The organism is Acidovorax sp. CF316, from assembly GCF_000276605.1.
Taxonomy (GTDB): Bacteria; Pseudomonadota; Gammaproteobacteria; order Burkholderiales; family Burkholderiaceae_C; genus Acidovorax.
Map to the genome: position 1 here is coordinate 1 of NZ_AKJX01000117.1, position 57671 is coordinate 57671.

Annotated in this window: 43 protein-coding genes (1 of these 43 running past the window's edge); 17 read left to right on the forward strand and 26 right to left on the reverse strand. The window is 67.4% G+C overall.

Annotated elements, in window-relative coordinates; all coding sequences use genetic code 11:
* Window positions 1-142: LysR family transcriptional regulator (locus PMI14_RS34220; protein WP_007855121.1), on the reverse strand; the 142-nt coding region annotated here is incomplete at its 3' end.
* Between the two features lie 111 nt (window positions 143-253).
* Here PMI14_RS34220 and bla point away from each other — a divergent pair.
* The gene (gene bla / locus PMI14_RS13280) at window positions 254-1147 is read left to right on the forward strand and encodes a class A beta-lactamase (protein WP_007855123.1); all 894 of its coding nucleotides are present in this window, start codon (window positions 254-256) and stop codon (window positions 1145-1147) included.
* 7 nt (window positions 1148-1154) lie between these two features.
* On the opposite strand, the gene PMI14_RS13285 is transcribed toward bla, so the two are convergent.
* Genes PMI14_RS13285 through PMI14_RS13295 form a run of 3 tightly spaced genes read right to left on the reverse strand, consistent with a single transcriptional unit; the run spans window position 1155 to window position 4399 of the window.
* The gene (locus tag PMI14_RS13285) at window positions 1155-2279 is read right to left on the reverse strand and encodes an acetate/propionate family kinase (RefSeq protein WP_007855124.1); all 1125 of its coding nucleotides are present in this window, start codon (window positions 2277-2279) and stop codon (window positions 1155-1157) included.
* Window positions 2276-3208 carry a bifunctional enoyl-CoA hydratase/phosphate acetyltransferase gene (locus PMI14_RS13290; protein WP_007855125.1) on the reverse strand — a complete coding sequence of 311 codons (933 nt, stop codon included), beginning with the start codon at window positions 3206-3208 and terminating at the stop codon, window positions 2276-2278. The genes PMI14_RS13285 and PMI14_RS13290 overlap by 4 nt, the downstream gene beginning before the upstream one ends.
* A 48-nt stretch (window positions 3209-3256) precedes the next feature.
* Window positions 3257-4399, reverse strand: a complete 1143-nt coding sequence (locus PMI14_RS13295; RefSeq protein WP_007855126.1) for an alpha/beta fold hydrolase — start codon at window positions 4397-4399, stop codon at window positions 3257-3259.
* Window positions 4400-4550: 151 nt separating this feature from the next.
* On the opposite strand from PMI14_RS13295, the gene PMI14_RS13300 reads away from it, so the two are divergent.
* Window positions 4551-4889 carry a hypothetical protein gene (locus PMI14_RS13300; RefSeq protein ID WP_007855128.1) on the forward strand — a complete coding sequence of 113 codons (339 nt, stop codon included), beginning with the start codon at window positions 4551-4553 and terminating at the stop codon, window positions 4887-4889.
* 5 nt (window positions 4890-4894) lie between these two features.
* Here the strand turns inward: PMI14_RS13300 and argA are convergent, their stop codons facing one another.
* The 4 genes from argA to PMI14_RS13320 all read right to left on the reverse strand — a co-directional run bounded on the left by argA (window position 4895) and on the right by PMI14_RS13320 (window position 10871).
* Window positions 4895-6241, reverse strand: coding sequence for an amino-acid N-acetyltransferase (gene argA / locus PMI14_RS13305; protein WP_007855129.1), 1347 nt, complete (start codon window positions 6239-6241; stop codon window positions 4895-4897).
* A gap of 89 nt (window positions 6242-6330) precedes the next feature.
* The gene (locus PMI14_RS13310) at window positions 6331-8415 is read right to left on the reverse strand and encodes an AAA family ATPase (RefSeq protein WP_007855130.1); all 2085 of its coding nucleotides are present in this window, start codon (window positions 8413-8415) and stop codon (window positions 6331-6333) included.
* Between the two features lie 9 nt (window positions 8416-8424).
* Entirely contained in the window at window positions 8425-8670 is a 246-nt protein-coding gene (locus PMI14_RS13315; RefSeq protein ID WP_007855131.1) for a hypothetical protein, read from the reverse strand.
* Between the two features lie 317 nt (window positions 8671-8987).
* The gene (locus PMI14_RS13320; RefSeq protein ID WP_007855132.1) at window positions 8988-10871 is read right to left on the reverse strand and encodes a serine hydrolase; all 1884 of its coding nucleotides are present in this window, start codon (window positions 10869-10871) and stop codon (window positions 8988-8990) included.
* Window positions 10872-11018: 147 nt separating this feature from the next.
* Here PMI14_RS13320 and hrpA point away from each other — a divergent pair, with 147 nt between their 5' ends.
* The 4 genes from hrpA to PMI14_RS13340 all read left to right on the forward strand — a co-directional run bounded on the left by hrpA (window position 11019) and on the right by PMI14_RS13340 (window position 16970).
* A complete protein-coding gene (hrpA, locus tag PMI14_RS13325) occupies window positions 11019-15167 on the forward strand; it encodes an ATP-dependent RNA helicase HrpA (RefSeq protein WP_369751453.1) in 4149 nt (1382 codons plus the stop codon).
* 100 nt (window positions 15168-15267) lie between these two features.
* Window positions 15268-15834, forward strand: a complete 567-nt coding sequence (locus tag PMI14_RS13330) for a TetR/AcrR family transcriptional regulator (RefSeq protein ID WP_007855136.1) — start codon at window positions 15268-15270, stop codon at window positions 15832-15834.
* 25 nt (window positions 15835-15859) lie between these two features.
* Window positions 15860-16201: an SMR family transporter gene (locus PMI14_RS13335; protein WP_007855138.1), complete on the forward strand. Its 342-nt coding sequence runs from the start codon at window positions 15860-15862 to the stop codon at window positions 16199-16201.
* 40 nt (window positions 16202-16241) lie between these two features.
* Window positions 16242-16970 (forward strand): pentapeptide repeat-containing protein, encoded by a 729-nt coding sequence (locus PMI14_RS13340; protein WP_007855140.1) that lies wholly within the window; start codon window positions 16242-16244, stop codon window positions 16968-16970.
* A 19-nt stretch (window positions 16971-16989) separates the two neighbouring features.
* Here the strand turns inward: PMI14_RS13340 and PMI14_RS13345 are convergent, their stop codons facing one another.
* Entirely contained in the window at window positions 16990-18057 is a 1068-nt protein-coding gene (locus PMI14_RS13345; protein WP_007855146.1) for an AI-2E family transporter, read from the reverse strand.
* A gap of 259 nt (window positions 18058-18316) precedes the next feature.
* Between PMI14_RS13345 and PMI14_RS13350 the strand changes: the two genes are divergently transcribed.
* From PMI14_RS13350 to PMI14_RS13370, 5 genes are all read left to right on the forward strand, one after another.
* On the forward strand, window positions 18317-21196 hold the full coding sequence (locus PMI14_RS13350) for a 2-oxoglutarate dehydrogenase E1 component (RefSeq protein ID WP_007855147.1): 2880 nt from the start codon (window positions 18317-18319) through the stop codon (window positions 21194-21196).
* 52 nt (window positions 21197-21248) lie between these two features.
* Window positions 21249-22523, forward strand: coding sequence for a 2-oxoglutarate dehydrogenase complex dihydrolipoyllysine-residue succinyltransferase (odhB, locus tag PMI14_RS13355; protein ID WP_007855148.1), 1275 nt, complete (start codon window positions 21249-21251; stop codon window positions 22521-22523).
* 90 nt (window positions 22524-22613) lie between these two features.
* Window positions 22614-24041 (forward strand): dihydrolipoyl dehydrogenase, encoded by a 1428-nt coding sequence (gene lpdA, locus PMI14_RS13360; RefSeq protein ID WP_007855149.1) that lies wholly within the window; start codon window positions 22614-22616, stop codon window positions 24039-24041.
* A gap of 91 nt (window positions 24042-24132) precedes the next feature.
* Window positions 24133-25230: a cell division protein ZapE gene (gene zapE, locus PMI14_RS13365; RefSeq protein ID WP_007855150.1), complete on the forward strand. Its 1098-nt coding sequence runs from the start codon at window positions 24133-24135 to the stop codon at window positions 25228-25230.
* Window positions 25227-25934 (forward strand): hypothetical protein, encoded by a 708-nt coding sequence (locus PMI14_RS13370; RefSeq protein WP_007855152.1) that lies wholly within the window; start codon window positions 25227-25229, stop codon window positions 25932-25934. Before zapE ends, PMI14_RS13370 begins: the two co-directional genes overlap by 4 nt.
* A gap of 91 nt (window positions 25935-26025) precedes the next feature.
* On the opposite strand, the gene PMI14_RS13375 is transcribed toward PMI14_RS13370, so the two are convergent.
* Window positions 26026-26880 (reverse strand): PP2C family serine/threonine-protein phosphatase, encoded by an 855-nt coding sequence (locus PMI14_RS13375; protein ID WP_007855161.1) that lies wholly within the window; start codon window positions 26878-26880, stop codon window positions 26026-26028.
* Between the two features lie 191 nt (window positions 26881-27071).
* Between PMI14_RS13375 and PMI14_RS13380 the strand changes: the two genes are divergently transcribed.
* On the forward strand, window positions 27072-29111 hold the full coding sequence (locus PMI14_RS13380; protein ID WP_007855163.1) for an ATP-dependent DNA helicase: 2040 nt from the start codon (window positions 27072-27074) through the stop codon (window positions 29109-29111).
* A gap of 11 nt (window positions 29112-29122) precedes the next feature.
* On the opposite strand, the gene PMI14_RS13385 is transcribed toward PMI14_RS13380, so the two are convergent.
* Complete coding sequence (locus PMI14_RS13385) at window positions 29123-29920, reverse strand: outer membrane protein assembly factor BamD (RefSeq protein WP_007855164.1); 798 nt, start codon at window positions 29918-29920, stop codon at window positions 29123-29125.
* Window positions 29921-30120: 200 nt separating this feature from the next.
* Here PMI14_RS13385 and dnaE point away from each other — a divergent pair, with 200 nt between their 5' ends.
* From dnaE to phbB, 4 genes are all read left to right on the forward strand, one after another.
* Complete coding sequence (dnaE, locus tag PMI14_RS13390) at window positions 30121-33675, forward strand: DNA polymerase III subunit alpha (RefSeq protein WP_035203683.1); 3555 nt, start codon at window positions 30121-30123, stop codon at window positions 33673-33675.
* Between the two features lie 218 nt (window positions 33676-33893).
* Complete coding sequence (gene clpS, locus PMI14_RS13395; protein ID WP_035203675.1) at window positions 33894-34262, forward strand: ATP-dependent Clp protease adapter ClpS; 369 nt, start codon at window positions 33894-33896, stop codon at window positions 34260-34262.
* A 57-nt stretch (window positions 34263-34319) separates the two neighbouring features.
* Window positions 34320-36668 carry an ATP-dependent Clp protease ATP-binding subunit ClpA gene (gene clpA / locus PMI14_RS13400; RefSeq protein WP_007855170.1) on the forward strand — a complete coding sequence of 783 codons (2349 nt, stop codon included), beginning with the start codon at window positions 34320-34322 and terminating at the stop codon, window positions 36666-36668.
* Between the two features lie 275 nt (window positions 36669-36943).
* The gene (gene phbB, locus PMI14_RS13405) at window positions 36944-37681 is read left to right on the forward strand and encodes an acetoacetyl-CoA reductase (protein ID WP_007855172.1); all 738 of its coding nucleotides are present in this window, start codon (window positions 36944-36946) and stop codon (window positions 37679-37681) included.
* Between the two features lie 128 nt (window positions 37682-37809).
* Here phbB and PMI14_RS13410 read toward each other — a convergent pair whose 3' ends face one another.
* From PMI14_RS13410 to dapC, 13 genes are all read right to left on the reverse strand, one after another.
* Window positions 37810-38967 carry an ABC transporter substrate-binding protein gene (locus tag PMI14_RS13410; RefSeq protein ID WP_007855174.1) on the reverse strand — a complete coding sequence of 386 codons (1158 nt, stop codon included), beginning with the start codon at window positions 38965-38967 and terminating at the stop codon, window positions 37810-37812.
* 215 nt (window positions 38968-39182) lie between these two features.
* Window positions 39183-39848, reverse strand: a complete 666-nt coding sequence (locus PMI14_RS13415) for a DUF4124 domain-containing protein (RefSeq protein WP_007855180.1) — start codon at window positions 39846-39848, stop codon at window positions 39183-39185.
* A 715-nt stretch (window positions 39849-40563) separates the two neighbouring features.
* Entirely contained in the window at window positions 40564-42624 is a 2061-nt protein-coding gene (locus PMI14_RS13420) for an ABC-F family ATP-binding cassette domain-containing protein (RefSeq protein WP_007855182.1), read from the reverse strand.
* A gap of 11 nt (window positions 42625-42635) precedes the next feature.
* On the reverse strand, window positions 42636-43124 hold the full coding sequence (locus PMI14_RS13425) for an N-acetyltransferase (protein WP_007855184.1): 489 nt from the start codon (window positions 43122-43124) through the stop codon (window positions 42636-42638).
* A gap of 100 nt (window positions 43125-43224) precedes the next feature.
* A complete protein-coding gene (locus PMI14_RS13430; protein ID WP_007855187.1) occupies window positions 43225-45780 on the reverse strand; it encodes a hypothetical protein in 2556 nt (851 codons plus the stop codon).
* Window positions 45777-46124, reverse strand: a complete 348-nt coding sequence (locus PMI14_RS13435; protein ID WP_007855194.1) for a hypothetical protein — start codon at window positions 46122-46124, stop codon at window positions 45777-45779. The genes PMI14_RS13430 and PMI14_RS13435 overlap by 4 nt, the downstream gene beginning before the upstream one ends.
* 46 nt (window positions 46125-46170) lie before the next feature.
* The gene (locus tag PMI14_RS13440) at window positions 46171-47625 is read right to left on the reverse strand and encodes a DUF2142 domain-containing protein (RefSeq protein WP_007855196.1); all 1455 of its coding nucleotides are present in this window, start codon (window positions 47623-47625) and stop codon (window positions 46171-46173) included.
* A 5-nt stretch (window positions 47626-47630) separates the two neighbouring features.
* Complete coding sequence (locus tag PMI14_RS13445; RefSeq protein WP_007855197.1) at window positions 47631-48674, reverse strand: glycosyltransferase family 2 protein; 1044 nt, start codon at window positions 48672-48674, stop codon at window positions 47631-47633.
* Window positions 48671-49573, reverse strand: coding sequence for a 50S ribosomal protein L3 N(5)-glutamine methyltransferase (prmB, locus tag PMI14_RS13450; RefSeq protein WP_007855198.1), 903 nt, complete (start codon window positions 49571-49573; stop codon window positions 48671-48673). Before prmB ends, PMI14_RS13445 begins: the two co-directional genes overlap by 4 nt.
* Window positions 49570-50751, reverse strand: coding sequence for a succinyl-diaminopimelate desuccinylase (gene dapE / locus PMI14_RS13455; RefSeq protein WP_007855200.1), 1182 nt, complete (start codon window positions 50749-50751; stop codon window positions 49570-49572). The genes prmB and dapE overlap by 4 nt, the downstream gene beginning before the upstream one ends.
* Window positions 50752-50815: 64 nt before the next feature.
* A complete protein-coding gene (locus PMI14_RS13460; RefSeq protein ID WP_007855201.1) occupies window positions 50816-51979 on the reverse strand; it encodes a PilT/PilU family type 4a pilus ATPase in 1164 nt (387 codons plus the stop codon).
* 75 nt (window positions 51980-52054) lie between these two features.
* Window positions 52055-52888: a 2,3,4,5-tetrahydropyridine-2,6-dicarboxylate N-succinyltransferase gene (dapD, locus tag PMI14_RS13465; protein ID WP_007855202.1), complete on the reverse strand. Its 834-nt coding sequence runs from the start codon at window positions 52886-52888 to the stop codon at window positions 52055-52057.
* A 5-nt stretch (window positions 52889-52893) separates the two neighbouring features.
* Window positions 52894-54099 (reverse strand): succinyldiaminopimelate transaminase, encoded by a 1206-nt coding sequence (dapC, locus tag PMI14_RS13470; RefSeq protein WP_007855212.1) that lies wholly within the window; start codon window positions 54097-54099, stop codon window positions 52894-52896.
* Window positions 54100-54302: 203 nt separating this feature from the next.
* Between dapC and PMI14_RS13475 the strand changes: the two genes are divergently transcribed.
* Window positions 54303-55790 (forward strand): methyl-accepting chemotaxis protein, encoded by a 1488-nt coding sequence (locus PMI14_RS13475; protein ID WP_007855213.1) that lies wholly within the window; start codon window positions 54303-54305, stop codon window positions 55788-55790.
* A 22-nt stretch (window positions 55791-55812) separates the two neighbouring features.
* On the opposite strand, the gene PMI14_RS13480 is transcribed toward PMI14_RS13475, so the two are convergent.
* Together PMI14_RS13480 and PMI14_RS13485 are read right to left on the reverse strand one after the other, a co-directional pair.
* Window positions 55813-56511, reverse strand: a complete 699-nt coding sequence (locus tag PMI14_RS13480) for an RnfABCDGE type electron transport complex subunit B (RefSeq protein ID WP_007855214.1) — start codon at window positions 56509-56511, stop codon at window positions 55813-55815.
* Window positions 56508-57671, reverse strand: the 3' portion of a protein-coding gene (locus tag PMI14_RS13485; protein ID WP_007855215.1) for a polyhydroxyalkanoate depolymerase. It continues 345 nt past the right edge of the window; only the last 1164 of its 1509 coding nucleotides appear in the window; the start codon falls outside the window, past its right edge — the gene reads right to left on this strand; it ends in the stop codon at window positions 56508-56510. Before PMI14_RS13485 ends, PMI14_RS13480 begins: the two co-directional genes overlap by 4 nt.

The window sequence follows — 57671 nt, forward strand, 5'->3', positions numbered from 1 at the left end:
CCTCCCCCAGCCGGTCCTCCAGGTTGCGGATGTGCTGGCTCACGGCCGTCTGGCTCACGTTGAGCTCGTCGGCGGCGCGCGTCAGGTTCAGGTGGCGGGCCGACACCTCGAAGGCGCGCAGGGCATTGAGCGGCAGGTGCATGGCGTATCCATAAGTTTTTCTGGGGTCTCGTGCCGATTATTGTCGATGGTGCGTTGGGCGTGCCATCGGTATCGTTGCGCCTGTTCCGACAACAAACCTACAGGTAAGAGAATGCAACGACGCAACTTCGTGGCCGCCATCGGCCTGATCCCTCTGGCCACCCTGGCCCAGACCAGCCCGCAGAAAAACAGTGGCTCTGCGGCCGATGCCGCCTGGCTGGCCGAGCTCCAGCGCATCGAGGCCAGCGTGGGCGGCCGCGTGGGCGTGGCCGCGCTCGACACCCATACCGGCCGGCAGATCGCCCACCGCGGCGGCGAGCGCTTTCCCATGGCCAGCACCTTCAAGCTGCTGCTGGCCGCGCAGACCCTGCGCCGCGTGGACCAGGGCCACGACAAGCTGGACCGCCGCATCACATACGCCCGGAAGGACCTGGTCACCCATTCGCCCGTGACCGAGCCGCACGCCGATGGTGCCGGCCTTACGGTGGAAGAACTGTGCGCGGGCACCATGACCCTGAGCGACAACACCGCCGCCAACCTGCTCTTGGCCAGCAATGGCGGCCCACCGGCACTCACGGCCTACGTGCGCTCGCTGGGCGACAGCATCACCCGGCTGGACCGCAACGAGCCTTCGCTCAACGAGGCCAGGCCCGGCGACCCGCGCGACACCACCACGCCCGTGGCCATGGTGCACTGCATCCAGGCGCTGGCGCTGGGCCAGGCCCTGTCACCGGCTTCGCGCGACAAGCTGCAGGGCTGGCTGCTGGCCAACAAGACGGGCGACAAGCGCCTGCGCGCCCGCCTGCCAGAGGGCTGGAAGGCAGGGGAGAAGACCGGCACCGCATCGCGCGGCACCAGCAACGATGCGGGCGTGTTCTGGCCGCCCGAGCGCAAGCCCATCGTGGTGAGCTGCTACCTGACCGGCGGCGAGGCCCCGCCCGAGCAGCGCGATGCGGCCATGGCCGAGATCGGCGCGCTGGTGGCGCAGTGGGCGCTGGCGGCGTAAGGCGGGATCAGGCCTGGGCCTGGAGAAGTTGCTTGGCGTGCAGCGCCATCATCTTCTCCTCGTTGGCCTCGATGACCAGGGTATCGAAGCGGCCCAGCATCTGCAGCCGGGCCAGCACCGCGGCGCGCACCGGCTCGGCGTTCTCGCCGATGCCGCCGGTGAACACCAGGGCGTCGAGCCCGCTCAGGGAGACCGCCAGCATGGCCGTGTACTGGGCCACCTTGAGCGCGAAGTAGTCCACCGCAAAGGCCGCCTGCGGCTCGGCACTGGCCAGCAGGGCCTGCATGTCGCTGCTGATGCCCGACAGTCCCTTGAGGCCCGACTCCTGGTACAGCAGGTGCTCGACCTGGTCTGCATCCATCCCCAGCTCGCGCTGCAGGTAGATCACGGCGCCGGCATCGATAGCGCCGCTGCGCGTGCCCATGGGCAGGCCGTCCAGCGCGGTCATGCCCATGGTGGTGTCCACGCTGCGGCCTGCGTGCATGGCGCACAGGCTGGCGCCATTGCCCAGGTGGGCGGCCACCACGCGTGCCCCGCGCAGATCGGGCCGGGTGCGGGCGATTTCGTGCGCCAGCCATTCGTACGACAGGCCGTGGAAGCCATAGCGGCGCACGCCCTGGTCGCGCAAGGCCTGGGGCAGGGCAAAGGCCTGGAACAGCGGGTCCATGCGCGCATGGAAGGCCGTGTCGAAGCAGGCGATGTCCAGCGCATGGCTGGCCAGGCGCTGCGATGCCGCAATGCCGGCCAGGTTGTGCGGCTGGTGCAAGGGGGCCAGCGGGCTCAGCGCCCCCAGCTGGGCCAGGATCTCGGGGGTGACGACCACCGGTGCGTGGAAGGCGGCACCGCCATGCACCACGCGGTGCACCACGGCCGCCAGGCGCCAGCCATCGTCGTGCTGGTCGATCAGCGCGATCACGGCCGCCATGGCGCTGTCGTGGTCGGCTGCGGGCAGGGCGGTGCGCACGGGCGCCTCGGCGCCGGCCAGCCTGGCCGACAGCTGGGCGCTGGTGCCGATGCCCGTCACCTTGCCGGCCATCAGTACCGACAGCGACTCGCGCTCGAACACCTGGAACTTGATGCTGGACGAGCCGACGTTGAGCACCAGCAGCACGGGGACCAGGGGCTGCGTCATTTGATCTGCCCCTTGCTGCGCGCATGGGCCAGCAGCAGGGCCACGGCGCAGGACAGCAGGCGCGCGCGCTGGCTGTCGGCCCGGCTGGTCAGGATGATGGGCACGCGCGCGCCCAGCACGATGCCGGCGGCCTCCGCCCCACTGAGGAAGATGAGCTGCTTGGCCAGCATGTTGCCTGCCTCGATGTTGGGCACCACCAGGATGTCGGCGTTGCCCGCGACCTCCGAGACAATGCCCTTGGTGCGGGCCGCCTCCACGCTGATCGCGTTGTCGAAGGCCAGCGGTCCGTCGATCAGGCAACCGGTGATTTGGCCCCGGTCAGCCATCTTGCACAGCGCGGCGGCATCGAGCGTGGCGACCATCTTCGGGTTGACGGTCTCCACCGCCGCCAGCACCGCCACCTTGGGCAGTATGTCGGCGCCGAACAGCGCATGCCAGAGATCGACGGCGTTCTGCACGATGTCGACCTTGGTGGCCAGATCGGGCGCGATGTTCACCGCTGCGTCGGTGATGAGGAAGGCCTTGGAATAGCTCTCCTGGTCGATCAGGAAGGCGTGGGAGATGCGCCGCTCGGTGCGCAGGCCGGCGTCGCTCTTCACCACCGCGCCCATCAGCTCATCGGAGTGCAGCGAGCCCTTCATCAGCGCATCGACCTCGCGGGCAGCGGCCAGGGCCACGGCCTTCGCTGCGGCATCGTGGCTGTGCTCGGCATCGATCAGCTGCCAGCCCGAGATGTCCACCGAGGCGGCTTCGGCCGCCTCGCGGGTGCGGGCGGCGGGGCCCACCAGCACGGGGGTGATCAGCCCTTGTTGCTGTGCCTCCTGCGCGGCCTGCAGCACGTTGGCGGTGACCGCATGGACGATGGCGGTGCGCGCCGGCGCCAGCGTGCGGCAGTGGGCGAGCAGGGAGTCGGTGTCAAAACTGTTCATCGTCCATCACAGAAGTTGAGGAAGGCAACAAGCGTACAGGGCCAGGTCTCACCGGTGGCCCAATACCCATTCGGCAATGCCCGGCCAGGCCGCCTTGAGCGTACCGCTGCCCATGAACAGGCCGATGTGCCCGCCGGGCACCAGCTTGAGCACAATGCCGTGCTTGGGCGTGCCGATCAGGTCGGCCGCGGCGAACACCTGCTCGGGCGTGGTGATGTCGTCCGCCTCGCCGGCCAGCAGGTAGGTGGGGTTGGTGATGTCGCGCAGCGCCAGCGTGCGCCCCAGCCCGACAAACTGCCCCTTGGCAAAGCGGTTCTCCTTGAACAGCTGCTCGATGGCCTGCAGGTAGTAGGCGCCCGGCAGGTCCACCGGGTTCTCGTACCAGCGCTCGAACTGCTCGGTGCGGGCGACCTGGCTCTTGTCCTCGATGTTGCGGTACAGCGTGGCGTACTTGTTGGCGTACTGCTCGGCCGGGTGCATGTTCTTCCAGCCGGCCAGCATCAGACTGCCGCGCATGAGGCCCTGGCCTGCGGCAACCATGTCCTGGTAGGTCTGCAGCGGCAGGCTGTGCGCCAGGCGCTTGATCGGGCCGTCGCCGGCATCGGTGTCGATGGGCGAGCCCGCGAGCACCAGGCTTTTGACCTTGCCCGGAAAGCGCGCCGCGTACATGGCGCTCAGCCAGCCGCCCTGGCACAGACCGACCAGATGCACCTGGCCACCCAGGTCGTCCACCGCCACGTTGAGCTCGGCCAGGTAGGTGTCGATGTCGAAATAGCGCATGGCTGGCGTGGCGCTCTTCCAGTCGGTGACCAGCACGCGCGGCGCGCCGGCAGCCATGAGCACCTGCACCAGGCTCTGGCCGGGCGCGTAGTCCGCAATGGTGGAGCTGTGCCCCGCGAACGGTGCATCGACCAGGATGGGAATGCCCTTGGCCGTGCTGTCGGTGAACTCGCGCAGCCGCAGGGTGGCCAGCTCCAGCCGCACCTGGTTGGACGTGGCCCATGCGGGCTGGGGCGGGTGGTCGATGACGGCTGCCTCGGTGGCGAAATCCGCGCTGCGCTGCATCAGCGACAGGGCTTGCTCGCCCAGGTGCCAGGCGGCTGCCATGGGCCAGAAGAGGGGCACACTGTGCTCTGCGGGCAGGGGCGCCGCAGCGCCCGCGCCGTGTGAAACCTTGCCGTGGTCGGACATGGAAAGCTCCCAGTAGGGTGCCCGGCTGGCGGCGCCCCCAAAGGCCTGGGGGACGCTGGCACGGGCATTCTGTTGCGGTGCAGCAATCAGCTTACCATGTGCATGTGGCGCTTTTTCGGGCGCCGCAAGCCCTACTGGAGGAGAACACCGCATGGACCACGAAGAGCGATTCACCGCGTCCCACTGGGAAGAGCTGCTGCAGGAGATCGACCTGGAGGTCGACCAGATGGCCATCGTCTGCCAGGTACCGCTGGCCGCGCCCGGCGTGGCCGAGCGCGTGCTGGCGAACGACGGCTACGTGGCCGGCCACGACAACCCGGCCGCCTTCAAGAAGCTGCGCGGCCTGCTGGCCATGCACTACGCGGTCACGCGGCAGATGGTCGGTGAACTGGGCGGCGATGCCACGGTGGCCATCGCCGAGCATGTGCGCCAGCACCTGGCGCCGCGCATCGGGCACCAGCTCGACGCGCCGGAGAAAAGAGAAAACTAGAGTTACTAGAGTTTCTTGACCAGCACCTGGCTGCGCCGGTCCCAGTTGTACTTGCGCTTGCGCGCATCGGGCAGCCAGTCAGGGTCCACCGGCTGGAAGCCGCGCTTGATGAACCAGTGCATGGTGCGCGTGGTCAGCACGAAGATGCTCTCCAGCCCCGCGGCGCGGGCGCGCTGCTCGATGCGCTTGAGCAGCTTTTCGCCATCGCCCGTGCCCTGGCTCTGCGGCGACACGGTGACGGCGGCCATCTCGGCCGTCTTGGCTTCGGGGTAAGGGTACAGCGCCGCGCAGCCGAAGATAACGCCATCGTGCTCGATGATGGTGTAGGCGGCGATGTCGCGCTCGATCTCGGTGCGGTCGCGCTTGACCAGGGTGCCGTCCTTCTCGAACGGCTCGATCAGCTGCAGGATGCCGCCCACGTCGTCGATGGTGGCCTCGCGCAGTTCTTCGAGCTTCTCGTCGATCACCATGGTGCCAATGCCGTCGTGCACGTACACCTCCAGCAGCAGCGAGCCGTCCACCGCGAACGGCAGGATGTGGCTGCGCTCCACGCCGGCCTTGCAGGCCTTCACGCAGTGCTGCAGGTAAAAGCCGGTGTCGGTGGGGTTCTGCGCGGTGGGCAGCGTGGCCAGCAGCGCCTGGGCCGCTGCCAGCGGCAGCTCGGTGTCGATGGGGTTGTCCTCGCCCTCGGGCTCGCCGGGCTGCATGCGGATGCCGGGCACCTCGGTCAGGAAGATCAGCTTGTCGGCGCGCAGCTCGATGGCCACGCTGGTGGCCACTTCTTCCATGCCCAGGTTGAAGGCCTCGCCCGTGGGCGAGAAGCCGAACGGCGAGAGCAGTACCAGCGCGCCCATGTCCAGCGTGCGCTGGATACCGGCCACGTCCACCTTGCGCACCAGGCCCGAGTGCTGGAAATCCACCCCGTCCATGATGCCCACCGGCCGTGCCGTGAGGAAGTTGCCCGAGATCACGCGCACCGTGGCACCGGCCATGGGGGTGTTGGGCAGGCCCTGGCTGAAGGCCGCCTCGATCTCGTAGCGCAGCTGGCCCGCGGCCTCCTGCGCGCAGTCGAGCGCCACCGAGTCTGTTATTCGGATGCCATGCGAGTACTTCGCCTCATGCCCCTTGGCGGCCAACTGCTCGTTCACCTGCGGGCGAAAGCCGTGCACCAGCACGATCTTCACGCCCATGGCCTGGATCAGCGCCAAATCCTGCGCAATGCTGTGCAGCTTGCCCGCAGCGATGCCTTCACCCGTCAGCCCGATCACGAAGGTCTGGTTGCGGAACTTGTGGATGTAGGGCGCGACCGAGCGGAACCAGGGCACGAAGGTGAAGTTGAAGACGGCGGACATGGGCAGCGAGGGGTGGGGCGACCGGTGTAATAAGAGTATCGGCAGGCGCGCATCATAAGGGCGTACCCCGCCCCTTGCTGCAAGGCGCCTCACACGCCCCTGCGGAACGCCCCCAGTTTGGCTGCAAACGGCTCCAGCACCAGGCCTTCGTCGGGCAGGCCGCCTGCTGCCGGCGCTGCCAGCGCAATGCCGCAGTCCTTGAGCAGGGCCACCATCTCCACCGGGGCGATGGTGCCCTGGCGCAGCAGCGCGTCCACCGTGCGGCCCAGGGCTTCGCGGTGGGTCTGCAGCAGCACCTGCGCGCGCCGGTACTGCTCCTGCATCAGCGCTTCGATGGCCTCGTTGCTCGGGCCGATGTCGGTGTTGACGTGGTTGTCCATCTCCACCGTAACGTCGGTGCGCGCCAGGCGCGCGCCGAAGCCGTGGTGGCGGATGTAGCGCGCGGCCTCGGCCGTCACCTGCTTGTAGTCCTGCTCGGCGCCGGTGGTGCAGGCCATCTCGCCGAATACCAGCTCCTCGGCCACGCGGCCGGCCAGGCCCACGCACATCATGTCCAGCGCGTTCTGCCGGGTGGTGGCCTTGAGGCTGGAGAAGCTGTTGTACCCGCCCTCGAAGGAGGCGATGTTGATCTTCACCTCCTGCGGCGCATGGCCGAACAGCACGCAGTACGCCAGGCCGTGGCCGGCCTCGTGCACCGCCAGCAGGGCGCGGAAGTCGGCGTTGGCGCGCTGCTTGAGCCGGTTGAGCTCAAGCACCACCGGAAAGCTGGCCTCTGCCGGCCCCTGCGGCCCCAGGCCCTGCACCCGCAGGTGGCGCTTGTCCGCAGCCAGGCCGATGGCGAACTCCTGCGCCAGCGGCAGTTGCTCCTGCATGACCCACAGCGCGGCGTTGACCAGGTTGGCGCTCAGGATGGCATGCACCGACGAGAACAGCGGCCGCGTGCCCTGCGCCGGGAAGACGGCGTTGGCATACAGCTCGTCGAGCACGTCCTGCCCGATGGCGAAGCGCACGCCGCACTGCGCGGCGATGTCATCCACATAGCGCGTGCACAGGTTGCGGATGAGTTGCTCGTAGGTGGCCTTGCTGAACGAAGGGTAGATCACGTGCTCGTTGCCCAGGCGCGCGATCTGCTCGGGCTTGAAGCGCTCGCCCAGGGCCTTCTTCACGTCGATCAGCGAGAGCTTGCGCGTGAGGCGGTGGAAGATGTCGGCGTCGGTATCGCAGTCCTCCACGCGCTGGGCGGTCTCGTGGTACATCTCGTCGAGGTTGCCGCAGACGAAGACCAGCAACTTGCTGTAGTCGGTCTCCCAGGAGTGGTGCGACTGCTGGAAGCGCGTGAACAGCGCCTGCACCTTGGCCGGCGGCCACTGCATGATCTCGGCCAGCGGTTCCTGCAGCTTGAGCATGCGCTTGAGCTCCTGCGCATCCCAGGCGTCGAGCTGGAAGCGGTAGGGCGCCTTGCCCGCGCGCGCGTCGTCGTCGCCGTCCTCGGCGCGCTCGGCCTCGTAGTGGGCGTCGGCCAGCTTGCGCTCGATGTTGGACAGCGCGCTCAGCGCGGGCGGCAGGCGCCCGTCGGAGAGCAGGGTCCACACGTCCTGGTAGCGCTCGACCTTCACGTCCTCGCCCTTGCGGTCCATGGTGCGAAAACGCTGGAACTCGTCGAGCACCAGGATGCCGGGCGCACCCTCGGTGATGCCCGAGTCGCCCAGCATGCCCGAGATGGTGGAGCTGCGGTAGCTGGCGCCGTGGCTGAAGCCGTCCATCTGCACTTCCACGAAGCGGTCGTAGTAGCCCAGAAGCTGCGCCAGGCGCCGCGTGAGCTGGGTCTTGCCCGTGCCCGTGAGGCCCCACAGGCAGACGATGACCGGGCGGCTGATGAGCTGGGGCAGCACGTACCAGGCGCGCACGGCATCGACCACGCGGTCGATCACGTCGTCGATGCCGAACAGTTCGGCCTTGAGCTGCACGGCCGCCTGGGCCAGCGCCTGCTGGCGCACGGCCAGTTGTGCCGCGCTCACGGCGGCGGGCGCCGTGTCGCCCTGGGCGTGCACGGGTGCCGGGGCGGTGGGCACAGTGGGTGCGGTGCTGGCAGGCACCCCGCCTGCGGCCAGGGCCGCGGTGGGGTGCAGGGTGTGCCGCGGCTGCGGCGGCACGTCATTGGTGAAGGGATTCATATCGGTCAATCAATCGCTTTGTAGCTTGCCTTGGGTCGCCTTGCGCAGGGCGACGTTGTCCGCGCGGCGCTGGGCCCCGCGGCTGCGTATGTGCTTGCCTGCCGCGCTGGACAGGCTGCGCTGGGCCAGCGCGGTGGCCACAGGATTTCGGGGCGGGCCCGAGGCTTCGAGCTTCAGCACCAGGGGCTGCTTCATGCGGCGCAGCTTCTTGATTTCACCCTGGGCGTAGGCGCGGGACAATTTTTGGGCACTCATGTGCACTCCACAAACAAAAAACCCCGGCAAGGTAGCCAGGGCTTGTGGAGCGCTGCACTGGGTGCAAGGTGCGCTTGTTTGCCGTGGCTGGACTCGTGAATGCACAGTCCAGCCGGGGCGGTGGACTGTGGTCAGGCAGGAGCGAACAAGGGAACAAACATAGCGGTGACCTCCAGGGCTCTCAGCGGTGGCCGACATGGCCATGCGTTGCTGAAAGAAGGCGCCATTGTGGCGAGCCGCGCAGCGCGTGGCAAGCGGGTGCCGTGGCGAAAGCGGCTGACTGTCGCGTGAAAGGAACAGTGGCCGCGCGTGCCAGGTCAATCGCCCTGGCGGTAGACCCAGCCCGCCGCGTGCAGCCATTCCTGCTGGTCCTGCGTGCGCACGACTAGCTCGACCAGGTCGCGGCCTTCGTGCAGGGGCACCCGCACCGCCATGCCGGCACGGTCCGCCGACAGGGGGAGCAGGAACTGGCGGTCGTCCCAGAACAGGTAGCCGCGCAGCTCGGGCAGCTCCCGCAGGGTGGCGGTGGCCATGGCGCCGGCGGCCAGCAGGATCGATTCCGGCGCTTCGTTGGCCTGGATCCAGGTGCTGTCCAGGCGATCGGCCCAGGCGGCGGGCAGCGGGGCGGCCGCGCGCGGCATTTGCTGTGCCATGGGCGTGGTGACCCAGTAGTGGCCGGCACGGGCCGGCTCGCGCGACAGCAGGTAGCGGCGGCCGTCGGCCTCTTCCCAGCGGTAGTGCGTGCCGGGCCTGGCATCGGACCACCACCAGCCATCGCTGCGCAGACGCAGGCCCTCGCACAGCGGTTCCCAGTCCTTGAGCGCGGCGGACCACACAAAGAGGTCGATCTGCTGGCTGTCGGGCGAGGCCACCTTCAGCGGCTTGGACGCACGCCCGTAGATGCCGAGCACGGCATCGACATCGGTGGTGGATGAGGTGGCCAGCGAAGGGGCGACGGCATTCACCTTGGAGGGCAGGGCCTGCAGCTGGCCGATTTCCTGCAAGGCCCGCAGCAGGATGCCTTCGGCGATGGGGCCGGGGCGAAAGCCCGGCGCGTTGCCCGTGAGCAGCAGCGCCATGCCGGCCTGGGGCAGCACATAGAAGTCGCTCGCGCAGAACACCGTGCTGCCGCTCTTTTGCCAGGCCCGCACGCCGGCGGCGTCCAGGCCCGGCTGCTGCGTGCTGTCCCAGCCCAGGCCCCAGTGCCAGTCGGGGGCGAGGTCGATGCGCATGCCCCGGTTCTGGTCGCGGCCCATCTCCAGCACGCCGGCTTTGGAGACCACGCGCTGGCCATCCTGCTCCCCACCCTGGATCAGCAGGGCGGCCAGCCGCATCATGTCGCCGGGCGTGGTGCACAGCCCGCTTGTGGCATAGCCCATCACGAACTCCTGGCCTTGCCGGGCCTGGCCGATGTAGCCCGGCGCGAAGCTGCCTTCGGGAAGGGGCTGCAGCGTGAAGCCCGAGCGGCCCATGCTGAGAGGGGTGAGGATGGCAGCCTGCACGAACGCGGGGTAGCTCTGACCCGTGACGGCCTGCACGACGCGCTCGATGAGGGTGAAGCCATCGTTGCAGTAGACCGCCATGGCCCCGGGGGCGTGCTTGAGGTGCATGTCGGCCAGCGCGGCTTCGAGCCCGGCCGCATAGCCTGGCAGCGGGGCAAAGGCGAACATGTTGCGCAGGTAGGTGCCGGGCAGTCCTGAGGCGTGGCTCAGCAAATGCCGCACCGTGATGTCGCGGTAGCCGGGCGAGAGCATGCTGAACTGCGGCAGGTAGCGCACCACCGGCGCATCGAGCTGCACCAGCTGGCGGTCCACAAGGATCATGACGGCCAGCGCCGCGAGCACCTTGCTGACCGAGCCGACGTTGAACCGTGTTTCGGGCGTGGCGGGGGCGGCCGGGGTGGCAGGGTTGGCAGAGGTATCGCGCAGCACCCCGAAGGCCTCCTGCCAGACGATGCGGTCGCCGTACATCATGGCGATCGAGGCGGCCCGTGCCTCGCTGGCCTGCATGGCCTGGCGGATCTGGCGGCGCCCCCAGGCCATGGTGGCCTCCAGGTTGGGCGCCGGGGCGCTGCTGCCGCCGCAACCGGGCAACCAGGGGGCAATTGCCGCGGTGCCGGTCCATGCCAGCCATTCGCGGCGCGATGGCGTGGGCAGGCGTTCGTCCAGGGAGGGCGGGGAGGCAGATGTCTGCGGAGGCATTCTGGATAGGGAAGGGGGCGCGCGGCGGGACGACAGGGCCGGTGGGTGATGGGGTGATTACATCCTGAAAATCGCCCGGTCCGGCGGTCGTTTCACACAGAAATAGCGACCCGATGGGCCGGCCGCGCACCCCCTGGCCGCTCGCGCATGGCCGGTGTTGCACAAGGCCAACGCCCAGCCTCGGATAATGCGGGCTTCATGACCGACTCCACGCCTCCCCTTTCCCAGCCCGTCCAGCCCGCCAAGCCCGTCCCTCCCGCCAGGCTCCCTGCCAAGCTGCACATCGAGTTCCCCGAATCCCTGCCCGTCTCGGGCAAGCGCGACGAGATCATGGAGGCCATCCGCAAACACCAGGTCGTCATCGTCTGCGGCGAAACCGGCTCGGGCAAGACCACGCAGCTGCCCAAGATCGCGCTGGCCCTGGGCCGGGGCAAGTGCAATGCGCCCGCAGGCCAGAAGGGCCAGCTGATCGGCCACACCCAGCCGCGCCGCATCGCGGCCAGCAGCGTGGCCAAGCGCATCGCCGAGGAGCTCAAGACGCCGCTGGGCGACGTGGTCGGCTTCAAGGTGCGCTTCCAGGACCGGCTGTCGCGCGATGCGTCCGTCAAGCTCATGACCGACGGCATCCTGCTGGCTGAGACGCAGACCGACCCGCTGCTCAAGGCCTACGACACCATCATCATCGACGAGGCGCACGAGCGCAGCCTGAACATCGACTTCCTGCTGGGCTACATCCGCCAGATCCTGCCGCGCCGGCCGGACCTCAAGGTGGTGGTGACCTCGGCGACCATCGATGCGGACCGCTTTGCCAAGCACTTCGAGTCGGCCAAGGGGCCGGCGCCGATCATCTATGTCTCTGGCCGTACCTTTCCAGTGGAGCAGCGCTGGCGGCCGTTCGAGGACACGCGCGACTACGGCCTCAACGAAGCCATTGCCGATGGCGTGGATGAACTCTGGCAGGGCAATGCGGCGGGCGACATCCTGATCTTTCTGCCCGGCGAGCGCGAGATCCGCGAGGCTGCGGACCACCTGCGCAAGCACCTGGCGCACCAGCCGGTGATGCGCAATGCCGAGGTGCTGCCCCTGTTCGCGCGCCTGTCGCAGGCCGAGCAGGACCGCATCTTCGACGGCCACACCGGCCGCCGCCTGGTGCTGGCCACCAACGTGGCCGAGACCTCGCTCACGGTGCCGGGCATCCGCTACGTGATCGATGCGGGCACGGCCCGCGTCAAGCGCTACAGCTTTCGCAGCAAGGTGGAGCAGCTGCTGGTGGAGCCCATCAGCCAGGCCGCCGCCAACCAGCGCGCGGGCCGCTGCGGCCGCGTGGCCAACGGCATCTGCATCCGCCTGTACGACGAGGCCGATTTCAACGGCCGCCCGCGCTTCACCGACCCGGAAATCCTGCGCAGCTCGCTGGCCGGCGTCATCCTGCGCATGAAGTCGCTGCACCTCGGTGACGTGGTGCAGTTCCCCTTCATCGAGGCGCCCTCGGGCCGCGCGATTGCCGACGGCTACCAGCTGCTGGGCGAGCTGGGCGCGGTGGACGAGGCCAACGAGCTCACGCCCATGGGCGTGGAGCTGTCGCGCCTGCCGCTGGACCCGCGCGTGGGCCGCATGATCCTGGAGGCGCGCGACCGCAAGGCACTGGACGAGGTGCTCATCATCGCCAGTGCGCTCAGCGTGCAGGACGTGCGCGACCGCCCGCTGGAAGCCCAGCAACAGGCCGACCAGGCGCACGCCAAGTTCGACGACGAGAAAAGCGAGTTCAGCGGCTACCTCAAGCTGTGGAAGTGGATCAACGAGGCCCGAGGCGGTGCGCCCTCGCTGCCATCGGCCCGCGCGCAGAAGGCCATGGCCAACCAGCGCGCACCCTCGCAGGCCTTCTTGCCCGTGGCGCAGCGCTCGGTGGCGGCGGTGACCCCGGCGCCCGCCGTGGTGAGTACGGAGGCACATGCGCCCACGCACAAGCTGAGCAATCGCCAGTACGAGCAACTGCTGCGCCAGAACTTCATCAGCATCCGCCGGCTGCGTGAGTGGCGCGACATCCACACCCAGCTGCTCACCGTGGTGACCGAGCACAAGTGGGCCATCAACAGCCAGCCCGCGAGCTATGAGCAGCTGCACCTGTCGATGCTGGCAGGCCTGCTGGGCAACATCGGCGCCAAGGGCGAAGAGGAAGACTGGTACCTGGGCGCACGCGGCATCAAGTTCTACAAGCACCCGGGCGCCCACTTGGCCAAGAAGCCCGGCCGCTGGATCGTGGCGGCCGAGCTGGTGGAGACCACGCGCCTGTTCGGCCGCGGCATCGCCGCCATCGAGCCGCAGTGGCTCGAGCAGGTGGGCGGCCACCTGCTCAAGAAGCAACTGCTCGACCCGCACTGGGAGAAGAAGTCGGCCGAGGTCACGGCGCTGGAGCGTGCCACGCTCTATGGCATCGTGATTTACAGCGGCCGGCGCATCAACTTCGGCAAGATCGACCCGCATGCGGCGCGCGAGATCTTCATCCGCGAGGCGCTGGTGGGCGGCAACTGGGAGAGCAAGCTGCCCTTCCTGGCCGCCAACCAGAAGCTGATCGCCAAGGTCGAGGAGCTCGAACACAAGTCGCGCCGCCAGGACGTGCTGGTGGACGACGAGCTGATCTACGCCTTCTACGACCAGCAATTGCCGCCCGACGTGTGCAGCGGCCATGGCTTCGAGGCCTGGTACCGCGAGGCCTCGCGCCAGCAGCCCGAGCTGCTCAAGCTCACGCGCGAGGAGCTCATGCGCCACGAGGCGGCAGGCATCACCAGCAACGCCTTTCCCAAGACGGTGCGCCTGGGTGGGGTGGACTGCGCGGCCAGCTACCTGCACGAGCCCGGCGATGCGCGCGACGGCATCACCGTGACCATTCCGCTGTTCGTGCTCAACCAGGTGAACGACGAGCGCTGTGAATGGCTGGTGCCCGGCATGCTCAAGGACAAGATCCAGGCCCTGCTCAAGAGCCTGCACCAGCGCCCGCGCAGCCGCTTCGTGCCGCTGCCCGAGAACGCCACCCGCCTGGCGGGCCTGCTGGGCACACCCGAGCGCTTCGGCCTGGGCAGCCTGACCGAGGTGCTGCTCAAGCAGGTGCGCGACGAGACCTCGCTCGACGTGAAGCGCGCTGACTTCAAGCTCGACATGCTCAGCCCGCACCTGTTCATGAACTTCCGCGTGGTGGACGAGCATGGCCGCCAGCTCGGCCATGGCCGCAACCTCGGAGCCCTGAAGGCCGAGTGGGGTGCCAAGGCGCGCGGCGCCTTCCAGGCGCTGGCCGGGCTCAAGCTGGCCGCAGGTGCGCCTGTGCCCCAGGCGCCAGCCCCGGCCACGCCTGCACCAGGCAAGGCATCGGCTGCCATGAAGGCGCCGGTGGCGGCGGCCCCTGCAAAGCCCGCCGCCCCGGCTGGCCAGCGCTATACCGCCTGGACCTTTGGCGAGCTGCCCGAGCTGATGGAGATCAAGAAGGCCGGGCAGACGCTGATCGGCTTTCCGGCGCTGATCGACGGTGGCGACGGCGTGACCATCGAGGTCTTCGACGAGCCCGAGGTGGCTGCCGCCAAGCACCGCGCCGGCCTGCGCCGCCTGTTTGCGCTGCAGATCAAGGACGCGCTCAAGTACCTGGAGAAGAACATCCCCGACCTGCAGAAGATGGCCGTGGCCTACATGCAGGTGGGCCGCAATGCCGACGGCACGGGCGGCGGCACGCAGGAGGAACTGCGCAACCAGGTCATCGACGTGGCGCTGGACCGCGCGTTTCTGCTCGACCCACTGCCCACCGACGAGTTCGCCTTCAAGCGCCGGCTGGAGGAGGGCAGGGGCCGCCTGACCCTGATCGCCAACGAGGTCGCGCGCCTGGCGGGCACCATCCTCATCGAGTTCGCCGCCGCTGCGCGCAAGATCAAGGACACCAAGAACGCCCCCGAGGCCACGCAGGACGCCCAGCAGCAACTGGCCCGCCTGATGCCCAAGAACTTCATCGCCATCGCGCCCTGGACGCAACTGGCCCACTATGCGCGCTACCTCAAGGCCATCACGCTGCGCCTGGACAAGTACCGCGCCGACCCCGCGCGCGACGCCGCCAAGCTGACCGAACTGCGCCCGCAGGAGCAGCGCTACTGGCGCCTGGTGGCCGAACGCAAGGGCCAGGTGGACAGCCGCATGCAGGAACTGCGCTGGCTGCTGGAGGAACTGCGCGTGAGCTTCTTTGCGCAGGAGCTGCGCACGCCGCAGCCGGTGAGCGTCAAGCGCCTGGAGAAGCTGTGGGCGCAGGTCAATAGCTGAAGCGGGAGGACATGCCGGCCCGGTCTGTCGGGCCGGCATGCTTCCAACGCATGGCGATGCGCTATACTAAACATTCCATCCAGATGGTTTGTTTTTCGCCATGACCGAAGCCCACCGCCGCCAGAAGCACCCCGAACTGGTTCGCAGCCAGTTGCTGGCGGTCGTGCGCGGGCTGCTCGTCAGCGAAGGCCCCCATGCCGTCACGCTGGATGCCGTGTCGGCCCGGGCCGGCGTGACCAAGGGCGGGCTGCAGCACCACTTTCGCAGCAAGCAGGCGCTGCTCGATGCCTTGAGCGACCAGTTGTTCGAGGAATTCCAGCAGGGCTATGCCCAGGCATTGGCGCAAGAGGAGGAGGGCAGGCCGGGCCGGCATGCCCGCGCCTACATCCGCACGGCGTTCGACGAGGGCACCGATTGCAACCGGGTGGAGGCCCAGCGCGCCATCGGCCTGCTGGCGCTGACCATGCCCCATTGCCGTGCGCAGTGGAGCGCCACGATGCAGGCCGCCCTGGCGCATGATGGCGACGACCCTCGAACAGCCGACCGCCTGCTGGCCTGCCGCATGGCGGCCGACGGCTACTGGTTCAGCCAGATGCTCGATGTGTACCCGATGGACGAGGCGCGCAAGGCCCGCATCCTCAAGACCCTGCTGGACCTGTGCCACTGACTCCCGTGTTCAAAAGCGAGTACCCATGAATCTCACCACCGCCTACCTGTTGCTCGGCATTGCCATCGTCTCCGAAGTCATCGGCACCTCGGCGCTCAAGGCCTCCGAGGGTTTCACGCGCCTGGGGCCCAGCGCCATCACGGTCGTCACCTACAGCCTGTCGTTCTACCTGCTGTCGCTCACGCTCAAGACCCTGCCGGTCGGCATTGCCTATGCCATCTGGTCGGGCGTGGGCATCGTGCTGATCTCGGCCGTGGGCTGGGTGGTCTATGGGCAAAAGCTCGACCTGCCGGCCGTGATCGGCCTGGGCCTGATCATTGCGGGCGTGCTGGTCGTGAACCTGTTTTCCAAGAGCGTTGGCCACTGAGCCCGCTCCCTCTCTCCCTCGCTGATTTTCTGGTGCCGCCATGACCGCTTCCTACGCCTGCTCTTCGTCCGCTGCCGCCGCGCCTGCGGTGGTGCCCATCACCGGCCAAACCCTGTCACGGGCCGATGTGCTGGCGCTGCTGGAGCGGGGCACTGGCCCGCTGCACTTCGAGCAATGCGATTTCGAGGGGGTGGACCTGTCGCGGCTGGAGCTGCGCGGGGCGCAGTTCACCGAGTGCACGCTGGCCGAGGCCTCGTTCGAGAAATCCAACCTTGCCGACAGCCGCTGGCTGGGTTGCCGGGCGGGGCTGGCCAACTTCCAGCTCGCGGACCTGACCGACGCGCGCTGGTACCGCTGCGACCTGAACAACACCAGCTGGGTGCGCAGCAAGCTGGGCTCCACGGTGTTCGCCGAGGTCAAGCTCACCGGCGCGAGCTTTCGCGAGGCCCACACGCTGGGCCTGAGTTTTCACGACTCGCTGCTGGTGGGCGCGGACCTGCGCGGCATGTCGTTCAGGAAGCAGACCATCGGCCAACTGGACATGGGTGATGCCGACCTGGGCGGCTGCGATTTTCGCGATGCCGTCTTCGAGGGCGGCAGCCTGCGCGATGCCAACCTCAAGAACGCCCGTTTCGACGGCGCCGACCTGCGCGCTGTGGACCTGGCGGGGCTGCGCATTGCCAATGTGGCGCAGTTCTTCAAGGGTGCCGTGATCTCGCAGGACCAGGCGGCGGCGCTGGTGAGCGAGCTGGGGGTGCGGGTGATGTGAATCCCCCCAGGCGCCGGGGCTAGCGCGCGTCGTGGTGGATCTGGGCCGGCTCGGGCGAGAACAGATCCCAGGTCGCCATGAACAGTGCCGCGATCACCGGGCCGATGACGAAACCGGTCAGGCCGAACAGCCCCAACCCGCCCAGGGTGGAGATCAGCACCACGTAGTCGGGCATCTTGGTGTCCTTGCCGACCAGGATGGGGCGCAGGACGTTGTCCACGAGGCCGATGACGCCGATGCCGTAGGCGATCAGCACGACACCCTGCCACACGGCGCCCGTGGCCAGGAAGTAGATGGCCACGGGCAGCCAGATGAGGCCAGCGCCCACGGCGGGCAGCAGCGACAGAAAAGCCATGAGCACGCCCCAGAGCACGGGGCCCTGGATGCCCAGGATCCAGAAGATCAACCCGCCCAGGGCGCCCTGCGAGGCAGCGACCACGATGTTGCCCTTGACGGTGGCGCGGATCACGGTGGTGAACTTGGTGACCAGCTGGCGCTTGTGCTCGGTCTCGAGCGGAATGGCGCGGCCGATGCGTGCGCCCAGCGCGGCGCCATCGCGCAGCAAGAAGAACAGCAGGTACAGCATGATGCCGAAGCCCACGAGGAACTCGAGCGTGTTCTGGCCGATGTTGACCGCCTGGGTGGCGATGAACTGGCTGGCCTGTACGGCCACGGACGACAGCCGCTCCTGGAGCTGCGCCACCGAGGTCAGGTTGAAGCGGTCGAGCAGGTTCACGGCCCACTGGGGCAGGGCGGCGATGACCTGCTGGAAGTACAGGCCGAAATTGAGCTGCCCCGAGCGCGTGCGCTCGTAGATGGCCGTGGCCTCCTGGACCAGCGAGACGGTGAGGAAGGCCACCGGCAGGATCACGATCACCAGGCACAGCCCCAGCGTGATCAGGGCTGCCAGGTTGGTGCGCGGGCGCAGGCGCCGCAGCACCTTGCGGTGCAGCGGGGCGAACAGGATGGCCAGCACCATGCCCCAGAACACCGCACCGTGGAACTGCCAGAGGATGGCGCCAAAAGCCACGGTGACCAGCACCAGTAGCAGCAGGAAAGTCTTGTCTTGGAGTGTGTTGGGGCTCATTGGAACCTGTTGAGAACGTATACCCGCCCTATCGCGTGTACCCGCAATGTACGCGAGGTGCTGCGGCGCCCTGCATTTCCATGGGGCCCGGATACATATGGCTCGTGCTTTTGGGCCTTGATGCAGATCAGTGGCACAATGCAGCCCGTACCAAGGCCCTTCCCCAGCCACAGTCGCATCCGCCAACCGGTTCAGCCGTGTCGCGGAAGGTTTCTCAACCAGCTAATGCTTCCCTCAGGGAAGCGGAGGTCAGCGGAATATGAGCGATACGACGTCCGTCTATCAAGCCTACCAAGGCAACACCTACCTCTTCGGCGGCAATGCGCCCTATGTCGAAGAGATGTACGAGAACTACCTCGCCAACCCCGGCAGCGTGCCTGACACCTGGCGCGAGTACTTCGACGCACTGCAGCACGTGCCTGCCGTCGATGGCTCCAATGCCAAGGACGTACCCCACCTTCCCGTCGTCAATGCCTTCGCCGAGCGCGCAAAGCAGGGCGGCACCAAGGTCGTCGTCGCCACCGGTGCCGACTCGGAACTGGGCCGCAAGCGCACCGCCGTACAGCAGTTGATCGCTGCCTACCGCAACGTGGGCCAGCGCTGGGCCGACCTCGATCCTCTGAAGCGCACCGAGCGCCCTGCGATCCCCGAACTCGAAGCCTCGTTCTACGGCTTCAGCGACGCGGACCAGGAAACCGTCTTCAACATCAGCAACACCTTCTTCGGCAAGGAATCCCTGCCGCTGCGCGAGCTGATCAATGCCCTGCGCGAAACATACTGCGGCTCCATCGGTGCCGAGTACATGTACGCCACCGACCAGAACCAGAAGCGCTGGTGGCAGGAAAAGCTGGAAACCATCCGCAGCAAGCCCAGCTTCGGTGCCGAGAAGAAAAAGCAGATCCTCGACCGCCTGACGGCCGCCGAAGGCCTGGAGCGCTTCCTGCACACCAAGTACGTCGGCCAGAAGCGTTTCTCCCTCGAAGGGGGTGAAAGCTTCATCGCCGCGATGGACGAGCTGATCCAGTCCGCCGGCGCCAAGGGCGTGCAGGAAATCGTGATCGGCATGGCCCACCGCGGCCGCCTGAACGTGCTGGTCAACTCCCTGGGCAAGATGCCTGCGGATCTGTTCGCCGAGTTCGACCACACCGCGCCCGAAGACCTGCCATCGGGCGACGTGAAGTACCACCAGGGCTTCAGCTCCGACGTGACCACCCCCGGCGGCCCGGTCCACCTGTCGCTGGCGTTCAACCCCTCGCACCTGGAAATCGTGAACCCGGTGGTCGAAGGCTCGGTGCGCGCCCGCATGGACCGCCGCGCGGATCCCCTGGGCAAGCAGGTGCTGCCCGTGCTGGTGCACGGCGACGCGGCCTTTGCCGGCCAGGGCGTGAACCAGGAAACCCTGGCGCTGGCCCAGACCCGTGGCTACTCCACGGGTGGCACGGTGCACATCATCATCAACAACCAGATCGGTTTCACCACCTCCGATCCGCGCGACGCACGCTCGACGCTGTACTGCACCGACATCGTGAAGATGATCGAGTCGCCCGTGCTGCACGTCAACGGCGACGATCCCGAAGCCGTGGTGCTGGCCACCCAGCTGGCGCTCGAATTCCGCATGGAGTTCCAGAAGGACGTGGTCGTGGACATCATCTGCTTCCGCAAGCTGGGCCACAACGAGCAGGACACGCCTGCACTGACCCAGCCGCTGATGTACAAGAAGATTGGCCAGCACCCCGGCACGCGCAAGCTGTACGCCGACAAGCTGGCCACGCAAGGCCTGGGCGAGACTCTGGGCGACGACATGGTCAAGGCCTACCGCGCCGCCATGGATGCGGGCAAGCACACGGTCGACCCGGTGCTGACCAACTTCAAGAGCAAGTACGCCGTGGACTGGAGCCCGTTCCTGGGCAAGAAGTGGACCGATGCCGGCGACACCGCGATCCCTCTGGCCGAGTGGAAGCGCCTGTCCGAGAGGATCACCACCATCCCCGAAGGCGTGACGCCGCACCAACTGGTCAAGAAGGTGTACGACGACCGCGCCGCCATGGGCCGTGGCGACATCCCCGTGGACTGGGGCATGGGCGAGCACATGGCCTTCGCCTCGCTGGTGGCCAGTGGCTTCCCGGTGCGCCTGTCGGGTGAAGATTGCGGCCGTGGCACGTTCACGCACCGCCACTCGGTCATCCATGACCAGAAGCGCGAGAAGTGGGACATCGGCACCTACGTGCCGCTGCAGAACGTGAGCGAGAACCAGGCCCCGTTCGTCGTGATCGACTCCATCCTGTCCGAAGAGGCGGTGCTGGGCTTCGAATACGGCTATGCATCGAACGACCCGAACACCCTGGTGATCTGGGAAGCCCAGTTCGGCGACTTCGCCAACGGCGCACAGGTCGTGATCGACCAGTTCATCGCCTCCGGCGAAGTCAAGTGGGGCCGTGTCAACGGCATCACGCTGATGCTGCCGCACGGCTACGAAGGCCAGGGCCCCGAGCATAGCTCGGCCCGCCTGGAGCGCTTCATGCAGCTGTCGGCCGATGCCAACATGCAGGTGGTGCAACCCACCACGGCCAGCCAGATCTTCCACATCCTGCGCCGCCAGATGGTGCGTGATCTGCGCAAGCCGCTGATCATCATGACGCCCAAGTCGCTGCTGCGCAACAAGGACGCCACCTCGCCGCTGTCCGAGTTCACCAAGGGCAGCTTCCAGACGGTGATTCCGGAGCAGGACGAAGCCATCGTGAAGAAGGCCGCCAAGGTCAAACGCGTGATCGCCTGCTCGGGCAAGGTCTACTACGACCTGGTCAAGAAGCGCACCGAGCGCGAAGACGACGACGTGGCCATCATTCGCGTCGAGCAGCTCTACCCCTTCCCGCACAAGGCGTTCGCCAACGAACTCAAGCGCTTCCCCAACGCCACGGACGTGGTGTGGTGCCAAGACGAGCCACAGAACCAGGGTGCCTGGTTCTTCGTGCAGCACTACATCCACGAGAACATGCTCGAAGGCCAGAAGCTGGGTTACTCCGGCCGTGCAGCCTCCGCATCGCCTGCCGTCGGCTACTCGCACCTGCACCAGGAACAGCAAAAGGCGCTGGTGGACGGCGCGTTTGGCAAGCTCAAGGGTTTTGTCCTGACCAAGTAAGGCCGGCAACCCCCGATTACACAGAACAAAACCCCATTCCGAAAGAATTGATATGGCTATCGTAGAAGTCAAAGTCCCCCAGCTGTCCGAGTCCGTGGCAGAAGCCACCATGCTCACCTGGAAGAAAAAGGCCGGTGAAGCGGTCGCAGTGGACGAGATCCTGATCGAGATCGAAACCGACAAGGTCGTGCTCGAAGTGCCCGCCCCCTCGGCTGGCGTGCTGGTTGAAATCGTGCAGGGCGACGGTGCCACCGTCGTGGCCGAGCAGCTCATCGCCAAGATCGACACCGAAGGCAAGGCTGGCGCAGCTGCTCCCGCCGCTGCCGCTGCAGCAGCACCCGCTGCCGCCACGGCCTCGGCCCCTGCTGCCGCACCCGCGGCTGCCGGTGGTTCCAAGGGCGACGTCGCCATGCCTGCGGCTGCCAAGCTGCTGGCCGAGAACAACCTGTCCGCATCGGCCGTGGCCGGCACGGGCAAGGATGGCCGCGTGACCAAGGGCGACGTGCTGTCTGCCGTGGCCGGTGGTGCCAAGGCGGCCGTGGCGGCCCCGAGCAGCATCCCCACGGGCGTGCCGACCAAGGCGCTGCCCCAGGTGTCGGCTCCGGCTGCCAAGGAAGACCTGAGCGGTCGCCCCGAGCAGCGCGTGCCCATGAGCCGCCTGCGCGCCCGCGTGGCCGAGCGCCTGCTGCAGTCGCAATCGACTAACGCCATCCTGACCACGTTCAACGAAGTGAACATGGCCCCGGTGATGGACATGCGCAAGAAGTTCCAGGACGCGTTCACCAAGGAACACGGCGTGAAGATCGGCTTCATGAGCTTCTTCGTGAAGGCGGCCGTGCATGCCTTGAAGAAGTACCCCGTGCTCAACGCTTCGGTCGATGGCAACGACATCGTCTACCACGGCTTCTTCGACATCGGTATCGCCGTGGGTTCGCCCCGTGGCCTGGTGGTGCCCATCCTGCGCAACGCAGACCAGATGAGCTTTGCCGACATCGAGAAGAAGATCGCCGAGTTCGGCCAGAAGGCCAAGGACGGCAAGCTGGGCATCGAAGAGATGACCGGCGGCACGTTCTCGATCAGCAACGGCGGCACCTTCGGCTCCATGCTGTCCACGCCCATCATCAACCCGCCCCAATCGGCCATCCTGGGCGTGCACGCCACCAAGGACCGCGCCGTGGTGGAGAACGGCCAGATCGTGATCCGCCCGATGAACTACCTGGCCATGTCCTATGACCACCGCATCATCGACGGCCGCGAAGCCGTACTGGGCCTGGTGGCCATGAAGGAAGCGCTGGAAGACCCATCGCGCCTGCTGTTCGACATCTGATAGCACCCGAATCGACCCACCCGCGTGGCCGGCCCCTGGCCGCGCCCGCCGGTGGGTCTTTTTTCCAATGAACAAGTGATTGAGACCGACATGAGCAAACAATTCGACGTGATCGTCATCGGTGGCGGCCCTGGCGGCTACGTGGCCGCCATCCGCGCTGCGCAGCTGGGCTTCAACGTGGCCTGCATCGACGAGTGGAAGAACGAGAAGGGCGGCCCCGCACCCGGCGGCACCTGCACCAACGTGGGCTGCATCCCCTCCAAGGCGCTGCTGCAATCGTCCGAGCATTTCGAGCACGCCAACAAGCACTTTGCCGAGCACGGCATCTCGGCTTCCGACGTCAAGATCGACGTGGCCAAGATGCTTGCCCGCAAGGACACCGTCGTCAAGCAGAACAACGACGGCATCCTGTACCTGTTCAAGAAGAACAAGATCAGCTTCTTCCACGGCCGCGGTTCGTTCGTGAAGGCGGCCGAAGGCGGCTATGAGATCAAGGTGGCCGGCGCCGCCGAAGAGTCGATCACCGGCAAGCAGATCATCATCGCCACCGGCTCCAACGCCCGTGCGCTGCCCGGCGCGCCTTTCGACGAAGAGTTCGTGCTGTCCAACGATGGCGCGCTGCGCGTGGGCGCGGTTCCCAAGAAGCTCGGCCTCATCGGTTCGGGCGTGATCGGCCTGGAAATGGGCTCGGTGTGGCGCCGCCTGGGCGCCGAAGTCACCATCCTCGAAGGCCTGCCGACCTTCCTGGGCGCGGTGGACGAGCAGATCGCCAAGGAAGCCAAGAAGGCCTTCGACAAGCAGGGCCTGAAGATCGAACTGGGCGTGAAGGTCGGCGAGATCAAGACCGGCAAGAAGGGCGTGAGCATCGCCTACACCAATGCCAAGGGCGAAGCCCAGGCGCTGGAAGTGGACAAGCTCATCGTCTCCATCGGCCGCGTGCCCAACACCATCGGCCTGAACACCGAAGCCGTGGGCCTGGCCCTGGACGAGCGCGGCGCCATCGTCGTCGATGCCGACTGCAAGACCAACCTGCCCGGCGTGTGGGCGGTGGGTGACGTGGTGCGCGGCCCGATGCTGGCGCACAAGGCCGAGGAAGAAGGCGTTGCCGTGGCCGAGCGCATTGCCGGCCAGCATGGCCACGTGAACTTCAACACCGTGCCCTGGGTCATCTACACCAGCCCCGAGATCGCCTGGGTCGGCCGCACCGAGCAGCAGCTCAAGGCCGACGGCGTCAAGTACAAGGCCGGCAGCTTCCCGTTCCTGGCCAACGGCCGCGCACGTGCGCTGGGTGACACCACCGGCATGGTGAAGATGCTGGCCGATGCCGACACCGACGAGATCCTGGGCGTGCACATCGTGGGCCCGCAGGCCAGCGAGCTGATCTCCGAAGCCGTGGTCGCCATGGAGTTCAAGGCCAGCAGCGAAGACATCGCGCGCATCTGCCACGCCCACCCCAGCCTGAGCGAAGCCACCAAGGAAGCGGCCCTGGCCGTGGACAAGCGAACGCTGAACTTCTGATCTCCGCCTGCCGGAGAATGATGGCGCCGTCGCCCTGCACAGGGCGTCGGCGCCTTGTGCCTTATTCATACCTAGTACTGGCGAGCGCACCGTGACTGTCAAACAGGCCTACCTGGCCGAACTCGAAGCCAAGGGCTTCAAGAGCGACCCCGCGCAGCTGCGGGCCGTGGATGCGCTGCAGCGCTGCGCCGATGAGTGGGCCACCTACAAGGAGCGGCGCTCCAACGCGTTCAAGAAGCTCATCAACCACCCGGACATCCCGCGCGGCGTCTACATGTACGGCGGGGTGGGGCGCGGCAAGAGCTTCCTCATGGAATGCTTCTTCAACGCCGTGCCCCTGAAGCGTAAGGTGCGCCTGCACTTCCACGAGTTCATGCGCGAGGTGCACCGCGAGCTGGCGGCCCTGCAGGGCACGCAGAACCCGCTCGACGTGCTGGGCGAGCGCATCTCCAAGCGCTACAAGCTCATCTGCTTCGACGAGTTCCACGTCGCCGACATCACCGATGCGATGATCCTGCACCGCCTCCTGGTGTCGCTGTTCGAGAACGGCGTGGGCTTTGTCACCACGTCCAACTTCATGCCCGACGAGCTGTACCCGGGCGGCCTGCACCGCGACCGCATCCTGCCCGCGATCGCGCTGCTCAACCAGCGGCTGGAGGTGGTGAACGTGGACAACGGCACCGACTACCGGCGCCGCACCATGGAGAAGGTCAGGCTCTACCACACGCCCCTGGGCCCCGAGGCCGATGCCGAGATGAACGAGGCCTTCAACCAGCTGGCCGAGGTGCACGATGAAGACCCGGTGCTGCACATCGAGGCACGCGAGATCCGCGCCAAGCGCAAGGCCGGCGGGGTGGTATGGTTCGATTTCCGTGAACTTTGCGGTGGACCGCGTTCGCAGAACGACTACCTGGAGATCGCCACGCAGTTCCACACGGTGCTGTTGTCCGATGTGCCCTACCTGCCGGTGGCCATGGCCTCGCCCGCGCGGCGCTTCACCTGGCTGGTGGACGTGCTTTACGACCGCCGCGTGAAGCTCATCATGTCGGCGGCCGTGCCGCCCGAGGCGTTGTACACGGAAGGTCCCCTGGCACACGAGTTCCCGCGCACGGTGTCGCGCCTGAACGAGATGCAGTCCAAGGAGTTTCTGGCGCTCGAGCGCCGCGTGGTGGATACAGGCTTGACATGAAGACCAGGACAATGCGGCAGATCATCATCCAGGCGCTGTGCCTGCTGGCACAGGCGGGCATCGCATCGCATGCCCTGGCCCAGGCCACGGCAGAAGAGCCCGCTGTATCGGCCGAGCGCAAGGCCGCCCACGCCCAGCGCAGCGCCGAGCGTGCCCATATCGCCGAGGAGCGCAAGGCCGTGGCCGCCCGGCGCCTGGCCGCCGAGACCGAGTGCTACAAGCTGTTTGCCGTGGAGGACTGCCTGCGCGTGGAACGCAACCGGGCGCGCGAAGCCGAAGCCGGCCTGCGCACGCGCGAGATGCAGATCAACGATGCCGAGCGCAAGGAAAAAGCCACCGAGCGGCGGCGCAGCATTGCCGAAAAGCAGAATGCCCAGCCCGGGCCGCCGGGTGAAACCCCGGAAGTCGGGATCGGTGTGCGCGGCCAGCCGCATGTGCAGGCCCCGCGTACGCCGCGCACACCCAGGACCCCCGTGGCGCCCACCCCGCGCACACAGGACCTGCAGCAGCGCGAGGCCGAGCAGGCCCAGCGTGCTGGCGAAGCCGCCCAGCGCGCAGGCCGCGCCCGCGAGCGCCATGCAGAGGAACTGAAGGCTGCCGAAACGCGCCGTGCCCGTGTGGCGCGCGAGCAGGCCGCGGCCGCCGCATCGGGCCGCAAGCCGGCCGCGCCGCTGCCGGTTCCTGCGTCGGAGGCTGCCCGCTAGGGGCAAGTCAGTATTTTCGGCCCCCCCGCGCTGCAGTGCGGGCGGCGGGGCGGCCCGGCCCGCTGTGCGTGCGGGCACTGCGCGGGCGCCGTCAGGCCTTGCTGGTCGTCGTGCCTGCAGCGGCCGCCGCAGTGCCGGGGGCGGGGCGCGCACCCATGCCCATGCCCTGGATGGGCTTCTTCTCTTCGACCAGGGCTTCGATCTTCACGATGACCAGCGATAGGTTGTCGCCGCCTCCGCGCGCCCGGGTGCGGGCCTTTTCGATCAGGAACTCCGTCGCCTCGCGCGGCGAGAGCGATTCGACCACCGAGGCCAGCTCGGTGGGCGAAAAGTAGTGCCACACGCCGTCGCTGCAGGCCATGAGCGTGTCACCCGGGTGCAGCTGGGGGATCATGTGGGTGGTGATGGGCGGGTCGCTCTCGGTGCCCAGGCAGCCCACCAGGATGTTCGAGTGCGGGTGGTTGTTGGCCTCGGCCTCGGTCAGCTCGCCGCGGTCCACCAGGGCCTGCACGTAGGAATGGTCGCTGGTGCGGTGCGCCAGGCGCCCACCTTGGAAGTGGTAGATGCGCGAGTCACCGGCATGCACCCAGTGGCAGTCGCCGCGCGGGTTGATCAGGAAGGCGGCGATGGTGCTGTGCGGCTCTTGCTCGGCCGAGATGGCCGTGAGGCGGATGACGATGTGCGCCTCTTCGACCATGCTCTTGAGCATGGCGGCGGGGTCGTCGGTCTCGGGGGAGTAGCGCTCGAACAGCTGGCGCGCCGTCATCATGACCTGGTCGGACGCCTTGCGGCCGCCGCTGCGGCCCCCCATGCCGTCGGCCACGACGCCCAGCACACAGCCGTTGTGCCGTTCGTGGGCGATCAAGGCCACCTGGTCTTGCTGGTACTCGCGGTCACCCTTGTGGATGCCGGTGGAAGCGATAAGGCGAAACGCTTTGGTGGTCATGCTGGTGATTGTGGTGTGCCGACGGGCCTGTCTGTCGTTTGGATGCTCCGAAGCGCGTATTATCCGCCCGCCTGTGGCATTTTTGCCATGACTGCCACGCGCCCCCTCTTGAAATCCACGCACCTTCTGCCCCTGCGGCAACCGATCATGCGGCGCATGGAGCGCTTGCTACACCGCCGGGGGCCTGCCTGATGCCGCTGGCCGCGATGGTGCAGGAGGTGTTTGCGCCCGGCGGCCTGCTGGCGCGCGCAGATGCCCAATTTCGCCCGCGCGAGGGCCAGACCCGCATGGCCGCCGCCGTGGCCCGCACCATGGAAGAGGGCGGCAAGCTGGTGGTGGAAGCCGGCACCGGCGTGGGCAAGACCTTTTCCTACCTGGTCCCGGCACTGCTCAGCGGCGAGCGCGTGCTGCTCTCCACCGCCACCAAGGCGCTGCAGGACCAGTTGTTTGCACGCGACCTGCCGCTCCTGGCCGAGGTGCTGGGCGTGCCGGTGCGGGCTGCCTTGCTCAAGGGCCGGGCCAGCTACCTGTGCCTGCACCGCATGGTGCAGGCTCGCCAGGACAGCGCGGTAACAGATCGTAATGTCGTGCGCGTGCTGGCCAAGGTGGAAGACTGGTCGCGCAGCACCCCAAGCGGCGACCTGGCGGAACTCACGGGCCTGGACGAGCGCTCGCCGGTGATTCCCCTGGTCACCTCCACGCGCGAGAACTGCCTGGGCGCCAGCTGCCCGCGGGCGCGCGAATGCCATGTGAACATCGCCCGGCGCGAGGCGCTGGCGGCCGACATCGTGGTGATCAACCACCACCTCTTCTTTGCCGACATGGCCGTGCGCGAATCCGGCGTGGCCGAACTGCTGCCCTCCGTGCGCGTGGTGGTGTTCGACGAAGCCCACCAGATCAGCGAGACCGGCGTGCAGTTCCTGGGCCTGCAGCTGTCCTCGGGCCAGTTGCTCGACTTTGCGCGCGACCTGCTGGCCGCCGGGCTGCACCACGCGCGCGGCCTGGCCGATTGGGTGGCCCTGGCCAGCCGGGTGGAGCAGGCCGTGGCGGACCTGCGCACAGCCGGCGGCAGCACCAGCGCGCAGGGCAAGCGCGGCTGGACCGGGGCGGCACCCGAGGGCGCCGAAGCCCAGGCCTGGGATGCTGCGCTGCGCCGGCTGGCGACCGCCTGCGCCCAGGCCCAGGAGACGCTGGACCAACTCAGCGAGACCGCCCCTGACCTCGAACGGCTCTACGAGCGCGCCACCGAACTGCTGGCCCGCCTGGCCCGCTTCGCCGGCACCTGCGGCCAGGATGCGGTGCGCTGGATCGACTTGGGGCATACCCAGGTGCGGCTGGTCGAATCGCCGCTGGACATTGCGCACGCCATGCGCACCCGGCTGCTGACCCAGCCCGCCCAGAGCGCGCAGGGCGATGAATGGCCCGACCCCGAGGGCGAGCGCGAGCGTGCCTGGATCTTCACCTCGGCCACCCTGGGCGCCGACGAGGGTCTGACCTGGTTCGTGGAGCGCTGCGGCCTGGAGGGCGCCGAGATCCTGCGCGTGGACAGCCCCTTCGACTACGCCACGCAGGCCGCGCTGTACGTGCCGCGCCACCTGCCCAAGCCGGCGGACCCGGGCCACAGCACGGCCATTGCCCGCCTGGCCGGCGATGCCGCCGCGCGCATCGGCGGGCGCACCCTGGTGCTGACCACCACGCTCAAGGCCCTGGCCACGATCGGCGATGCCCTGCACCGCCGGTTTGGCGACGGGCAGTCGCTGTCGGTGCTGGTGCAGGGCGAGTGGCCCAAGCGCCGCCTGATGGAGCGTTTTCGCGAAGGCAGCACGCATGGCGCGCCGGGGTGCATCCTGGTGGCCTCGGCCACGTTCTGGGAGGGGTTCGATGTGCCGGGTGACGCGCTGCAGCTGGTCATCATCGACAAGCTGCCGTTCCCGCCGCCGGGCGATCCATTGGTCGAGGCGCGCAGCCAGCGCATCGAGGAGGCGGGGGGCAGCTCGTTCCAGCAGTATTCGGTGCCCGAGGCAGCGGTGGCGCTCAAGCAGGGCGCCGGCCGGCTGATACGGCGCGAGTCCGACCGGGGGGTGCTGGTGGTCGGCGACACGCGCCTGGCCACCATGGGCTATGGCAAGCGGTTGTTGCGGGCCTTGCCCCCCATGCGGCGCCTGGAATCCCCGGAGGATTTCGACGCTGCGCTGGACGATCTGGTAGGCACCCGCTCAGGTGCGGGCTGAGCAGGCCGCGCTTACCAGAACTTCCACCACGGATCCGACTTGCCCTTGAAGCCCGTGCGCACGTACTGGCTTTGCGGGTACGAGGCGTCCATCACGCGGCGGGTGTCGTCGCGCAGCTGGGTCATGCCCAGGGCATCGTAGGACTGCATCAGGATGTAGAGCGCTTCTTCGACGGCGGGCACGCCCTGGTAGTCGGCCACGGCCACCTGGGCGCGGCTGATGGCGGCCACGTAGGCGCCGCGCTGGTAGTAATAGCGTGCCACGTGCACTTCATACTGGGCCAGCGAGTTGACGATGTAGGTCATGCGCTGGCGCGCGTCCTGGGCATAGCGCGAGTCGGGGAAGCGCGTGCTCAGCTCGCTGAAGGATTCGAAGGAATCCTTGGCGGCCTTCTGGTCGCGCTCGGACAGGTCCTGGCGCGACAGCCACGAGAACAGGCCCAGGTTGTCGTTGAAGTTGACCAGGCCCTTGAGGTACAGCGCGTAGTCGAGGGCGGGGCTGGCGGGGTGCAGCTTCATGAAACGGTCGAGCGTGGCCACGGCCTGCGCCTTTTCACCCGCCTTGTAGTGGGCATAGGCCTTGTCCAGCTGGGCCTGCTGGGCCAGCGGTGTGCCGGCGGCACGGCCTTCGAGCTTTTCGAACAGCGGCACGGCCTTGTCGTAGCCGCCGGAGTTCATTTCGTCCTTGGCTTCGGAGTAGATGCGGTTCGGGCTCCAGTTGGCGGTCTTGTCTTCCGTGGTGGTCGAGCACCCGGCAAGGACGCCTGCAGCCAGCAGGGCGGAGATAAACGGCAGTGGGGCACGAAGCATCGCAGGCAGCTTTCAGGCAAAAAAAGGAAACGGGATGTTCCAGGGCCAGGCGGTAAGCACTGGCGCCCCCGGGGACGTGCATCACCACGGATGCCCGGCCCGACCCGACGCCGCATTGTAACGGCCGCATTTGCCCCTTGAATCGCACTGTCGCAAAGGTTTCGGTTACGAGGTGCAGTGGGCTTTCTACAATGGAGCCCATGTTTGTCCACCTGCGCCTGCACACCGAATATTCCGTCGTCGACGGCACCAACCGCATCGACGAGGTGGCCAAGGCCGCCGCGGTCGATGGCCAGCCCGCCCTGGCCATCACCGACCTCAACAACCTCTTCGGCGCCATCAAGTTCTACAAGGAAGCCCGGGGCAAGGGCGTCAAGCCCCTGCTGGGCGCCGAGATCTTCCTGGAGGGGGAGGGCACGGCCCCGCCCTCGCGCATGATCGTGCTGGTGCAGAACCGCCAGGGCTACCTGAGCCTGTCGGAACTGCTGGCCCGCGCCTGGACGCGCAACATCGTCAAGAACCTCGCCGTCTGCACCTGGGAATGGCTGCAGGAGCTGTCCGAAGGGCTGATCGTGCTCTCCGGTGCCCAGGCCGGCCCCGTAGGCCAGGCCCTGCTCAAGGGCGACGACGCCGGCGCCGCCGACCTGGCGCTGCGCCTGGCAGGCATCTTCCCGCACCGCTTCTACATCGAGCTGCAGCGCGCCGGCCGGCCCGACGACGAGGCCCACGTGGTGGCCGCCGCGCAGCTGGCTGCACGCCTGCACCTGCCGGTGGTGGCCACCCACCCGGTGCAGTTCGCCGATGCCGAGGGCTACGAGGCCCACGAGGCACGGGTGTGCATCGCCGAGGGCGAGATCCTGGCCAACCCGCGCCGCGTGCGCCGCTTCACGCGCGAGCAGTATTTCAAGTCCTCGGCGCAGATGCAGGCGCTGTTCGCCGACATTCCCTCGGCGATCGCCAACACCGTGGAGATCGCCCAGCGCTGCAACCTGACGCTGGTACTGGGCAAGCCGCAGCTGCCGGACTTCCCGACGCCCAATGGCATGCCGATCGACGAGTACTTCCGCTTTGCGTCTTTCGAGGGGCTGGAAGCGCGGCTGAAGATGCTCTTCAAGAAAGAGGCCGACCGCGACCTGCAACGCCCGCGCTACGTGGAGCGGCTGGAGTTCGAGATCGGCACCATCCTCAAGATGGGTTTCCCGGGCTACTTCCTCATCGTGGGGGACTTCATCCAGTGGGCCAAGGACAACGGCTGCCCGGTGGGGCCGGGACGGGGGTCGGGCGCCGGCTCGCTGGTGGCCTATGCGCTGAAGATCACCGACCTCGACCCGCTCGAATACAACCTGCTGTTCGAGCGCTTCCTGAACCCCGAGCGGGTGTCCATGCCCGACTTCGACATCGACTTCTGCCAGTCCAACCGCGACCGGGTGATCGACTACGTGAAGGACAAGTACGGCAAGAACGCGGTGAGCCAGATCGCCACCTTCGGAACGCTGGCCGCCAAGGCCGCCATCCGCGACGTGGGCCGCGTGATGGACATGAGCTACATGTTCTGCGACGGCATCTCCAAGCTCGTGCCGGGCAAGCCCGGCATGTCCTACACGCTGCAGTACCCGCCCGCCGTCAAGAAGGAGGGCGACAAGAACAACTACGCGCTGGAGCTCGAACCCCTGCTGGCCGAGCGTGTGGCCAAGGAAGAAGACGTCCGGACCGTCATCGAGATGGCGCAGAAGCTCGAAGGCATGACGCGCAACATCGGCATGCACGCCGGGGGCGTGCTGATCGCGCCGGGCAAGCTCACCGACTTCTGCCCGCTGTACCAGCAGCCGGGCAGCGAATCGGCCGTGAGCCAGTACGACAAGGACGACGTGGAGGCCATCGGCCTGGTGAAGTTCGACTTTCTGGGCCTGGCCACGCTGACAATCCTGGAGATTGCGCGCGAGTTCATCATGAAGCGCCACAAGGGCCAGGAGAACTTCACCTTCGAGGCCATCCCGCTCGACGACGGGCCCACCTACACCCTGTTCTCGGACGGCAAGACCGAAGCCGTGTTCCAGTTTGAAAGCCGCGGCATGCAGGGCATGCTGCGCGAGGCGCGCCCGAGCCGCCTGGAAGACCTGATCGCGCTCAACGCGCTGTACCGCCCTGGTCCCATGGACCTGATCCCGAGCTTCGTGAACCGCAAGCACGGCAAGGAAGTGGTCGAGTACCCGCACCCGCTGGTCGAGAAGGTGCTGGCCGAAACCTACGGCATCATGGTCTACCAGGAGCAGGTGATGCAGACCGCCCAGGTGCTGGGCGGCTACAGCCTGGGTGGCGCCGACATGCTGCGCCGGGCCATGGGCAAGAAGAAGGCCGAGGAGATGGCCGAGCACCGCCTGATCTTCCGCGCCGGCGCCGCCAAGCAGGACATCAGCGAGGAAAAGGCCGACGAGGTGTTCGACCTGATGGAGAAGTTCGCGGGCTACGGCTTCAACAAGTCGCACGCTGCCGCCTACTCGCTGCTGGCCTACCACACGGGCTGGCTCAAGGTGCACTACACGGCCGAGTTCTTCTGCGCCAACATGACGGTGGAAATGGACGACACCGACAAGCTCAAGGTGCTGTTCGAGGACGCGCGCAAGAACTTCGGCATGAACTTCGAGCTGCCCGACGTGAACCGCGGCATGTACCGCTTCGAGCCGGTGACGGACAAGGTCATCCGCTACGGCCTGGGCGCCGTCAAGGGCGGGGGGCAGGCGGCCATCGAGGCCATCGTGGCTGCGCGCGAAGGTCGCGGCGAGGGGCCCAACGGCTCCACCAAGGGCCCCTTCAAGAGCCTCTTCGACTTCTGCCTGCGCGTGGACCGCGCGCGCATGAACAAGCGCACGGTGGAGGCATTGATCAAGGCCGGTGCCTTCGATTCGCTCAACCTCAACCGCGCCTCGCTGCTGGCGTCCATCGACCGGGCCTTCGATTTTGCCGCCGCCAGCCTGTCCAACATCAACCAGGGCGGCCTGTTCGACATGATGGGCGACGACGCCCATGGATCGAGCACGCAGGAGCCCGAACTGGTGGACGTGACGCCGTGGGGCATCAAGGAGCGGCTGACGCTGGAGAAGACGGCGGTGGGCTTCTACCTCTCGGGCCACCTGTTCGACGAAGTCGCCACCGAGGTGCGCCGCTTCGTGCGCACGCAGATCGACGAGCTGCTGGACAGCCGCGAGCCGCAGATCCTGGCCGGCATCATCAGCGATTTCCGGGTCATCAACGGACAGCGCGGCAAGCTGGCGCTGTTCAAGCTCGACGACAAGTCGGCGGTGATCGAGGCCTCGGCCGACGAGGCCCTGATCAACACCTACAAGAACCAGCTCAAGGAAGACGAGTTCGTGGTGATGATGGGCCGCCTGCAGCTGGACCGCTTCAGCGGCGGCCTGCGTGTGAAGGTGCAGCAGGTCTGGGACCTGGCCGGTGCGCGGGCGCGCTTTGGCAAGTACCTGCACGTGGTGGTCAGCGACAAGGCGCCCGAGGTGCAGAAGCTGCTGCGCGAGTTCCCGCCCCGACGGGAGGAGGCACCCGAGGGCGACCTGCTGCACGGCCTGCGGGTGCGCATGGGGCTGCGCTGCACGGGAACCGCCCAGGGGGCGGCCCGCAGCGCCACGGCCGTCGCCGAGATCCAGCTGTCCGACAGCAGCCGCTTTTACCCCAGCGATGCCGCCCTGGCCGCCTGGAGCGCGCAGGTCGGTGCCGGGTCGGCCACCGTGGTCTACGAGTAGGCCGTGGCGGGAGGTGGGGCCGCAATGCGCGCGGAAACAACAGGCCGGCATCTGGCGACGCGTTTGTCGCTGCCTTTTTCCGGCCGTTTCATATGCCCCCACAGGGCGTTTGGCGCGGCCGGTTATGGCCTGGCAAGAATATTGCTCACGCCAGCCTTGAAAAAAAACGGATGAACATCAGATTTCTCCTGCGGCAGCGGTAGGCGCGGGTCGCTAGAATGAAATTCATGGCAACAAAACCACCTTCTCCCAAAGCCGCGCCGCCTGTCACCAGGCCTGCGCGGGATGACGGCGGTTCGGTCGTGCTGGAAAGACGCACGCAAAAGACCCAGCCCCCCCAGATGTACCAGGTGGTCATGCTCAATGACGACTACACCCCCATGGAGTTCGTGATCGTGGTGCTGCAGGAGTTTTTCAGCAAGGACCGGGAGCAGGCGACCCAGATCATGCTCAAGATCCACCTCGACGGCAAAGGCGTCTGCGGCGTGTATTCGCGCGACGTGGCCGCCACCAAGGTCGAGCAGGTGCTGGATGCGGCGCTCAAGGCGGGGCACCCGCTGCAATGTGTCAGTGAACCTGTTGAATAACAGGTTTTTCGTCCCGATCTACAGTTATCCATTCCACGCAAGCACAAAGGAGTTCACATGATTGCCCAAGAACTGGAAGTCAGCTTGCACATGGCCTTTGTTGAGGCCCGCCAGCAGCGCCACGAATTCATCACCGTGGAGCATCTGCTGCTTGCACTGCTCGATAACCCCAGCGCAGCGGAAGTGCTGCGCGCCTGTTCGGCCAACATCGACGATCTGCGTTCGTCGCTGTCGAACTTCATCAAGGACAACACGCCCCAGGTGGCAGGCACCGACGAGGTGGACACGCAACCCACGCTGGGTTTCCAGCGTGTGATCCAGCGCGCCATCATGCACGTGCAGTCCACCGGCAACGGCAAGAAGGAAGTCACCGGCGCCAACGTGCTGGTGGCCATCTTCGGCGAGAAGGATTCGCACGCCGTGTACTACCTGCACCAGCAGGGCGTGACGCGCCTGGACGTGGTCAACTTCATTGCCCACGGCATCAAGAAGGGCGAGCCACCGGAACCCGCCAAGGCTGAGAACCAGGCTGAGGGCGAGGAGGGCGGGTCTGCCGAACGCAACGAGAAGGCCTCGCCGCTCGAGCAGTTCACGCAGAACCTGAACCAGGCCGCCAAGGATGGCAAGATCGATCCGCTGATCGGGCGCCACTACGAGGTGGAGCGCACCATCCAGATCCTGTGCCGCCGCCGCAAGAACAACCCGCTGCTGGTGGGCGAGGCGGGCGTGGGCAAGACCGCGATCGCCGAAGGCCTGGCCTGGCGCATCACGCAGAACGACGTGCCCGAGATCCTGGCCGAGGCCGTGGTGTACTCGCTCGACATGGGCGCGCTGCTGGCCGGCACCAAGTACCGCGGTGATTTCGAGCAGCGCCTGAAGGGCGTGCTCAAGTCGCTCAAGGACAAGCCCAACGCCATCCTGTTCATCGACGAGATCCACACCCTGATCGGTGCGGGCGCAGCCTCGGGCGGCACGCTCGATGCCTCCAACCTCTTGAAGCCGGCGCTCTCCAGCGGCCAGCTCAAGTGCATCGGCGCGACCACCTTCACCGAATACCGCGGCATCTTCGAAAAAGACGCTGCGCTCTCGCGCCGCTTCCAGAAGGTGGACGTGGTCGAGCCCACGGTGGCCGAAACCATCGACATCCTCAAGGGCCTGAAGTCGCGCTTCGAGGAGCACCACAGCGTGAAGTACGCTGCCGCTGCCCTGCAGGCCGCGGCCGAGCTCAGCGCCAAGTACATCAATGACCGCCATCTGCCCGACAAGGCGATCGACGTCATCGACGAAGCCGGTGCTGCCCAGCGCATCATGGTGCCGAGCAAGCGCAAGAAGACCATCGGCAAGGCCGAGATCGAGGAGATCGTGGCCAAGATCGCGCGCATTCCGCCGGCCAACGTCTCCAACGACGACCGCGGCAAGCTGCAGACCCTGGAGCGTGACTTGAAGAGCGTGGTGTTCGGCCAGGACAAGGCCCTGGAAGTGCTCGCCAGCTCGGTGAAGATGGCACGCTCGGGCCTGGGCAAGGGCGACAAGCCGATCGGCTCGTTCCTGTTCAGCGGCCCCACGGGCGTGGGCAAGACCGAGGCCGCCAAGCAGCTGGCCTACATCATGGGCATCGAGCTCCTGCGCTTCGACATGTCGGAGTACATGGAGCGCCATGCCGTGAGCCGCCTGATCGGTGCGCCTCCAGGCTATGTCGGGTTCGACCAGGGTGGCCTGCTGACCGAAGCCATCACCAAGAAGCCGCACGCGGTGCTGCTGCTCGACGAGATCGAGAAGGCGCACCCGGACATCTTCAATGTGCTGCTGCAGGTCATGGACCATGGCACGCTGACGGACAACAACGGCCGCAAGGCCGACTTCCGCAACGTCCTGATCATCATGACGACGAACGCCGGCGCCGAGACCATGAACAAGGCGACGATCGGCTTCACCAACCCGCGCCAGGCGGGCGACGAGATGGGCGACATCAAGCGCCTGTTCACGCCCGAGTTCCGCAACCGGCTGGATGCCATCGTCAACTTCAAGGCGCTCGACGAGCAGATCATCCTGCGCGTGGTGGACAAGTTCCTGCTGCAGCTCGAAACCCAACTGGCCGAGAAGAAGGTGGAAGTCACCTTCACCGACACGCTGCGCAAGCACCTGGCCAAGAAGGGCTTCGATCCGCTGATGGGCGCTCGCCCGATGCAGCGCCTGATCCAGGACACCATCCGCCGCGCGCTGGCCGACGAACTGCTGTTCGGCCGCCTGACCGAAGGTGGCCGCCTCACGGTGGACATCGAGATGAAGGCCGACGACAAGGGTGTGGAGCAGCCGGAAGTGCTGCTCGATATCCAGCCCCTTCCCAAGAAGGAGCGCTCGGCCAAATCGGAGCCCACCGAGCCCGAAGAAGCCACGGCGGATTGACCCACCACCGGCCCCCGCCTGACCGAAGCCCGCAGCACCCGCGCTGCGGGCTTTTTTCATGGCGCTTGCGAGCGGGCACGGCGGCGAAAAGCGCACCCGGCGCGGAGCCAGGCCGCGCCCGGTTTGCGGGGCATCGGCGCGCCCGCAACAGCACAGGCTATCACACGCTTTGTTGCATCAAAAAGAAAGGCCGATCAGTGTTTTCCTTCAGGATTGCGCCATGTTTCTTGGGTAGAGTGGCATGGAGCGCATCACATTAATCAAGGAGAAATTACATGAGCCAGAAAGTCGCGTACGTCACCGGGGGCATGGGGGGCATCGGAACGGCTATCTGCCAGCGCCTGCACAAGGAAGGCTTCAAGGTCATCGCCGGCTGCGGCCCGACCCGCGACCATGCCAAGTGGCTGGCCGAGCAAAAGGCGCTGGGCTATACGTTCCATGCGTCCGTGGGCAATGTGGGCGACTGGGACTCCACGGTCGAAGCCTTCACGAAATCCAAGGCCGAGCACGGCAGCATCGACGTGCTGGTGAACAATGCCGGCATCACGCGCGACCGCATGTTCCTCAAGATGTCCCGCGAGGACTGGGACGCCGTGATCGAGACCAACCTCAACAGCATGTTCAACGTCACCAAGCAGGTGGTGGCCGACATGGTGGAAAAGGGCTGGGGCCGCATCGTCAACATCAGCAGCGTGAACGGTGAAAAGGGCCAGGCCGGCCAGACCAACTACTCGGCCGCCAAGGCCGGCATGCACGGCTTCTCTATGGCCCTGGCACAGGAGCTGGCTACCAAGGGCGTGACGGTGAACACCGTGAGCCCGGGCTACATCGGCACCGACATGGTCAAGGCCATCCGCCCCGACGTGCTCGAAAAGATCGTCGCCACCGTTCCCGTCAAGCGCCTGGGCGAACCCAGCGAGATCGCCTCGATCATCGCCTGGCTGGCCTCGGAAGAAGGCGGCTACGCCACCGGCGCCGACTTCTCGGTCAACGGCGGCCTGCACATGGGCTGATCCATCCGCCAGCGACCGCGTTGTCGCCCGGAACGCAAAAACCCGCCTCGGCGGGTTTTTGTTTTTGCTTTCAGCGCAGCGGTTCTGGCCAGGCGCAGCAACGGAGCCAGAACCGCTTTGTTCAGGCCTCAGCCCACAAAACGCCCATTCGATCCCATGATGCCCAGATCGATGAACTTCGAACCCACAAACGGCGTACCGCCCGCGAAGTCGACCAGGAAGCCACCCATGTCGTTGTTGCGCATGCCGGCCAGTGCCGAGCGCAGCTTGGCGCGCGAGAGGTCGCGCCCGGCACGGTCCAGGCCGTCGACCAGCACACGCGCGTTGACATAGCCCTCGAAGCTGCGCGAGGAGAATTCCAGCTGGTTCACGGCGCGCATGGCGCGCTGGTAGTCGCGCACCAGGGCCACGCTGGTGCGCGTGGCATCGGGCATCACCATCGAGACGGCCAGGCCGCCGGCCTTGGCGCCCAGCTGGCGGATGTTCTCGCCGCTGAAGGCCACGCTGGTAGCGGCCAGCGGCGTGCTGGCCGAGACCTTGCGGAATTCGTTGACCAGCGCGGCGCTCACGTCGCCGGCCGTGCCCAGCAGCACGGTCATCGGCTTGGCGCCGACGGCCTGCTGCACCACCTGGGCCACCTGCTCGCCCTTGGCGTCGAGCTTGAAGGCCTTGGGCGCGGGCTGGTTGACGGCCTTGAGGGCGCTGTTCACGTCGGCCAGGAATTCACGGCCGAACACTGTGTCCTGGTAGACCACGGCCAGGTCGGTGATGCCCATCGCCACGAGCTTCTTGGCCAGGCGCTGGGCTTCGTCCGAGTAGCCGGCACGCACGTGGAAGACCGAGCGGTACTCGGCCTTGCGCAGCGAGGAGGCGCCGCTCTGGGGGGCCACATAGGGGATCTGCGCTTCGTCGACCAGCGGCATGATGCGCTGGTTGTTGGGCGTGCCCATGCACGACAGCAGGGCGGCCACATTGCCGTCGGCAATCAGCTTGCGCACGTTGTCTTCCGAGCGCGCGGGCTCGTAGCCGTCGTCCAGCGCCAGCAGGCGCAACTCCCGGCCATGCGTGCCACCGCTGCGTGCATTCGCCTGGGCGATGCCGGCGTCCAGACCCTGCTTGAGCTCCTTGCCCAGGCTGGCCAGGGGGCCCGTCAGGCCCAGCGAGCAACCGATGGTGACCGCCTTGGAGTCGATGGCGTCCTGGGGGCCTGCCCATGCCGAGGGATGGGCGAGCGAGAGGCCGGTGGCGGTAGCAAGAAGGGACTGGGTGAACTGGCGACGTTGCATGGAAGGAGCGATGGATCGAAGAAGGGGGAGGGCGCTGCCACGGGATACCGTGGTGGCCGGGGGTCCTCGGCCGCACGGATAGCGCAACCATAGGGAAAACCCTGATTCTACCGATCAATCGTGACAAACGTCAAAAAGCGTTTCATGGGAGGGGACAAGCGGCGGGTGCAGGGCGATGGGCGTGCATCGCCTGCTCGCGGGTCCGCCGGGCCTGCTCAGCGCGCGCAACGCGCCAGGTAGGCATCCTCGAAGCGCTTGAGGTCGCTGCGCTCGCCCTCCGTCAGGTCCGTGCGCGCCTTCTTGAGGTTCAGGATCCGGCGCGATTCGGCGCATTGCTGGCCACGGCGGGCCTCGTCGGCCTCCGAGGCCTGCTGGGCCACCTGCTGCTGGCGGTCTTCCTCGCGCCGCTGCCGGCGGGCATCGCGCTGCTCCCGGTGGTAGCGGGAGGAGGCCTCGCTTTCCTCCTCGCGGCAGTCGCGCTCGAATTCGCGGCGCATGCCCTCCTGCACGTCGGCCTTGATCCCCCGGGAGTAGGCCGACCGCAGGGTGTCGGTCAAGCTACGGCAGCGTTCGCTCATGTACTGCTGGTGGTCCGGGGCGGGCGAGGAAGGTACCGAGCGGCTGGGCGTGCGCTCGCTGCTGCGGTATTCGCTCGCCGTGGGGCCGGTCGATACCGAGGTGGTCTTCATGCCCTGGGGGCAGGCGCGCCACGAGGTGTAGTTGTTGCCGTTGTCGTCGCGGCAGGTGTAGCGCGTCTGGGCGCCGGCTTCGGACGGCGCCAGGCCGCCCACGGCCGCCAGCAGCAGGCCGGCGCATGCGAGGCGCAGGGAGTGCAGGGTCCGCGCCGTGTTGTTTCCCGGATGGTGGTGGTGCATCCGCATTGCTGGTCTTCCTTTCCATGGATTGAATCCCGGTTGCCGGCGAGCGATTCGCCGCCTCACCGGGGGTGGGCAATGCATGGATTGTTGTGCGCCCGGGTCGTGCAGGCGTTCTCCGCCTTGTCCACCGGGGCAGCCAGGCGCTTGACAAGGTGTCCACTGCGGCGAGGGCGATGGGCGACGGAGGCTCCGCGGGGAGGCGCGGTCACGCTGCCGACGGCATGGGCCGGCGCAAGCTGGGGGGAGAGGGGGAGGGGGGCCCGCTGACGGGGGCGAATGGGGGTGGTGCGAGCGGGCTATGAAGCCGCTGCGCAGAGGCCATCGTACTCAAGGCGGCGGCGCTCTGCGCTGAACGCAAAAAAACCCCGCTGTGGCGGGGCTTTCCTGCTGGAGTGGGTTGAACAGTAAAAAGAAGGGGCGGCCCGGGGGAAATCCCGGGGGCTGCCACACCCTCAGAAGCGGGCCGGGGCGCGCTTGCGGTCGCGTTCGTCTTCGGGCCAGGCGGACAAGATTGCGGTGGTGTTCATGTTGGAAAACTCCTGTGATGTACCAACAACGCACCCGCTTGCCACCCGGTTGACAGCGTTCCGCAAAAAAATGCAACCCAAAATCAAAAAATTTCCAGGACCAGAATGCTTCAAAAAATGTAGCATTCAATTCAAGCCAGCCAATATGTAAGTCCTGGAAACAGGGGCAATGAATTACAGGGTTTTACAACTTAGGCGCCGGCGACCGTCGAAATTTCTTCGAGCGCCGATGAAATTTCCAGCCAGCGTTCTTCGAGCTGCGCCGTCTCGTCGTGGCCGGCCTTGAGCCGGCGGCCGCATTCGGCGATCTCGGCGGGGGGCAGGGCTTCGGTGAGCTGCTGCTCCAGACCTGCCCGCTCGGACGCCAGGGCGGCCAGCCGCTTGTCGATCTGTTCGAGCTCTTTTTTCAGCGGACGGGTCTTTTCGGCCAACTGCTGGCGGCTCTGGGCATCGAGCTTGCGTTGGTCGCGGGCACCGGCGGCCGGTGCCGCTGCCTTGGCGGGGCTCGGTGCTGCGGCCGCAGGTGCCGGCGCTGGTGCCGCAACCACTGCTGCCGGGGTGACCGCGGTCGCTGCCGCCTTCATGGCGGCCGCCTCGGCCTGGCGCGAGAACTCGCGCAGGCGCTTGGCCTCGTCGAGCAGGTAGCGCTGGTAGTCGTCCAGGTCGCCGTCGAACGGGCCGACGACGCCGCGGCCCACGAGCCAGAACTCGTCGCAGACCGCGCGCAGCAGGGCCCGGTCGTGGCTGACCAGCATCACGGTGCCCTCGAACTCGTTGAGCGCCATGGACAGCGCCTCGCGCGTGGCCAGGTCCAGGTGGTTCGTGGGTTCGTCCAGCAGCAGCAGGTTGGGGCGCTGCCAGACCATCATGGCCAGCACCAGGCGGGCTTTTTCGCCACCGCTCATGGTGCCCACGGCCTGCTTGACCATGTCGCCGCTGAAGTTGAAGCTGCCCAGGAAGCTGCGCAGGTCCTGCTCGCGCGTGGACTCGCGGGCGTTGGCACCCATTTCGCGCGCCAGGCGGATCATGTGCTCCAGCGGGTTCTCGCCGGGGCGCAGCACGTCCAGCTCCTGCTGGGCGAAGTAGCCGATGGACAGGCCCTTGCCCTCGGTCACGGTGCCCGCAATGGGCGCCATCTCGCGGGCGATGGTCTTGACCAGCGTGGACTTGCCCTGGCCGTTGGCGCCCAGGATACCGATGCGCTGGCCGGCCAGCACCGACTTGCTCACGCCGGTGAGGATGGTCTTGACCTCGTCGTCGGTCGTGTAGCCGAAGGCGGCGTCGCTGATCGCCAGCATCGGGTTGGGCAGGTTGACCGGTTCCTTGAACTCGAAGGTGAAATCGGCCTCGGCCAGCAGTGGCGCAACCTTTTCCATGCGCTCCAGGGCCTTGACGCGGCTTTGCGCCTGCTTGGCCTTGCTGGCCTTGGCCTTGAAGCGGTCGATGAACTTCTGCAGGTGGGCGATCTTGTCCTGCTGCTTGGAGAACGCGGCCTGCTGCAATTCCATCTGCTGCGCGCGCAGTTCCTCGAACTTGCTGTAGTTGCCGCCAAAGCGGTTGAGCTTGGCGCTGTCGATCTGCAGGGTGACGTTGGTGACGGCGTCCAGGAATTCGCGGTCATGGCTGATCACGATCATGGTGCCGGCGTACTTCTTGAGCCAGGCTTCGAGCCAGACCAGGGCGTCGAGGTCCAAGTGGTTGGTGGGTTCGTCGAGCAGCAGCAGGTCCGACGGGCACATCAGCGCGCGCGCCAGCTGCAGGCGCATGCGCCAGCCGCCCGAGAAGCTGTTGACCGGGCGCTCAAGTTCGTGCGACTGGAACCCCAGGCCCAGGATCAGCGCCTGTGCGCGTGGCACAGCGTCGTGGTCGCCGGCGTCGGCCAGGTCGGTGTATACCTGGGCAATGGCCATGCCGTGGTCGGCGTCGTCGTGCGCGGCGTCGCTCTGGTCGAGCTGCGCCAGCTGGGTGTGCAGTTCGGCCAGGCGCGTGTCGCCGGCCAGCACGAATGCAGTGGCCGTCTCGTCGGTCTCGGGCATGTTCTGCGCGACCTGTGCCATGCGCCACTGGCGCGGGATGGAAAAGTCGCCACCATCCTCGTGCAGGCTGCCGTTGAGCAGCGCGAACAGCGTGGACTTGCCGGCGCCGTTGCGGCCCACGAGTCCGACCTTCTCGCCCGGGTTCAGGGTCACGGAAACGCTGTCCAGCAGCACCTTGGCGCCGCGCCGCAGCACGATGTTCTTCAGGTTGATCATTCAGTACTCAATCACGGCGCCCCGGCTGCATCGTGCAGCGCGAGGCCCAGGTAAACCAGGTTGGGGATCGGGTGATCCTTGAAAGGGGCAATGGGGCCGAACCCCATCTGCCGGTACAGCGCCAGCGCGCCTTGGTTGTGGCTCCAGGTGCTGATGCCGGCGCGGTCGTAACCCGCACCAGCGCATTGCTGCACCAGGGCCCGTGTCAGCTCACGGGCAATGCCCTGGCCGCGTGCGCCTTCGCGCACGTACAGCCGCTTAATCTCGGCCAGGCCCGCCACCTCTGTCGGGGCGAACGCACTGCAGGCCGTGAGCACGCCCTGCCAATAGGCCAGGACCGCACCACCGGCAGGGTGGGCATACCTGCCCGGCAAGGCCGCCATGTCCGCCCAGATGCTGCTCTGGCCGGCGTTGGCATGGTCGCGCTGCGCATATTCGAGCAGCAGTTCCTTGAAATGCCGCCAACCGTCTTCGGTCTCGACTGCGATGATCTGCAGCATGCTCGGTTTCCAGTGTCTGCGGTGGTGCCTTTCCGGGGCAGCGACACCCCTAGCAACCCGGTATTGTCGCCGATACCGGGGAAACCCTGTAGGTGTGCCTCTACGGAGCGGCCGCTGCCACCTCGTACCAGGCCCAGCCCTCGTGCTTGCCCAGCAGACGCAGGCGGGGGTTCTCGCCCAGCTCGAAGATGCCGGCGTTGCCCACCACCACCTGGGCGCCGGCCTGGGCGAAGTCGAAACGCCGCGGGTCCACCAGCACCCGCACGGTGTCGGGCGTGGGGTTCACCACCCGGTAGGCCGCCGGGGCCGGCATGGTTTCCTGCACGAAGGTCAGGTGCTGGTAGCGGTTCACCGTGTCCTGCTCCCCTGCGGGCAGGTGCATGCCACGCCAGACGCTGGGCTGGGGGTAGTAGAAGACGCCGTTCACCATGGGCACGCCGGCGGCCGCCAGGGCCATGGCATTGGAGGTGCTGGGCAGCAGGGCCAGCACGCGCCGGGGCGTGGCCTTGCCGTCGGCCCCGGCCGGGCCCGTGACATAGCGCTGCACGGTCTCGTTGAGCGCCACATGGGAGGGTGCCAGGGCCACGGGGTTGAAGTCGACCGTGGCGGCCACGTACACCACGGCGGTGAGGGCGATGGAATGCGCCACCTTGCCCTGCACTAGCCAGTAGGCCATGAGCCCGACGGCCACCGCCATGCTGGCCAGCAGGGTGGCGCTCAGGCCGGGGTGGAAGTCCTCGGGGATGCCCGCCATGGCCAGCGCGGCCACCGCGGCGCTGAGCAGGCCCAGCACCACGGGCGCGGTGCGCCGTGGTGCCGCTGCCGGCGCGGGCAGGCAGGCCAACACCAGCAGGCAGGCCAGGCCCAACGCCAGGTCGATGCGCGACGACGACACGTAGTGCCAGAACATCGCCTTGGACAGGGCCAGCGGTATGCCCCAGACGCCGAACACCACCGTGAACACCGTGAACAGCGCGCAGGCCGCCACCACCCAGCGGTGGGGGCCCCGGCTGCGCGCCTGCTGCAGGCACAGGAACCAGATGGCCAGCAGCAGCAGCAGGTACGAGCCGAACTCGCTCTCGTTGAAGACGCTGTTTTGCAGGTTGGACAGCGTATCGGCATTGCCGAAGCCGCGCAGCAGCACCAGGATGGACAGGTCGCCGCCGCGCAGCGCAGCACGCTGGCCCGGATAGACCGTGTTGCGCATGGCCGAGATGGCCTCGCGGGCATCGTGCCACCAGAAGTAGAGCAGGGCCGCCATGACCGCCACGGCCAGTGCAAAGGCCAGCGGCGTGAGGCGTCCCCAGGCGATCTGGCGGCGGTTGTCGGCCAGCCAGGCCGCGAGCACCAGCGCGTACAGCGTGGCCACGGTGATCTGCCAGGGCGGGTAGAGCACCAGCGCGAATCCGGCCAGGAACCAGCCCAGCGCCAGGGCCAGCCCCCACAGGCGGGGGCCCGCCCTGTGGCGCAGCATGAGCAGGGTGGCGGCCAGTGCCCCCGAGGGGAAGAACACCACGTACAGCGGCCAGTGGGACCAGCCGGCCGCGTAGGGCGCCACGCAGAACACGGCCGACAGCGCCAGGTTGCGGCCCGGGCGCCCGGGTGCCAGCACCTCGAGCAGCCACCACAGCGCCAGCAGGCAGGCGAAGAACGGGAAGTACCAGTACCAGGCCAGGGCCTTGTCCAGCGGCAGGGCGAAGAAGCCCCAGGTCGCCGGGCGTGCGAGGGCCGAGACATGCCATACGGGCACGCCCGTCATGCCGATGACCATCATGTTCTGGCCATCCAGGCCCAGATGGCGGTTGATGACGGGAAACGGCGGCTCGTGGTTGGCCTGGGCGAGGGCGCTGGCGGTGACCACCATCCAGTCGTCGGAACGCACGCCGCGCGGCTGGCCCGCCACATGGGTCATGGCACTGTCCGGCGACAGGAAGGGGTGCGGGCCCTGGTCCGTGCGGCCCAGCAGCAACTCCAGCGACGAACCCGTGGCCCCGATGCCCACCAGCACCAGGAAGATGCCCGCGATGCCGCCAGCCACCGCCCGGCGGTGGCCACCGACCCAGGTGCCCAGGCGCGCCTGCAGGCCCCCGGAGCCGGGGAGCAGCAGCAGCGCAATGGCGCCGGCCACGGCGGCGGCGATCACCCAGTGCCGCCCGGGGGTATCGGGGCCCTGGACCTTGCCAGCGGCGGGAGAGGAGGCCTGGACGTCGAAGCGCCCACCATCCTCGAAGCGGGCGATCACCGAGACCGGCTGCTCGCCGCCCGCAAGGTAGCGCGGGTAGCGCAGCTCGAGCGTGAATTCGAGAGCGATGCGGTCGCCGTCCTGGAAATGGACCCCGACGGACGGGCGGGTCTTGCGCTCGGGCACGGCGATGCGCTTTTCGGCATCACCGACGCGCACCAGGAAGTCCTTGGGCAGGCGCTGGTTCTGCGAGTCATAGCACCAGCCGGTGATGCGCACCATGCTCTTGGTGGCGTCGTATTCCACCGTGTCGATGAAGCCGTAGGTGCCGGGCGGCAGGGGTTGCTGTGCCCATGCCCCCAGCGGCAGCAACAGTGCCAGGGTGACAGCCAGGAGCATGCCCCAGGCGCTCGCCAGCCATCCCCCGGCCCCTGCGGCGCCGGACTTGGGCCGCTGGCGAAGGGCCGCGCTCATCGGGATGCCGCCACCGTCACCACGATGCCCGACATGATCAGGGCCGTGCCGACGAAATACCCCGGCGCGAAACGTTCGCCAAAGAAGAAGCGGCTGGCCAGCGGCACGACGATGAAGGCCAGCGCCATGAAGGGATAGACCTTGCCCAGCTCGGCCTTGCGAAGGATCAGAACCCAGCCGATGGAGGTGATTCCGTACAGCACCATGGTGGCAAAGAACACGGCCAGGGTCTCGATGGCGAAGAAGCTGCCGGTCTTGTTCATGGAATTGGCGCTGACCTTGAACAGGATCTGGCCGATGGCAATGCCCATCACGCAAAGGATGGTCAGAAGATAGACGTACATGGATCGGGATCTCGGGTGGGGAGGATCGGGCAGGGGCCCGGCGATGTTAAAGGAGGCGCAGGGCGTAGCGCTCGGACAGGGTCGTGGCCATGGTGTAGATCGAGACCAGGGCGAAGGTGGCCGTGAGCACGTTGGCCACGGTCCGGTGGGTGGGCGAGGCCGCCTGGCCCATGGGGCCCAGCGCCGTAGCGGCCAGCACGGCGGGCACGATGAAGTAGCGGCCCTGGACGCCGCTGATGATGGCCACCGGGTGGTCGTTCCAGCTGATGGCCAGGGCCAGGAAGACCAGGACGCCACTGGCCAGCGCCACGAACAGGAGCAGCGCACGGGCAGCTGCATCGCGCCGCAGCCAGCGCGTCGACCCGACGGTAGCGGCCAGCGCAACCGCCAGGCCATACCAGACGGCTTCCATCGCATCCTTGGTGATGGAAGCATCGAGCCAGCCCATCATGCCGACGAAGGAATAAGCGTAGAAGTACCCGGTCTCGCCGTCCAGCAGCGTACCGAGGACGAGGCGGGCGAACCCGAGTGGATCCTGCAGGTAGATCGCCAGGATCTCGAGGGTCGCATGGTTGCGCACCAGGCGCGCGTCCGCCGTGGTGGCAATGCCGTAGAGCGTCCAGCCGCCACAGGCCACGCACAGCGCGATCCAGGCCAGCAGGTGCGCGGCCGAAAACCTGCGCACCAGCAGCCACAGGGGCAGCAGCAGCAAGGGGGCCAGATTGACGCGGGAAGTCACAAGCAGGAAGGTGCAGGCATAGAGCGCACACTCCTGCAGCAGGTTCGCGTCGCTGCGCGGGGCCATGCAGCGCACCGAGAACAGCGCGGCCAGCAGCAGCGCTGCGGCGATGCTCAGCCCGTCGATGGTGGGCGAGATGATCTGGAACATGGCCATGGGCATCAGCACCAGCACCCGCACCAGCAGGTTGGGCGTGAACAGCCGCCAGGCCCAGGCGGTCAGGCCCAGCGCGGTGGCTGCCACCAGCAGGCGCGTCAGCTCGTAGCTTGCGCGCATCGACAGGTCGAGGGCGCGCGCGGTGCGCAGGCCCAGCGCGTGGGGCAGGTAGATGAAGGGCGCGTAGTAGCCGGTGCCCACGGCGTTGACGAACTGGTCCTTGTGCGCCCAGTGCTCGCCGGAGGCCTGGGCCATGAGCGCGCTGGCCGAAGCGGTGGGGTCGCGCTCGGAGCCGGAGATCGTCCGCATGCGCAACGTGAACGCCATGAAGTTGCGGTCCACGTAGCCGCCCTGGTTGCCGGCTTCGTCCGGCTCATCCTTGCGCAGGGTCCACTGGCCGTGGGCGATCATGTCGGCACGCAGCAGGTGCACATTCTCATCGGGCGACTGGAAGGCCGGTACCAGCCGCATCAGGCACCATGCCACCACGAGCGCGAGCAGCAAGCCGCCCGCCAGCACAGGCAGGCCTGCCGTGTGCAGGTCGAGGCGGGGTTTCAGGTGGCGCGCCCCGGTGCGCGCGGCGGTGGCCGTAACGGAAGCACCCATCCCTCTCAGCCGTTCTTGCCGAGATCGATCTTCCTGTGCAGCACCTTGTGCAGCGGCCTTTGGGGCACCGAGGCGATGTCATGGCCGATGAAGGCCAGCAGCAGTTGCAGACCGGCGATGACAGGCAGGGCGGCGAGCATCACGGTGCCGGCCGACGAGTAGGCCTGGTGGGTGCTGGAGCTGATCCAGTGCAACAGGCCAAAGCAGGTGCCAAAGCCCAGCATCAGCAGCCCCAGCGGCAGCTCGATGGAGGCCAGCGACATGTCGCGCAGGTAGTAGTTGTAGAAGATGCGCTTGCTGAAGTTGCGCAGGTGCTTGACCGTGAACTCGGGCAGGATCTTGCTGATCTTGAGGTTGCTTTCCTCGTCGGCGTAGTGGGCGTTCATGGGCACGTCCACCACCACCGCGCGCAGGGTGTTCAGGCGAAACAGCATGTCCGTCTCGAAGAAGTACCTGCGGCTGATCTTGTCGAACGGCAAATGGCTGGCCACGCGCGCATGGATGGCGGTGTAGCCGTTGGTCGGGTCGAACACCTGCCAGTAGCCCGACGAGATCTTGGTCAAAAAAGACAGGGCCGCATTGCCGAAGATGCGCATGCGCGGCATCTGGTGGATCTCTTCGAGGTCGAAGAAGCGGTTGCCCTTGGTGTAGTCGGCTTCGCCGCTCAGGATGGGGGCGATGAAGCCGGGCAAAAGGCGCGGGTCCATCTGGCCGTCGCCGTCGACCTTGACGATGACGTCGTAGCCGGCCTCGATGGCACGGCGGTAGCCGTGCATCACGGCCCCGCCCACACCCAGGTTCTCGGGGTTGAAGACCACCTGCACACGCGGATCGGTGCAGTGCTGCTGGATGAAGGCGCCGGAGTTCACCGGGCACTTGTCGTCCACCGCGAAGATGCCCTGCACCTCGGGGCCGATGCGCTCGATGACGCCCAGCACATGGGCGGTGACCTTGTAGCAGGGAATGACCACGGCGACACGCGCGGGCGCCGGGGAAACCGAGAGTGCCAGCGGGACCGTGGTCGCCAGGGGGGAGGAGATGCCGTTCATGCCTTGACCAGTGCCTCCCGCGTGATGAGCAGCACCTGGTCTTCACCGGCGCTGGTATCGATCCAGTACACCGGCAGGCGCGGGAAGGCGGCTTCGAAGTGCGCGCGCTCGTTGCCGATCTCCAGCAGCAGCACGGCGTTCTCGCTCATGCGCGCGGGCGCGTCCTGGAGCAGCTGGCGGATGAAGTCCATGCCATCGCTGCCACCGGCCAGGGCCAGCTCGGGCTCGGCCCGGTACTCGGCCGGCAACTGCGCCATGCTGCTGGCGTTGACATAGGGGGGATTGCACAGGATCAGGTCCCAGGGGCCGGGCAGGGCCGCGAGGCCGTCCGACAGCTGCAGCGTGATGCGCTCCGAAAGGCCATGGCGATCCACGTTGATGCGGGCCACCTCCAGGGCATCGGGCGAGATGTCGGCGCCGGTCACGGTTATCTCGGGCCAGGCCATGGCTGCCAGCACGGCCAGGCTGCCGTTGCCGGTGCACAGGTCCAGCACCCGCTGCGTGTGTTCGCCCAGGAATTCGTCCACGCTGCCGTCGGCCAGCAGCTCGGCGATGAAGCTGCGCGGCACGATGGCGCGCTCGTCCACATAGAAGGACACACCCTGCAGCCAGGCCTCGCGCGTGAGGTAGGCCGCGGGTTTGCGGGTGGCGATGCGCTCCTGCAGCAGGGCCTGCACCTGTGCCAGCTGCTCGGCCGTGACGTCCTGGGCACCCACCGCGTCGGCGTCGTCCGAGAGGTCGCTGTCCAGCGGCAGGCCCAGGCGCCACAGCACCAGCCAGGCGGCTTCGTCGTGCGCGTTGGCGGTACCGTGGCCGAATGAAAGGCCCGCCGAGGCGAGCAGGGCGGCTGCGGACTGCACCACGGCACCCACGGTGCCTCCGGTCAGCGCCGCGCTCATGCGCTCACCGCCGCAGCCGCCAGGGCCTGGGCATGCAGGTTGTCGAGGGTGCGGCGGTAGATGTGGGTGAGCGGCTCGATGTCGGCCACCACGATGTGTTCGTCGATCTTGTGGATGCTGGCGTTCGGTGGCCCCAGTTCGATCACCTGGGGGCAGACCTGGGCGATGAAGCGCCCGTCGCTGGTGCCGCCCGTGGTGGATAGCTCGGTGGTGATGCCGGTTTCGGCCAGGATGGCCTGCTGCACGGCCGTGACCAGTTCGCCCGGCGTGGTCAGGAAGGGCTGGCCGCCCAGGGTCCAGCGCAGTTCATAGTCCAGGCCATGGGCGTCGAGCACCGCATGCACGCGCTGCTTGAGGCCCTCGGCCGTGGATTCGGTGGAGAAGCGGAAGTTGAAGTCCCATACCACCTCGCCGGGGATGATGTTGGTGGCGCCCGTGCCGCCGTGCACGTTGCTGACCTGCCAGCTGGTGGGCGGGAAGAAATCGTTGCCCCGGTCCCATTCGGTCGCGGCCAGTTCGGCCAGCGCCGGCAGGGCCTGGTGGATGGGGTTGCGCGCCAGTTGCGGGTAGGCGATGTGGCCCTGGATGCCGCGCACCGAGAGCTTGCCCGAGAGCGTGCCGCGCCGGCCGTTCTTGATCATGTCGCCGGTGCGCTCGACCGAGGTGGGCTCGCCCACGATGCAGTAGTCCAGGCGCTCGCCGCGCGCGCTGAGCTGCTCGACCACGACCTTGGTGCCATCCACCGACGGACCTTCCTCGTCGCTGGTCAGCAGCAGGGCCAGGGTGACCGCGGGATCGGGGGTCGCGGCCAGGAAGTCCTCCACAGCCACCAGGAAAGCGGCGATCGAGGTCTTCATGTCGCTGGCGCCGCGGCCAAAGAGCTTGCCGTCGCGGTGCGTGGGCACGAAGGGGTCGCTGCTCCACTGGTCCAGCGGACCGGTGGGCACCACGTCGGTGTGGCCGGCAAACACCAGGGTCTTGGCCGCTGCACCACCCGCTCCCGGGCGCCGCGCCCACAGGTTGCTCACGCGGAAGTTGTCGGGGCCGCTGTCGATGCGCTCGCACACGAAACCCAGGGGGACGAGCCGTGCTGCCAGCACCTCCAGGCAACCCGCGTCGTCGGGGGTGATGGAGGGCAGGGAGATCAGCTGTTCGGCCAGGTGCAGGGTACGGGACATCGCAGGAAGAAAAAACAAGGACAAAAAAAACAGGGGAAAAGGGGGAGCGCCGCGCGCTCTTGCCTCAGGCGGCCGGCTTCACGTCGAGCACGATCTCGGTGAACGAAGGCATGTCGTCGGGCGTGTCGCGCGACTCCTTCTGCGCCTTGGCGGTGTTGGCGGCCAGGGAGAAGTCGTTCTGCAGGCGCCACATCAGGTTGGTGGGCGAATCGGCGAAGGCCATGCCTTCCTTCTTGTCGATGCGCTTGTCGATGATCAGGCGCGCCAGATCCTCCTCGAAGGTCTGCGAGCCCTCGGCCATGGATTTTTCCATGGCTTCCTTCACGCCACCGAAGTCGCCCTTTTCGATCAGGTCGGACACCAGCTTGGTGTTGAGCATGACCTCCACGGCCGGCACGCGGCCCCCGTCCAGGGTGCGCACCAGGCGCTGCGAGATCACGGCCTTGAGCGCCGAGGCCAGGTCGCCGAGCATGGTCGGGCGCACTTCCACGGGGTAGAAGGACAGGATGCGGTTGAGCGCGTGGTAGCTGTTGTTGCCGTGCAGCGTGGCCAGGCACAAGTGGCCCGACTGCGCATAGGCAATGGCCGCGGACATGGTCTCGCGGTCGCGGATTTCGCCGATCAGGATCACGTCGGGTGCCTGGCGCAGCGCGTTCTTCAGCGCCGTCTGCAGCGACTGGGTGTCGCTGCCGATCTCACGCTGGTTGACGATGGATTTCTTGTTGCGGAACTGGTACTCGACCGGGTCCTCGATGGTGAGGATGTGGCCGGTGAGCACTTCGTTGCGGCTGTCGATCATGGACGCCAGCGAGGTGCTCTTGCCCGAGCCCGTGGCACCCACCATGAGGATCAGACCGCGCTTTTCCATGATCAGCTCGGGCAGCACGGAGGGCAGTCCCAGCGAGTTGATCTCGGGGATCTGCTGCGAGATGAAGCGGATCACCACCGCATAGCTGCCGCGCTGGCGCATGGCGCTGATACGAAAGCGCCCCACGCCCGAGAGCGGCACACCCATGTTGAGTTCGCCGGTTTCCTCCAGCTCCTCGATGCGGTCGGGCGGAACGATCTCGGACAACAGGTTGCGCGGCGCATCCGGTGGCAGGATCTGGTTGTTGATCGGCACGCACTCGCCGTTGATCTTGATCAGCGCCGGGGCATTGGCCGACAGGTAGACGTCCGATGCCTTCTTTTCGCTCATCAGGCGAAGAATCCGCTCCATCGTGCTCATGGTGTTTCCCCTCTTGTTCGTTGGTGGGCCGGCGCTGGCCGCGTGTGCGTGCTTATCGGTGGCCGCAGGACTCGATCAGTCGCGCAGCAGGTCGTTGATGCTGGTCTTGGAGCGGGTCTGCGCGTCCACCTGCTTGACGATGATGGCAGCATACATGCTGTAGGGCGCGCCATTGGCCGCCGTCTTGGGCAGGTTGCCGCTGACCACCACCGAGCCAGAGGGCACGCGGCCATAGCTGATCTCGCCCGTGGCACGGTTGAAGATGGGGGTGCTCTGGCCCAGGTACACACCCATGCCCAGCACCGAGTGCTCTTCGACGACCACGCCTTCGACCACTTCGGAGCGCGCGCCGATGAAGCAGTTGTCCTCGATGATGGTGGGACCGGCCTGCAGCGGCTCCAGCACGCCGCCGATGCCCACGCCACCCGACAGGTGCACGTTGGCGCCGATCTGGGCGCACGAGCCCACGGTGGCCCAGGTGTCGACCATGGTGCCTTCGCCCACGTAGGCGCCGATGTTCACGTACGAGGGCATCAGGATCGCGCCCTTGGCGATGAAGCTGCCGCGGCGGGCCACGGCCGGAGGCACCACGCGCACGCCGGTGGCCTTCATCTCTTCTTCGTTCAGGTGGGCGAACTTGGTCTGCACCTTGTCATAGAAGCCCAGGTCGCCGGCTTTGACGACTTCGTTGTCCTTGAGGCGGAACGACAGCAGCACGGCCTTCTTGATCCACTGGTGCACCGTCCACTGGCCCACGCCCTGGCGGGTGGCCACGCGCAGCGAGCCATTGTTGAGTTCGGCGATCACGTGCTCGACGGCATCGGCCACTTCCTTGGGGGCGGCTGCGGGCGAGATGGTGGCGCGGTTTTCCCACGCGGCGTCGATGATGTTCTGGAGTTGTTGGGTCATGGATGTCAGACAGTACGGGATTGGATGAATTGGACGATGCGCATTGCGGCCTCCACGCATTCTTCGGCCTCGGCCACCAGGGCCATGCGCACGCGCTGGGCGCCGGGATTGAAGCCACCGGACTCGCGGGCCAGGTAGCTGCCCGGCAGCACGGTGACATTGTATTGAGCCAGAAGCTCGCGGGCGAACTCGGCGTCGGTCATTCGCAGGGCGTCGGGCACCTTGGCCCACAGGTAGAAGCCCGCGTCGGGCAGCGCCACGTCCATCACGCCCGCCAGCAGCGGCGTGACCTGGGCGAACTTCTTGCGGTAGAGGGCGCGGTTTTCGGTCACATGCTGCTCGTCGCCCCAGGCGGCGATGCTGGCGGCCTGCACCACCGGGCTCATGGCGCTTCCATGGTAGGTGCGGTACAGAAGGAAGGCCTTGATCAACGCTGCATCGCCGGCCACGAAGCCGCTGCGCAGCCCGGGCACGTTGCTGCGCTTGGACAGGCTGGTGAAGGAGATCAGGTTCTGGAAATCCTTGCGCCCGGCCTGGATGGCGGCCTGCAGGCCGCTCAGTGGCGGCTCGTCGCGGAAATAGATCTCGCTGTAGCACTCGTCCGAGGCAATGGTGAAGCCATGGCGGTCGCTCAAGGCGAAGAGCTTTTGCCATTCGTTGAGCGGCATCACGGCGCCCGTGGGGTTGCCCGGCGAGCACACGAAGAGCAGCTGCGTGCGTTTCCAGACCTCGGCCGGCACGCTGTCCCAGTCCACGGCGAAGTTGCGCGCCGGGTCGCTCGGGGCGTAGTAGGGTGTGGCGCCCGAGAGCAGGGCCGCGCCTTCATAGATCTGGTAGAAGGGATTGGGGCAGACCACCACCGGGTCGGGCTGGGTCGGGTCGACGACGGTCTGGGCAAAGGCGAACAGCGCCTCGCGCGAGCCGTTGATGGGCAGCACCTGGCTGCCCGCGTCCAGCGTCAGCGCGTAGCGCTTGTGCAGCCAGGCGGTGAAGGCCTCGCGCAGGCGCGGCTCGCCGGCCGTGGCCGGGTAGCTCGCCAGGCCATTGAGGTTGTTACTGAGTGCGTCCTTGATGAACTGCGGCGTTGGATGGCGCGGCTCCCCCATGCCCAGGCTGATGGGGGAATACTGGGCCGGAGGCACCACTGCGGCAAAGAGCTTTCGCAGCCGCTCGAACGGGTAGGGCTGCAGGTGGGAGAGCAGGGGGTTCATGGGCCATCATTATGGGTGATGCCGTACCCGCCGCCTCACGGGCTGCCGACCGCTCGCACCGCTGATGTGCCCCGGGGCACATCCCCTATCGCAAACCCTTGGGTGGCGCTGCTTGTCAATCCGGCGTAAGGCCCATGCCTAGTATGGTTGCGAAGCCCCGGAGCGCGATCACGGTCCGGGATCACAACGATATCGGAGACAACATGGCAGGATTCCTTCCATTGCGGCCTGGCCTGTGGTGGATGCGCCGGCTGCACCTTCCGGGCAAGCTGGCCACGCTGGCGGTGCTCATCGCCTGCACGCTGGCCGCCGCCTTGCTGGGTGCCCCCTGGTGGGTCGACCTGGCGGGCGGCGTGGTGGTGCTGTACGCGCTGCTGGCGCTGTACCTGAGCCTGGTGGACGACATGGCGGCCCTGTCCGCGGCCATGGCGCGCATCACCGATGGCGACCTGTGCGTGCATGCCGCCACGGGCGGCACCGACGAGATGGCGCAGATGGCCCGGGCACTCGACGCCATGGTGCTGCGGCTGTCCGCCATGGTGGCCGACATCCGCAGCAACGCCGCGCTGGTGGCCCATGCCGGCCAGAGCCTGGCCCATGGCAACCGCGAACTGGCCGACCGCACCGAGCAGCAGGCCGCCAACCTCGAGCAGACGGCGGCCAGCGTGGAGCAGCTCTCGTCCACGGTGCAGAACAACGCCCAGACGGCGCAGGGCGCGGACCAGCGTGCCGGCCAGATGCGCCAAGCCGCCGACACCGGGGCCGAGGCCATGGGCCGCGCCGTGCAGTCGGTGCAGGCCATCCAGCAGGGCGCGCGCCGCATGACGGAGATCATCGGCACCATCGACGCCATCGCCTTCCAGACCAACATCCTGGCGCTCAACGCGGCGGTGGAGGCGGCCCGGGCCGGCGAGCAGGGCCGTGGCTTTGCCGTGGTGGCCTCCGAAGTGCGCACGCTGGCCCAGCGCTCGGCCACGGCCGCACGCGAGATCCGCGAGCTGATCAACGACTCGGTCACGCAGGTGGAGTCGAGCGCCGGCCTGATCCGCACCGCGGGCCAGGGCATTACCGAGATGGCCGGCGGCATGCGCAGCGTGGCGGCCAGCATGTCCGAGATCTCGAGCTCCAGCGCCGAGCAGAGCACGGGCCTGCGCGAGATCAGCAGCGCCGTGCAGCAGCTCGACCAGATCACCCAGCGCAATGCGCAGATGGTCAGCCAGGCCGTGGGCCAGGCCGAGGCGCTGGAGAGCCGCGCCTCCACGCTGTCGCGTGCGGTATCGGCGTTTCGCCTGCAGCAGGGCACGGCCGAGGAGGCCGTGGCTCTGGTCAAGCGTGCGGCCGCCTTGCACAAGGGCAGTTCGCGGGAGCAGTTCCTGCCGCGCATCACCGACAAGAGCCAGCCCTTCAACGACCGGGACATGTACGTCTTCGTGCTCGATGCCGGAGGCACCTACCGGGCCTTTGGCGGTAACCCGGCCAAGGTGGGCACCCGGGTGCAGGACATCCCCGGCATTGACGGAAACCGGTTGATGGCGGAAATCTCGGCCCAGGCCGACATCGGGCCGGGCTGGGTGGAGTACGACATCACCAACCCGGCCACCGGCGCGGTGCAGACCAAGATGTCCTTCGTCGAGCGGGTGGGCGACCTGTACCTGGGCTGCGGGGTCTACAAAGCGCTGGCCGCGAAGTGAAGTCGCCTTGAAGGGGCGGCGCTCAGCGCTGCGTTCCCGCGCGCTGTTCCCGGGCGCGGGCCATGGCTGCCGCAATGGCCGCCTTGCGGGCATCTGCTCCACTGGAGGAGGGGGGTGCCGCTGGGTCGGCTGTTCCGGCGGGCTCGTCCTCGTCCAGCTCGGGCGAACCCGATGCCGCCCTTGCCTTGTGGGCTGCATAGCGCCCGCGCGCATGGTCTGCCAGCACCGGGCTCCAGGCGGCCCAGCCCGTGGCCTGGCCACTCACGGTTTCCAGGCGGATGCAGTCCACGGGACATACCGGAATGCACAGTTCGCAGCCCGTGCAGTGCGGCTCGATGACGGTGTGCATGCGCTTGTTGGCGCCCACGATGGCATCGGTGGGGCAGGCCTTGATGCACAGCGTGCAGCCAATGCACCAGTTCTCGTCGATGACGGCCAGGGTGCGCGGCGCCTCCAGGCCGTGTTCGGCGCTCAGCGGCAGCTGCGGCTGGCCGGTGAGGGCCGCCAGCCGGGCCACCCCTTCGGCGCCGCCGGGCGGGCACTGGTTGATGGGCACCGCCTCGAAGGCGATGGCCTGCGCATAGGCCGCACAGTCCGGGTAGCCGCAGCGGGTGCACTGCGTCTGCGGCAGGGCCGCGTCGATGCGGGCCGCCAGCGCATGCGCGGCCGGCCCTGCAGGTGGTGAAGGGGTGGGTGTGCGAGCGTGCGGCTGCGCAGTCAAGCCTTGCGTGCCGCGGTGGTGCGGCGGGCGCGCGAAGCAGGGGCCGCCGTGACTGCTGCCTTGGCCACGGGGGCTTCGGGCTCGGGGGCTGCTGCGGCTCCGGTGGCTGGCCTGGCCTTGGCGGCAGGCTTTGCGGCGGCCTTGGCAGGTGCCTTTTTCGCCACGGCCTTGCGCGGTGGCGCAGGCGGGTTGTCGTCGGGCATCTCGGTCACGGCAGCGGGGCGGGGCGCCTTTTTCTGCGGGACTTCGTGCGAGAGGATGAACTTGCGCACCTCGGGGTACACGATGTCGCGCCAGCGCCGGCCGCTGAAGATGCCGTAGTGCCCGGCGCCCTTGGCTTCCAGGTGGCGCTGCTCCTTGCGCACGATGCCGGTGCACAGGTCGTGGGCGGCTTCGGTCTGGCCCGAGCCGGAGATGTCGTCCAGCTCGCCTTCCACCGTGAACAGGGCGGTGGTGGTGATGTCCTGCGGGCGCACGCGCTCGACCTTGCCTTCGGGCGAACGCACGTCCCAGGTGCCGTTCACCAGCTTGTATTCCTGGAACACGGTCTCGATGGTTTCGAGGTAGTAGTCGGCGTCCATGTCGAGCACGGCGTTGTACTCGTCGTAGAACTTGCGGTGCGCTTCGGCACTGGCGTCGTCGCCCTTGATCAGGTCCTTGAAGTAGTCGTAGTGGCTGGACGCATGGCGGTCGGGGTTCATGGCCACGAAGCCCGTGTACTGCAGGAAGCCCGGGTAGACGCGGCGACCGGCGCCGGGGAAGTTGTCGGGCACGCGGTAGATCACGTTGTTCTCGAACCACTCGTAGCTGCGGTTCGTGGCCAGGTTGTTCACCGCCGTGGGCGACTTGCGCGCATCGATGGGGCCGCCCATCATGGTCATGGTCAACGGCGTCTTCTCGCCGCGGCTGGCCATCAGCGACACGGCCGCCAGCACTGGCACCGTGGGCTGGCAGACGCTGATGACGTGGCAGTTGCCGTAGGTGGCCTGCAGGTGGCGGATGAACTCCTGCACGTAGTTCACGTAGTCGTCCAGGTGGAACTCACCCTCGGACAGGGGCACCAGGCGTGCGTTCTTCCAGTCGGTGATGTAGACCTTGTGGTCCTTGAGCAGGGTGCGCACCGTGTCGCGCAGCAGGGTGGCGTAGTGGCCCGACAGCGG

Excerpts from the sequence above, each read along its gene's own strand:
- bla (WP_007855123.1), top strand. The coding sequence starts at position 254 with ATGCAACGACGCAACTTCGTGGCCGCCATCGGCCTGATCCCTCTGGCC.
- PMI14_RS13285 (WP_007855124.1), bottom strand. The coding sequence starts at position 2,279 with ATGACGCAGCCCCTGGTCCCCGTGCTGCTGGTGCTCAACGTCGGCTCG.
- PMI14_RS13290 (WP_007855125.1), bottom strand. The coding sequence starts at position 3,208 with ATGAACAGTTTTGACACCGACTCCCTGCTCGCCCACTGCCGCACGCTG.
- PMI14_RS13295 (WP_007855126.1), bottom strand. The coding sequence starts at position 4,399 with ATGTCCGACCACGGCAAGGTTTCACACGGCGCGGGCGCTGCGGCGCCC.
- PMI14_RS13300 (WP_007855128.1), top strand. The coding sequence starts at position 4,551 with ATGGACCACGAAGAGCGATTCACCGCGTCCCACTGGGAAGAGCTGCTG.
- argA (WP_007855129.1), bottom strand. The coding sequence starts at position 6,241 with ATGTCCGCCGTCTTCAACTTCACCTTCGTGCCCTGGTTCCGCTCGGTC.
- PMI14_RS13310 (WP_007855130.1), bottom strand. The coding sequence starts at position 8,415 with ATGAATCCCTTCACCAATGACGTGCCGCCGCAGCCGCGGCACACCCTG.
- PMI14_RS13315 (WP_007855131.1), bottom strand. The coding sequence starts at position 8,670 with ATGAGTGCCCAAAAATTGTCCCGCGCCTACGCCCAGGGTGAAATCAAG.
- PMI14_RS13320 (WP_007855132.1), bottom strand. The coding sequence starts at position 10,871 with ATGCCTCCGCAGACATCTGCCTCCCCGCCCTCCCTGGACGAACGCCTG.
- hrpA (WP_369751453.1), top strand. The coding sequence starts at position 11,019 with ATGGCCGGTGTTGCACAAGGCCAACGCCCAGCCTCGGATAATGCGGGC.
- PMI14_RS13330 (WP_007855136.1), top strand. The coding sequence starts at position 15,268 with ATGACCGAAGCCCACCGCCGCCAGAAGCACCCCGAACTGGTTCGCAGC.
- PMI14_RS13335 (WP_007855138.1), top strand. The coding sequence starts at position 15,860 with ATGAATCTCACCACCGCCTACCTGTTGCTCGGCATTGCCATCGTCTCC.
- PMI14_RS13340 (WP_007855140.1), top strand. The coding sequence starts at position 16,242 with ATGACCGCTTCCTACGCCTGCTCTTCGTCCGCTGCCGCCGCGCCTGCG.
- PMI14_RS13345 (WP_007855146.1), bottom strand. The coding sequence starts at position 18,057 with ATGAGCCCCAACACACTCCAAGACAAGACTTTCCTGCTGCTACTGGTG.
- PMI14_RS13350 (WP_007855147.1), top strand. The coding sequence starts at position 18,317 with ATGAGCGATACGACGTCCGTCTATCAAGCCTACCAAGGCAACACCTAC.
- odhB (WP_007855148.1), top strand. The coding sequence starts at position 21,249 with ATGGCTATCGTAGAAGTCAAAGTCCCCCAGCTGTCCGAGTCCGTGGCA.
- lpdA (WP_007855149.1), top strand. The coding sequence starts at position 22,614 with ATGAGCAAACAATTCGACGTGATCGTCATCGGTGGCGGCCCTGGCGGC.
- PMI14_RS13370 (WP_007855152.1), top strand. The coding sequence starts at position 25,227 with ATGAAGACCAGGACAATGCGGCAGATCATCATCCAGGCGCTGTGCCTG.
- PMI14_RS13375 (WP_007855161.1), bottom strand. The coding sequence starts at position 26,880 with ATGACCACCAAAGCGTTTCGCCTTATCGCTTCCACCGGCATCCACAAG.
- PMI14_RS13380 (WP_007855163.1), top strand. The coding sequence starts at position 27,072 with ATGCCGCTGGCCGCGATGGTGCAGGAGGTGTTTGCGCCCGGCGGCCTG.
- PMI14_RS13385 (WP_007855164.1), bottom strand. The coding sequence starts at position 29,920 with ATGCTTCGTGCCCCACTGCCGTTTATCTCCGCCCTGCTGGCTGCAGGC.
- dnaE (WP_035203683.1), top strand. The coding sequence starts at position 30,121 with ATGTTTGTCCACCTGCGCCTGCACACCGAATATTCCGTCGTCGACGGC.
- clpS (WP_035203675.1), top strand. The coding sequence starts at position 33,894 with ATGAAATTCATGGCAACAAAACCACCTTCTCCCAAAGCCGCGCCGCCT.
- clpA (WP_007855170.1), top strand. The coding sequence starts at position 34,320 with ATGATTGCCCAAGAACTGGAAGTCAGCTTGCACATGGCCTTTGTTGAG.
- phbB (WP_007855172.1), top strand. The coding sequence starts at position 36,944 with ATGAGCCAGAAAGTCGCGTACGTCACCGGGGGCATGGGGGGCATCGGA.
- PMI14_RS13410 (WP_007855174.1), bottom strand. The coding sequence starts at position 38,967 with ATGCAACGTCGCCAGTTCACCCAGTCCCTTCTTGCTACCGCCACCGGC.
- PMI14_RS13415 (WP_007855180.1), bottom strand. The coding sequence starts at position 39,848 with ATGCGGATGCACCACCACCATCCGGGAAACAACACGGCGCGGACCCTG.
- PMI14_RS13420 (WP_007855182.1), bottom strand. The coding sequence starts at position 42,624 with ATGATCAACCTGAAGAACATCGTGCTGCGGCGCGGCGCCAAGGTGCTG.
- PMI14_RS13425 (WP_007855184.1), bottom strand. The coding sequence starts at position 43,124 with ATGCTGCAGATCATCGCAGTCGAGACCGAAGACGGTTGGCGGCATTTC.
- PMI14_RS13430 (WP_007855187.1), bottom strand. The coding sequence starts at position 45,780 with ATGAGCGCGGCCCTTCGCCAGCGGCCCAAGTCCGGCGCCGCAGGGGCC.
- PMI14_RS13435 (WP_007855194.1), bottom strand. The coding sequence starts at position 46,124 with ATGTACGTCTATCTTCTGACCATCCTTTGCGTGATGGGCATTGCCATC.
- PMI14_RS13440 (WP_007855196.1), bottom strand. The coding sequence starts at position 47,625 with ATGGGTGCTTCCGTTACGGCCACCGCCGCGCGCACCGGGGCGCGCCAC.
- PMI14_RS13445 (WP_007855197.1), bottom strand. The coding sequence starts at position 48,674 with ATGAACGGCATCTCCTCCCCCCTGGCGACCACGGTCCCGCTGGCACTC.
- prmB (WP_007855198.1), bottom strand. The coding sequence starts at position 49,573 with ATGAGCGCGGCGCTGACCGGAGGCACCGTGGGTGCCGTGGTGCAGTCC.
- dapE (WP_007855200.1), bottom strand. The coding sequence starts at position 50,751 with ATGTCCCGTACCCTGCACCTGGCCGAACAGCTGATCTCCCTGCCCTCC.
- PMI14_RS13460 (WP_007855201.1), bottom strand. The coding sequence starts at position 51,979 with ATGAGCACGATGGAGCGGATTCTTCGCCTGATGAGCGAAAAGAAGGCA.
- dapD (WP_007855202.1), bottom strand. The coding sequence starts at position 52,888 with ATGACCCAACAACTCCAGAACATCATCGACGCCGCGTGGGAAAACCGC.
- dapC (WP_007855212.1), bottom strand. The coding sequence starts at position 54,099 with ATGAACCCCCTGCTCTCCCACCTGCAGCCCTACCCGTTCGAGCGGCTG.
- PMI14_RS13475 (WP_007855213.1), top strand. The coding sequence starts at position 54,303 with ATGGCAGGATTCCTTCCATTGCGGCCTGGCCTGTGGTGGATGCGCCGG.